51 protein-coding genes and 2 pseudogenes (1 of these 53 running past the window's edge) are annotated in these 57,671 nt (G+C 68.5%); 28 read left to right on the forward strand and 25 right to left on the reverse strand.

Annotated elements, in window-relative coordinates; genetic code table 11:
* The first annotated feature begins 112 nt into the window (after positions 1-112).
* Positions 113-1,318 (forward strand): FAD-dependent monooxygenase, encoded by a 1,206-nt coding sequence (locus ACZYYX_RS20820; RefSeq protein WP_463816532.1) that lies wholly within the window; start codon positions 113-115, stop codon positions 1,316-1,318.
* Here the strand turns inward: ACZYYX_RS20820 and ACZYYX_RS20825 are convergent.
* From ACZYYX_RS20825 to ACZYYX_RS20840, 4 genes are all read right to left on the reverse strand, one after another.
* Positions 1,278-2,153 carry an HpcH/HpaI aldolase/citrate lyase family protein gene (locus tag ACZYYX_RS20825; protein WP_463816533.1) on the reverse strand — a complete coding sequence of 292 codons (876 nt, stop codon included), beginning with the start codon at positions 2,151-2,153 and terminating at the stop codon, positions 1,278-1,280. The genes ACZYYX_RS20820 and ACZYYX_RS20825 overlap by 41 nt on opposite strands.
* 66 nt (positions 2,154-2,219) lie before the next feature.
* A complete protein-coding gene (gene nusB, locus ACZYYX_RS20830) occupies positions 2,220-2,735 on the reverse strand; it encodes a transcription antitermination factor NusB (RefSeq protein ID WP_463816534.1) in 516 nt (171 codons plus the stop codon).
* Positions 2,732-3,295, reverse strand: coding sequence for an elongation factor P (gene efp / locus ACZYYX_RS20835; RefSeq protein ID WP_463816535.1), 564 nt, complete (start codon positions 3,293-3,295; stop codon positions 2,732-2,734). The genes nusB and efp overlap by 4 nt, the downstream gene beginning before the upstream one ends.
* Positions 3,296-3,316: 21 nt before the next feature.
* Complete coding sequence (locus ACZYYX_RS20840; RefSeq protein WP_463816536.1) at positions 3,317-4,402, reverse strand: M24 family metallopeptidase; 1,086 nt, start codon at positions 4,400-4,402, stop codon at positions 3,317-3,319.
* A 33-nt stretch (positions 4,403-4,435) separates the two neighbouring features.
* Here ACZYYX_RS20840 and ACZYYX_RS20845 point away from each other — a divergent pair, with 33 nt between their 5' ends.
* Positions 4,436-5,056, forward strand: coding sequence for a B-4DMT family transporter (locus ACZYYX_RS20845; protein ID WP_463816537.1), 621 nt, complete (start codon positions 4,436-4,438; stop codon positions 5,054-5,056).
* A 15-nt stretch (positions 5,057-5,071) separates the two neighbouring features.
* Positions 5,072-5,479 (forward strand): hypothetical protein, encoded by a 408-nt coding sequence (locus ACZYYX_RS20850; RefSeq protein WP_463816538.1) that lies wholly within the window; start codon positions 5,072-5,074, stop codon positions 5,477-5,479.
* On the opposite strand, the gene aroB is transcribed toward ACZYYX_RS20850, so the two are convergent.
* From aroB to ACZYYX_RS20895, 9 genes and pseudogenes are all read right to left on the reverse strand, one after another.
* On the reverse strand, positions 5,476-6,552 hold the full coding sequence (aroB, locus tag ACZYYX_RS20855; protein ID WP_463816539.1) for a 3-dehydroquinate synthase: 1,077 nt from the start codon (positions 6,550-6,552) through the stop codon (positions 5,476-5,478). The genes ACZYYX_RS20850 and aroB overlap by 4 nt on opposite strands.
* A gap of 134 nt (positions 6,553-6,686) precedes the next feature.
* Positions 6,687-7,208: pseudogene (locus ACZYYX_RS20860) on the reverse strand (shikimate kinase); the annotation flags it as partial.
* Positions 7,208-8,422, reverse strand: a complete 1,215-nt coding sequence (gene aroC / locus ACZYYX_RS20865) for a chorismate synthase (RefSeq protein ID WP_463816540.1) — start codon at positions 8,420-8,422, stop codon at positions 7,208-7,210. The gene aroC and the pseudogene ACZYYX_RS20860, both read right to left, overlap by 1 nt.
* A 45-nt stretch (positions 8,423-8,467) precedes the next feature.
* Positions 8,468-8,911, reverse strand: a complete 444-nt coding sequence (locus ACZYYX_RS20870; protein WP_463816541.1) for a prepilin peptidase — start codon at positions 8,909-8,911, stop codon at positions 8,468-8,470.
* Positions 8,912-8,920: 9 nt separating this feature from the next.
* Complete coding sequence (locus ACZYYX_RS20875) at positions 8,921-9,757, reverse strand: shikimate dehydrogenase (protein ID WP_463816542.1); 837 nt, start codon at positions 9,755-9,757, stop codon at positions 8,921-8,923.
* Entirely contained in the window at positions 9,735-10,982 is a 1,248-nt protein-coding gene (locus ACZYYX_RS20880; protein WP_463816543.1) for an endolytic transglycosylase MltG, read from the reverse strand. The genes ACZYYX_RS20875 and ACZYYX_RS20880 overlap by 23 nt, the downstream gene beginning before the upstream one ends.
* The gene (gene ruvX, locus ACZYYX_RS20885; protein WP_463816544.1) at positions 10,975-11,505 is read right to left on the reverse strand and encodes a Holliday junction resolvase RuvX; all 531 of its coding nucleotides are present in this window, start codon (positions 11,503-11,505) and stop codon (positions 10,975-10,977) included. Before ruvX ends, ACZYYX_RS20880 begins: the two co-directional genes overlap by 8 nt.
* Before the next feature lie 5 nt (positions 11,506-11,510).
* Positions 11,511-14,207 carry an alanine--tRNA ligase gene (gene alaS, locus ACZYYX_RS20890; RefSeq protein WP_463816545.1) on the reverse strand — a complete coding sequence of 899 codons (2,697 nt, stop codon included), beginning with the start codon at positions 14,205-14,207 and terminating at the stop codon, positions 11,511-11,513.
* Between the two features lie 97 nt (positions 14,208-14,304).
* The gene (locus ACZYYX_RS20895) at positions 14,305-14,694 is read right to left on the reverse strand and encodes a secondary thiamine-phosphate synthase enzyme YjbQ (protein WP_463817158.1); all 390 of its coding nucleotides are present in this window, start codon (positions 14,692-14,694) and stop codon (positions 14,305-14,307) included.
* A gap of 110 nt (positions 14,695-14,804) precedes the next feature.
* On the opposite strand from ACZYYX_RS20895, the gene ACZYYX_RS20900 reads away from it, so the two are divergent.
* Both ACZYYX_RS20900 and ACZYYX_RS20905 read left to right on the forward strand, forming a co-directional pair.
* Positions 14,805-15,122 carry a GlsB/YeaQ/YmgE family stress response membrane protein gene (locus ACZYYX_RS20900; RefSeq protein WP_463816546.1) on the forward strand — a complete coding sequence of 106 codons (318 nt, stop codon included), beginning with the start codon at positions 14,805-14,807 and terminating at the stop codon, positions 15,120-15,122.
* A 252-nt stretch (positions 15,123-15,374) separates the two neighbouring features.
* On the forward strand, positions 15,375-15,881 hold the full coding sequence (locus ACZYYX_RS20905) for an FBP domain-containing protein (RefSeq protein ID WP_463816547.1): 507 nt from the start codon (positions 15,375-15,377) through the stop codon (positions 15,879-15,881).
* 17 nt (positions 15,882-15,898) lie between these two features.
* On the opposite strand, the gene ACZYYX_RS20910 is transcribed toward ACZYYX_RS20905, so the two are convergent.
* Entirely contained in the window at positions 15,899-17,227 is a 1,329-nt protein-coding gene (locus ACZYYX_RS20910) for a replication-associated recombination protein A (RefSeq protein WP_463816548.1), read from the reverse strand.
* A gap of 9 nt (positions 17,228-17,236) precedes the next feature.
* Positions 17,237-18,070, reverse strand: a complete 834-nt coding sequence (locus ACZYYX_RS20915; RefSeq protein WP_463816549.1) for a DUF3097 domain-containing protein — start codon at positions 18,068-18,070, stop codon at positions 17,237-17,239.
* 49 nt (positions 18,071-18,119) lie between these two features.
* Here ACZYYX_RS20915 and ACZYYX_RS20920 point away from each other — a divergent pair, with 49 nt between their 5' ends.
* The gene (locus tag ACZYYX_RS20920) at positions 18,120-18,740 is read left to right on the forward strand and encodes a hypothetical protein (protein WP_463816550.1); all 621 of its coding nucleotides are present in this window, start codon (positions 18,120-18,122) and stop codon (positions 18,738-18,740) included.
* On the opposite strand, the gene ACZYYX_RS20925 is transcribed toward ACZYYX_RS20920, so the two are convergent.
* Positions 18,714-20,060 carry an alpha/beta hydrolase family protein gene (locus tag ACZYYX_RS20925; protein ID WP_463816551.1) on the reverse strand — a complete coding sequence of 449 codons (1,347 nt, stop codon included), beginning with the start codon at positions 20,058-20,060 and terminating at the stop codon, positions 18,714-18,716. The two genes, ACZYYX_RS20920 and ACZYYX_RS20925, sit on opposite strands and share 27 nt — an antisense overlap.
* Before the next feature lie 100 nt (positions 20,061-20,160).
* Between ACZYYX_RS20925 and ACZYYX_RS20930 the strand changes: the two genes are divergently transcribed.
* Positions 20,161-20,787 (forward strand): TetR/AcrR family transcriptional regulator, encoded by a 627-nt coding sequence (locus tag ACZYYX_RS20930; RefSeq protein WP_463816552.1) that lies wholly within the window; start codon positions 20,161-20,163, stop codon positions 20,785-20,787.
* 6 nt (positions 20,788-20,793) lie between these two features.
* Here the strand turns inward: ACZYYX_RS20930 and ACZYYX_RS20935 are convergent, their stop codons facing one another.
* The 5 genes from ACZYYX_RS20935 to ACZYYX_RS20955 are packed head-to-tail and all read right to left on the reverse strand — an operon-like array spanning position 20,794 to position 29,775.
* Complete coding sequence (locus ACZYYX_RS20935) at positions 20,794-21,879, reverse strand: zinc-binding metallopeptidase family protein (protein ID WP_463816553.1); 1,086 nt, start codon at positions 21,877-21,879, stop codon at positions 20,794-20,796.
* Positions 21,872-22,789, reverse strand: coding sequence for a transglutaminase family protein (locus ACZYYX_RS20940; protein ID WP_463816554.1), 918 nt, complete (start codon positions 22,787-22,789; stop codon positions 21,872-21,874). The genes ACZYYX_RS20935 and ACZYYX_RS20940 overlap by 8 nt, the downstream gene beginning before the upstream one ends.
* Positions 22,786-25,422, reverse strand: a complete 2,637-nt coding sequence (locus ACZYYX_RS20945) for a circularly permuted type 2 ATP-grasp protein (RefSeq protein WP_463816555.1) — start codon at positions 25,420-25,422, stop codon at positions 22,786-22,788. The genes ACZYYX_RS20940 and ACZYYX_RS20945 overlap by 4 nt, the downstream gene beginning before the upstream one ends.
* Positions 25,422-28,799, reverse strand: a complete 3,378-nt coding sequence (locus tag ACZYYX_RS20950) for a transglutaminase family protein (RefSeq protein WP_463816556.1) — start codon at positions 28,797-28,799, stop codon at positions 25,422-25,424. The genes ACZYYX_RS20945 and ACZYYX_RS20950 overlap by 1 nt, the downstream gene beginning before the upstream one ends.
* A gap of 43 nt (positions 28,800-28,842) precedes the next feature.
* Positions 28,843-29,775, reverse strand: a complete 933-nt coding sequence (locus ACZYYX_RS20955) for a DUF389 domain-containing protein (RefSeq protein WP_463816557.1) — start codon at positions 29,773-29,775, stop codon at positions 28,843-28,845.
* A gap of 186 nt (positions 29,776-29,961) precedes the next feature.
* Here ACZYYX_RS20955 and ACZYYX_RS20960 point away from each other — a divergent pair, with 186 nt between their 5' ends.
* The 9 genes from ACZYYX_RS20960 (at position 29,962) to ACZYYX_RS21000 (ending at position 38,425) form a co-directional block, all read left to right on the forward strand.
* A complete protein-coding gene (locus tag ACZYYX_RS20960; RefSeq protein WP_463817160.1) occupies positions 29,962-30,756 on the forward strand; it encodes a DeoR/GlpR family DNA-binding transcription regulator in 795 nt (264 codons plus the stop codon).
* A complete protein-coding gene (locus ACZYYX_RS20965) occupies positions 30,753-32,246 on the forward strand; it encodes an FGGY-family carbohydrate kinase (protein WP_463816558.1) in 1,494 nt (497 codons plus the stop codon). The genes ACZYYX_RS20960 and ACZYYX_RS20965 overlap by 4 nt, the downstream gene beginning before the upstream one ends.
* A gap of 16 nt (positions 32,247-32,262) precedes the next feature.
* The gene (locus ACZYYX_RS20970; protein WP_463816559.1) at positions 32,263-33,588 is read left to right on the forward strand and encodes an ABC transporter substrate-binding protein; all 1,326 of its coding nucleotides are present in this window, start codon (positions 32,263-32,265) and stop codon (positions 33,586-33,588) included.
* Positions 33,589-33,658: 70 nt separating this feature from the next.
* Positions 33,659-34,522: a carbohydrate ABC transporter permease gene (locus ACZYYX_RS20975; RefSeq protein ID WP_463816560.1), complete on the forward strand. Its 864-nt coding sequence runs from the start codon at positions 33,659-33,661 to the stop codon at positions 34,520-34,522.
* A complete protein-coding gene (locus tag ACZYYX_RS20980; RefSeq protein WP_463816561.1) occupies positions 34,519-35,334 on the forward strand; it encodes a carbohydrate ABC transporter permease in 816 nt (271 codons plus the stop codon). Before ACZYYX_RS20975 ends, ACZYYX_RS20980 begins: the two co-directional genes overlap by 4 nt.
* A gap of 10 nt (positions 35,335-35,344) precedes the next feature.
* On the forward strand, positions 35,345-36,415 hold the full coding sequence (locus ACZYYX_RS20985) for an ABC transporter ATP-binding protein (RefSeq protein ID WP_463816562.1): 1,071 nt from the start codon (positions 35,345-35,347) through the stop codon (positions 36,413-36,415).
* A gap of 25 nt (positions 36,416-36,440) precedes the next feature.
* Positions 36,441-37,211 (forward strand): SDR family NAD(P)-dependent oxidoreductase, encoded by a 771-nt coding sequence (locus ACZYYX_RS20990; protein ID WP_463816563.1) that lies wholly within the window; start codon positions 36,441-36,443, stop codon positions 37,209-37,211.
* Between the two features lie 51 nt (positions 37,212-37,262).
* The gene (locus ACZYYX_RS20995; protein WP_463816564.1) at positions 37,263-38,084 is read left to right on the forward strand and encodes a BtpA/SgcQ family protein; all 822 of its coding nucleotides are present in this window, start codon (positions 37,263-37,265) and stop codon (positions 38,082-38,084) included.
* Complete coding sequence (locus ACZYYX_RS21000) at positions 38,081-38,425, forward strand: cupin domain-containing protein (RefSeq protein ID WP_463816565.1); 345 nt, start codon at positions 38,081-38,083, stop codon at positions 38,423-38,425. The genes ACZYYX_RS20995 and ACZYYX_RS21000 overlap by 4 nt, the downstream gene beginning before the upstream one ends.
* On the opposite strand, the gene ACZYYX_RS21005 is transcribed toward ACZYYX_RS21000, so the two are convergent.
* Positions 38,418-38,879 carry a winged helix-turn-helix transcriptional regulator gene (locus ACZYYX_RS21005; protein ID WP_463816566.1) on the reverse strand — a complete coding sequence of 154 codons (462 nt, stop codon included), beginning with the start codon at positions 38,877-38,879 and terminating at the stop codon, positions 38,418-38,420. The genes ACZYYX_RS21000 and ACZYYX_RS21005 overlap by 8 nt on opposite strands.
* A 95-nt stretch (positions 38,880-38,974) precedes the next feature.
* On the opposite strand from ACZYYX_RS21005, the gene ACZYYX_RS21010 reads away from it, so the two are divergent.
* Complete coding sequence (locus ACZYYX_RS21010) at positions 38,975-40,159, forward strand: thiolase family protein (protein WP_463816567.1); 1,185 nt, start codon at positions 38,975-38,977, stop codon at positions 40,157-40,159.
* A 1-nt stretch (position 40,160) separates the two neighbouring features.
* Positions 40,161-40,649: a DUF302 domain-containing protein gene (locus ACZYYX_RS21015; protein ID WP_463816568.1), complete on the forward strand. Its 489-nt coding sequence runs from the start codon at positions 40,161-40,163 to the stop codon at positions 40,647-40,649.
* Here ACZYYX_RS21015 and ACZYYX_RS21020 read toward each other — a convergent pair.
* Complete coding sequence (locus ACZYYX_RS21020) at positions 40,639-41,031, reverse strand: nitroreductase family deazaflavin-dependent oxidoreductase (RefSeq protein ID WP_463817162.1); 393 nt, start codon at positions 41,029-41,031, stop codon at positions 40,639-40,641. The genes ACZYYX_RS21015 and ACZYYX_RS21020 overlap by 11 nt on opposite strands.
* Positions 41,032-41,193: 162 nt before the next feature.
* Here ACZYYX_RS21020 and ACZYYX_RS21025 point away from each other — a divergent pair, with 162 nt between their 5' ends.
* Positions 41,194-43,788, forward strand: coding sequence for a flavin-containing monooxygenase (locus ACZYYX_RS21025; RefSeq protein WP_463816569.1), 2,595 nt, complete (start codon positions 41,194-41,196; stop codon positions 43,786-43,788).
* Here the strand turns inward: ACZYYX_RS21025 and ACZYYX_RS21030 are convergent.
* Positions 43,785-44,234 carry a nitroreductase family deazaflavin-dependent oxidoreductase gene (locus ACZYYX_RS21030; protein ID WP_463816570.1) on the reverse strand — a complete coding sequence of 150 codons (450 nt, stop codon included), beginning with the start codon at positions 44,232-44,234 and terminating at the stop codon, positions 43,785-43,787. The two genes, ACZYYX_RS21025 and ACZYYX_RS21030, sit on opposite strands and share 4 nt — an antisense overlap.
* A 95-nt stretch (positions 44,235-44,329) precedes the next feature.
* Here ACZYYX_RS21030 and ACZYYX_RS21035 point away from each other — a divergent pair, with 95 nt between their 5' ends.
* From ACZYYX_RS21035 to ACZYYX_RS21070, 8 genes and pseudogenes are all read left to right on the forward strand, one after another.
* Entirely contained in the window at positions 44,330-48,601 is a 4,272-nt protein-coding gene (locus tag ACZYYX_RS21035; RefSeq protein WP_463817163.1) for an AAA family ATPase, read from the forward strand.
* Between the two features lie 54 nt (positions 48,602-48,655).
* Complete coding sequence (locus ACZYYX_RS21040; RefSeq protein ID WP_463816571.1) at positions 48,656-49,441, forward strand: hypothetical protein; 786 nt, start codon at positions 48,656-48,658, stop codon at positions 49,439-49,441.
* Positions 49,438-50,622 carry a polyprenyl synthetase family protein gene (locus tag ACZYYX_RS21045; protein ID WP_463816572.1) on the forward strand — a complete coding sequence of 395 codons (1,185 nt, stop codon included), beginning with the start codon at positions 49,438-49,440 and terminating at the stop codon, positions 50,620-50,622. Before ACZYYX_RS21040 ends, ACZYYX_RS21045 begins: the two co-directional genes overlap by 4 nt.
* Positions 50,619-51,074 carry a hypothetical protein gene (locus tag ACZYYX_RS21050; RefSeq protein ID WP_463816573.1) on the forward strand — a complete coding sequence of 152 codons (456 nt, stop codon included), beginning with the start codon at positions 50,619-50,621 and terminating at the stop codon, positions 51,072-51,074. The genes ACZYYX_RS21045 and ACZYYX_RS21050 overlap by 4 nt, the downstream gene beginning before the upstream one ends.
* Positions 51,071-51,328, forward strand: coding sequence for a hypothetical protein (locus ACZYYX_RS21055; RefSeq protein ID WP_463816574.1), 258 nt, complete (start codon positions 51,071-51,073; stop codon positions 51,326-51,328). Before ACZYYX_RS21050 ends, ACZYYX_RS21055 begins: the two co-directional genes overlap by 4 nt.
* Complete coding sequence (locus tag ACZYYX_RS21060; RefSeq protein ID WP_463816575.1) at positions 51,325-52,323, forward strand: hypothetical protein; 999 nt, start codon at positions 51,325-51,327, stop codon at positions 52,321-52,323. Before ACZYYX_RS21055 ends, ACZYYX_RS21060 begins: the two co-directional genes overlap by 4 nt.
* Entirely contained in the window at positions 52,316-52,717 is a 402-nt protein-coding gene (locus ACZYYX_RS21065; RefSeq protein WP_463816576.1) for an SCP-2 sterol transfer family protein, read from the forward strand. The genes ACZYYX_RS21060 and ACZYYX_RS21065 overlap by 8 nt, the downstream gene beginning before the upstream one ends.
* Positions 52,714-55,574: pseudogene (locus ACZYYX_RS21070) on the forward strand (FAD-dependent oxidoreductase). Before ACZYYX_RS21065 ends, ACZYYX_RS21070 begins: the two are co-directional and overlap by 4 nt.
* Positions 55,575-55,577: 3 nt before the next feature.
* Here the strand turns inward: ACZYYX_RS21070 and aspS are convergent.
* Positions 55,578-57,368, reverse strand: coding sequence for an aspartate--tRNA ligase (gene aspS / locus ACZYYX_RS21075; protein ID WP_463817165.1), 1,791 nt, complete (start codon positions 57,366-57,368; stop codon positions 55,578-55,580).
* 54 nt (positions 57,369-57,422) lie between these two features.
* Here aspS and ACZYYX_RS21080 point away from each other — a divergent pair, with 54 nt between their 5' ends.
* Positions 57,423-57,671, forward strand: the start of a protein-coding gene (locus ACZYYX_RS21080; protein WP_463816577.1) for an SRPBCC family protein. The gene runs 249 nt beyond the window's last position; the window shows 249 of its 498 coding nt (coding positions 1-249); the start codon lies at positions 57,423-57,425; the stop codon falls past the right edge of the window.

The raw sequence follows: 57,671 nt of genomic DNA on the forward strand, positions 1-57,671 counted from the left end.
GCCGCTACAGCGTCATCGAAGGAGGACTCAGCATCGACATCGTCGAACTGAGTACTCACCTGAAGCGCTCAGCTTGACCGTGACAGCTGCTGGCGCACAGTACATTACGGGTATGCAGAACCCCACCGTGCTGATCAACGGTGCCGGTATCGCCGGTCCATCGCTGGCGTTCTGGCTGAATCGCGCGGGCTACCGGGTGATAGTGCTCGAACTCGCGTCCGGCATCCGGCCCGGCGGCCAGACCGTGGATCTGCGGGGCACCGGCCGCGAGGTCGTCGATCGGATGGGACTGCTCGACGAGATGCGGGCAAGGGCGCTTCAACAGAGCGGCGCGGCGTGGGTGAAGCCGGATGGCAGCCGGCGGGCCGAGATGCCGGTCACCGCCTTCAGCGGCAACGGTTTGGTGTCGTCGTTGGAGATCCTGCGCGGCGACCTCGCGGCGGTGCTGTACGAGGCCACCCGCCATGACGTCGACTACCGGTTCGGCGCAACGGTCTCCGGCATCGAACAGGACGAGAGCGGGGTCATCGCAACCCTGGCCAACGGCACGCGGGTGACCGTCGATCTGGTGGTCGGCGCCGACGGGCCGCACTCGGCGGTGCGAAGAATCGCGTTCGGTCCCGAGGAGAGCTACGTTCGCCCCATCGGCGGCTATCACGCGTGGTTCTCCGCTCCCGACACTGTCGGGCTCGACGGCTGGTTCTTGCTCTACCAGGCGCCGGGCGGCCTGAACGCATCGATGCGTCCGTCGCACGACCCGGCGATTGCCAAGGCGGGGTTGGCTTTTCAGTCCGAACCGCTGGACTACGACCGCCACGACATCGACGAGCAGCGGCAGATCCTGGTCGAGCGCTTCGCCGGAGCGGGGTGGCAGTGCGATGCGCTGCTCGCCGCCGCGGGCGTCGCGGACGACTTCTACTTCGACGCGTTCGCGCAGGTAGAGATGTCTGCATGGTCGTCGGGCCGGGTCACGGTGGTCGGAGATGCCGGCTATTGCGCCTCCCCGCTGTCGGGAATGGGCACCACCCTGGCACTCGTCGGCGCCTACGTCCTGGCCGGTGAGCTCGGACCTGCCAAGCACTTCGACGCCACCCGGCTCGCCCCGGCGCTCGCGCGCTACGAGGAGGCGATGCGCCCCTTCGTCGACCGGTGCCAGGACCTGCCGCGCGGGATCGAAGGCTACGCGCCGATGCGGGAATCCGACATCGTGATCACCGCGGCGGTGATGAAGTGGTGCCAGCGGTGGCCGTTCCGGTCGATCGCCGAGAAGAAGTGGTTCACCACCGCGGATTCGATGACGCTGCCGGAGTATCGCTGAGCACGCCGAGTTTGGCGGCCAGGTCGAGGATCGCCTCAGCGCGGGCACGGGTGGGTCCGGAGCTGCCGTCGTAGTGACTGCTCGGCGCATCGAGGCGAGCCAGGGTGGCACGCGCGGCGTCGATCTCGTCGGGTGACGGGCTGAGCAACGCGTTGATCGTCCCCGTGTGGCCGGCATCCAGGCATAGCCGACCCGTCATCCCCGCAGCCTTGGTGATCTCGGTGTCTCGAGGCAGATCTGCGGCGTTGTCGCGCAGCGTGGGGCCGTCGATCGGTGCCGGCAGTCCGGCGGCCCGGCTCGCGATCACCAGGCGGGCGCGCGGATAGGCCAGCACCATCGGATCGGCGCACATGCCGGTGTCGCGGCGGAAGTCGCCGATCCCGAACGCGATTCGTGCGCACGAGCGCGCGATCTCCAGGGCGGATTCGATCCCGAGCGCGGACTCGATCAGCGCGACGACGGGCGTCCCGGCCGGCAACCGCTGCGCCGTCGAGACCACATCATGCGCGGACTCGACCTTGGCGAGCATCACTCCGTTCAGCCCCGGCGCCGCGGCCACCGCGTCCAGATCGGCGTGCCAGTCCGGTGTGCCCGCGCTGCTGATCCGCACCCAGGCCTGCCCGTCGCCGCGTAGGAACTCGGAGACCACGTGCCGGCCCGCCGGCTTGTCGGCATCGGGCAGCCCGTCCTCGATGTCGAGAACCACGACGTCGGCCTGCGACGACAGGGCACGCCAGCAGCCTGATCGCGCGGGCTCCAGCAACCAGGTCCGCGCCAACGACCAGTGTGGCCGATGGACACACTGCGCTTCAGGGAAGACCGTCACCTCTGCCATGCTCGCGGACCGGCCCGGTCAGCACCAGGTTGCGCACATTTAGTTCATGGGAGGCAATGCGAGAGTTCACCCAACCGCGCCGTCGGTGCCGTTGCTTCCGGCGCGCACTGCCGCTGCGGCCGCCCTGATCTGCGGCGTCACGAGCATGACCTGGCCGAGCACCCCGTTGACGAATCCCGGCGAATCGTCGGTCGACAGCCGCTTGGCCAGCTCGACCGCCTCGTCGACGGCGACCGGCTCGGGTACGTCCTCGGCGTGCAGCAACTCCCACACCGCAACGCGCAGGATCGCCCGGTCCACGGCGGGCAGCCGGTCCAGCGTCCAGCCCTGCAGATGCGACGAGATGAGATCGTCGATGTGAGCCCGGTGCTCGGTGACGCCACGCGCCACCGTCACCGTGTAGGGGTTCAGCGGTGCAATACCGTCTTCGTCGGCGTCGTCATCGATCCGATTCTGCGCCAACGCATTTCGCCCCTCGGCAACTTCGGCGGGGGTGATGTCGCGGGCCTCTGCCTCGAACAGCAGATCGACCGCGCGTTTGCGGGCCTGATGACGACCCCGATCACCTCGACGGTCACTCACCCATTGACCCTTCCCAGGTAATTACCGTCGCGCGAATCGACCTTCAGCTTGTCGCCGGTGTTGATGAACAGCGGCACCTGGATCTCGGCACCGGTCTCCAGCGTGGCCGGCTTGGTGCCCGCACTGGACCGGTCACCCTGCAGGCCGGGCTCGGTGTGGCTGACCAGCAGCTCCACCGTCACCGGCAGCTCCAGGTACAGGGCGGTGCCGTCATGGAACGCGATCTGCACGGGCATGCCCTCGAGCAGGAACCCCGCCAGCCGGCCGACCAGCGCCTCCGGCAGCGGGTGCTGCTCGTAGTCCTCGGAGTCCATGAACACGAAGTCCGAGCCGTCGCGGTACAGATAGGTGGCGTCACGCCGGTCGACGGTCGCGGTCTCCACCTTCACCCCGGCGTTGTAGGTCTTGTCGACCACCTTGCCCGACACCACGTTCTTGAGCTTGGTGCGCACGAAGGCAGGGCCCTTGCCGGGCTTGACGTGCTGGAACTCGACGATCTGCCACAGCTGGCCGTCGATCTGCAGGACGAGCCCATTCTTGAAGTCGGCGGTCGATGCCACGGTGGGGTGTACTCCTAGCGTCTAGAGGATCATCAGGTCCTTGCCGAACCTGGTCAGTAGTTCGGGCCCCTCCGGGGTGACCGCCAGCGTGTCCTCGATGCGGACGCCGCCGCGATCGGGCAGGTAGACACCGGGCTCGACGGTCACTGCGGAGCCAGCAAGCAGTGTACCGGCGGCTGCGCCGTTGATTCCCGGCGCTTCGTGGATCTGCAGGCCGACCCCGTGCCCGAGGCCGTGGCCGAAGTTGTCGGCATACCCCGCATCGGCGATGACCTGCCGCGATGCGGCGTCGACGGACTTGAGTGCGACGCCCGGCGCCAGCGCCTCCCGCCCCGCCTGCTGCGAGCGTGCCACCAGTCCGTAGATGTCGTGCTGCCACTGCGCGACCGGCGCCAGCACGAAGGTGCGCGTCATGTCCGAGTGGTAGCCGCCGACGAGCGCACCGAAGTCGATCTTGACGAAGTCACCGGCGGCGAGCACCGCCTCCGTCGGCCGGTGGTGCGGGATGGCCGAGTTGGTCCCGGTCGCGACGATCGTCTCGAACGACGCGCCGTCGGCACCGTGGTCGAGCATCAAGGCCTCCAGCTCATTGCGTACCTGCTTCTCAGTACGCCCGGCGCGAAGGCCGCCACGCTGCACCAGGTCGTGCAGTGCCGCGTCGGCGGCGTCGCAGGCCCGCCGCAGCAGCGCGAGCTCGCTCGCGTCCTTGACCTCGCGCAACGTCTCGATCACGCCGGCCGCGCGCACGAACTCGACCCGCTGCCCGACCGTCTCGGTCAACGTGGTGAACGCGTCGACCGTCACCACATGACTCTCGAATCCCAGCCTGCGCACCCCGGCCGCGGCCGCCCGCACTGCCAGGTGCGGCGCACAGGCACGTTCGATGACGACCTCGGCGTCCGGGGCCTGCACGGCGGCCTGCGTGCGGTAGCGGCCGTCGGTGGCCAGCACCGGCGTGTCGTCCTCGGCGAGGACCAACAGCGCCGCGTTGGAGCCGGTGAATCCGGACAGATAGCGAACGTTGACCAGGTCTGTCACCAGCATGGCGTCGAGTTCAGCCTCGGCCAGATGCTGGCGCAGCCGGTCGCGGCGGGCGGAATTGGTCACGACGGCTGACGCTACTCGCTAAGGTGAGGCCTCATGAGCAAGTGGCTGCTGCGCGGACTGGTGTTCGCCGCCCTGATGGTGATCGTCCGATTGCTGCAGGGAGCACTGATCAACACCTTCGAAACCAAGGCCGGATTGATCAGCGTCGTCCTCGTGGTGCTGTACGCAGTGGCCGTGTTCATCTGGGGTCACATCGACGGGCGCGCCGACGCCCGCGCCAACCCGGACCCGGACCGCCGCTCGGATCTCGCGATGACGTGGCTGCTGGCCGGGCTGTTCGCCGGAGTGGTCAGCGGCGCGGTCGCCTGGTTCATCGGGGTGTTCTACAAGAACCTCTACGTCGAGGGCCTGATCAACGAGCTGACCACCTTTGCCGCGTTCACCGCGCTGCTGGTCTTCCTGTTCGCGATCATCGGCGTCGGGCTGGGCCGCTGGCTCGTCGACCGCAAGGCGCCCGACGCACCGCGCCGCCGCGATGGTGACGACGACCGCGCCGACACCGACGTGTTCGCCGCGGTGCGCGACGACAGGGACGGCAGCTACGACAAGGACGACGTGCGGGACTACGACAACTCCGAGACCGAACGGCACACGTCCCCGGTCGCGGTGGCCGAGCACGACGACACCGACACGACCACACGCCGCGACAACTAGCACTCGACGCTGCGCGTGGCGCTGTTCGATCCCGGCCCTGCCGAGCGAGCCGCCGCGCAACCGATGATCGACTGGCTCAACACGGCTCCACCGGCCGAGGTGGCGGTCGAGCTGATGGCCGCGTTCGCCGCCGGGGACGGCTCGCTGAGCCGTGACGCCGTCATCGCGTGGATCTTCCGCGATCTTCCCAAGACCCACGACAGCGGCTTCGTGAAGGTCAACACGGCAGCGTTCTATCCCGTGGCCCGCCCGGTACTCGAGGCACTGCAACTGCTCGAGCACTCCGAGCTGGTGATGTACGACAGCTGGTTCGATCAGAACTATCCGCAGCTGGCGTGGCTGGTCACCCGGCTCGGCACGCAGACGCTCGCCCGGGGAAAGGCCGCGGTGAGGCAGCGCATCGCCGACCGGACCGGCTTCTAGCGCGCCACCTCGGCGTATGCCGCCGCCAGCAGCGACGGGTCGGGCCCTTCCAGGCGACCCGGTTTGGCGAGCCCGTCGAGGACCACGAACCGCAGCACGCCCGCCCGAGTCTTCTTGTCCCCCAGCATCGATTCCATCAGCGCCGGCAGCGCGTCGGCGTCGTAACTGACCGGCAGGCCCAGCGAGGTCAGGATCGCGCGATGCCGCTCGGCGGTCGCATCGTCCAAACGTCCTGCGAGACGGCCCAATTCGGCGGCGTACACGAGCCCGACGGACACCGCGGCACCGTGGCGCCACTGGTAGCGCTCTCGCCGCTCGATCGCGTGCGCCAGGGTGTGGCCGTAATTAAGGATCTCCCTGAGCGCCGATTCCTTCTCGTCGGCGGCCACCACCTCCGCCTTGACGGCGACCGCACGCCGGATCAACTCGGGCAGGACATCGCCGCCCGGTTCCACCGACTGCTGCGGATCGGCCTCGATCATGTCGAGGATCACCGGATCGGCGATGAAACCGGCTTTCACGATCTCAGCCATTCCGGCGACGATCTCGTTGCGCGGCAGGCTGTCCAGCGTCGCCAGGTCGGCCAGCACGGCGGTCGGCTGATGGAACGCGCCGACGAGGTTCTTGCCGGCGTCGGTGTTGATCCCGGTCTTGCCACCCACCGCGGCGTCGACCATGCCGAGCAGCGTGGTGGGCACGTGCACGATGTCGATCCCGCGCAGCCATGTCGCCGCGGCGAAGCCGGCCACGTCGGTGGCGGCGCCACCGCCGAGGCTGACGATCGCGTCCTTGCGGCCGATCCCGATGCGGCCCAGCACTTCCCAGATGAAGCCGACGACCGGCAGCTCCTTGCCGCCCTCAGCGTCTGGGATCTCGATGCGGTGCGCGTCGATGCCCTTGTCGGACAGGTGAGCTCGGATCGCTTCGGCGGTCTGGGTGAGCGTCGGCTGGTGCAGGATCGCGACCTTGTGCCGACCGTCGAGGATGCGGCCGAGGTCGCCGAGCAGCCCCGTACCGATGATGACGGGATACGGCGGGTCGGTGTGGACCTCGACGGTCACCGGTTCGGTCACGGCACGTCCTTGCGTCGACACGGGGATCCTTTCCTGGCCGCCACGGCGGCGGGACTGGGCGGCGCTTCCGTCGAGGGTGCCGCCGTCAACGACATCGGGGCACGCCGCCACGACGGTCTGCGGCGGCGGCGATCGGCTCGTGCTGCAGCAGTGCTCTCCATGCGCGCGACGATGTGGCGCACCACTGCCGCCGGGTTCCGGCGGTTCGTGTTCACACGCATTGTCGCCACCTGCCGATACAGCGGAACACGCTGCGACATCAGCGTTTTGAACCTCTCGGCGCGATCGGGGCCGGCCAGCAGTGGGCGCACGGTCGAGCCGCCGGTGCGGCGCACCCCTTCGGCCGCGCTGATCTCCAGGTAGATGACCGTCTGCCCGGCCAGCGCCTCGCGCACGCCAGGCGAGGTGATCGCGCCGCCGCCGAGGGACAGCACGCCGTCGTGGGACGCCAGCGCCTCGCGGACGACTTGCTCTTCGATGCGCCGGAATTCGGGCTCGCCGTCGTTGGCGAAGATGTCGGCGATGGTGCGGCCCGTGCTCTTCTCGATCGCGACGTCGGTGTCGAGCATCTCGACCTCGAGCGCCTTCGCCAGCCGTCGGCCGATCGTGGACTTGCCCGATCCGGGCAGCCCCACGAGCACTGCCTTCGGAGCCATCAGCCCGACGCCCTGACCCCGTCGATGGCGGGCTCGCGCGCAGCCACGGCGCGCAGGTAGCTCTCGATGTTGGCGCGGGTCTCGGCCAGCGAATCGCCGCCGAACTTCTCCAGAGCGGCCCGGGCGAGCACCAGCGCCACCATCGTCTCGACGACCACGCCCGCCGCGGGCACCGCGCACACGTCGGACCGCTGGTGGATCGCCACCGCTTCCTCCCCCGTGGCCATGTCGACGGTCGCCAGCGCGCGGGGCACCGTCGAGATCGGCTTCATCGCCGCACGCACCCGGACCGGCTGCCCGTTGGTCATGCCGCCTTCCAGGCCGCCGGCCCGGTTGGTCGAGCGCATCACGCCGTCGGGGCCGGGGTACATCTCGTCGTGGGCGACGCTGCCGCGCCGGCGCGCGGTCTCGAACCCGTCGCCGATCTCCACGCCCTTGATCGCCTGGATGCCCATGACCGCGGCGGCCAGCTGGCTGTCGAGCCGGTTCTCACCACTGGTGAACGAGCCGAGGCCGATGGGAAGATTGTGGGCCACCACCTCGACCACACCGCCGAGGGTGTCGCCGTCCTTCTTGGCGGCTTCGATCTCGGCGATCATCGCCGCTTCGGCGGCCGGGTCGAACGCGCGGACCGGGCTCTCGTCGATCGCCGCGAGGTCGCTGGGCTGCGGCGGGGGCCCGTCGTACGGTGAGGAGGCACCGATGGACACGACGTGCGAGACGACTTCCACACCGAGAGCTTGGCGCAGGAACGCCCGCGCCACGGTGCCCGCGGCCACGCGGGCCGCGGTCTCGCGGGCACTGGCCCGCTCGAGGACGGGACGGGCGTCGTCGAAGCCGTACTTGAGCATGCCGGCGTAGTCCGCGTGGCCGGGCCGGGGCCGGGTCAGCGGCGCGTTACGGGCGGCGCTGTCGGCCAGCACGGCCGGATCGACCGGGTCGGCGGCCATCACGGTTTCCCATTTCGGCCATTCGGTGTTGCCGATCTCGACCGCGATCGGCCCTCCCAGCGTCAGTCCGTGCCGCAGTCCGGCCAGGATCGTCACCTGGTCCTGCTCGAACTTCATCCGGGCCCCGCGGCCATAGCCGAGACGGCGACGCGCCAGGGCGGCCGCGATGTCGGCAGAGGTCACCTCGACTCCGGCGACCATCCCCTCGACCATCGCCACCAACGCACGACCGTGGGATTCCCCTGCTGTGGTCCATCGCAACACGTGTCCCAGTTTCGCATGAGGCGGCCGAGGTCCGGAAAACGGTGATCACCCCAGCGCGGGGTCCGTCAGCACCGCCATCACCGCAGCGGCCGCGGTCAGGCACATCGCCGGCCCGTGCGGCACCGGGGTTCGCACGCCGCGCAGCGCGCGCGCCGCGCCCCACAGCCCGGTCAGCAGTGAGGCGCCGACCGCGCACAGCGCCCACGCCTGCACGCCGAACGCACCGGTCAGGCCGCCCACACCGAGGGCGAGCTTGACGTCGCCGGCGCCGAGCGCACCGGGCGCGCACAGGTGCACCGCCGCATAGATGCCGGCCAGCGACAGTGCGCCGAGCAGTGCACCCGAACCGTGGCCGGACAGCGCGGCCGCCGTCAGGATCACCGCCGCGCCGGGCAGCGTGAGCAGGTTCGGCAGGCGATGACACCGCAGGTCGTAGGCGCTCAACGCGATCAGCCAGCCCGACACCACGACGACCGCCGCCTCCCCCACCCGTCGAGGCTATGCGCCGAGAAGGACCGCCCTCATCACCTCTTTGGGGGCGGGCAACCCGGTGAATAGTTCCACCTGGGTGAACGCTTGGTTGAGCAGCATGTGCAGTCCGCTGATCACGCGGCCGCCCCGCGCGGCGACCGCTGCGGCCAGCGGCGTCGGCCACGGCTCGTAGATCGCGTCGAGCAGCACCGGCGCGCCCGCCAGCACGTCGGCATACGGCGCCACGACGTCGGCGGGAATCGTGTTCACCAGCACCTGCGCATCGGCGACAACCCCGGTCAGAGACGCTCCCTGCAGGTCACAGAAGTCGGCGGCGACGCCGCTGCGCCGCGCCACCTCGAGCACGCCGGCGGCTCTGTCGGCGCTGCGCGCGACGACGGTGACGTGGCTCGTACCGAGCGCGGCCAGGCCGGCCACGGCCGCCGGCGCCGTACCCCCCGAGCCGATCACGACGGCGCGCTCGGTGCGCGCCACGTCGGCCAGCGCGCCGATGACACCGTCGACGTCGGTGTTGTCGGCATGCCATCCGGCCCGGGACCTCACCAGCGTGTTGGCCGACCCCACCAGCCGGGCCCGCTCAGTCGCCTCGTCGGCGAACCGCAGCGCGGCGAACTTGCCGGGCATCGTGACCGACACACCGACCCACTCCGGCCCGAAGGCAGACACCATGGCCGGCAGCTGCTCACCGGTGCACTCGATGCGCTGGTAGGTCCAACCGTCGAGACCGAGCGCACGGTAGGCCGCCAGGTGCAGCTGCGGGGACCGCGAGTGGGCGATCGGCGAACCCAGCACGGCCGCCCGGCGAGCGGAACCCACCCTCTCAGCGGGCCGAGTCGAGCACACCGTTGCGGCGCGCCAACTCGATGTTGGCCAGGTGCTGCTCGTACTCGCGGGTGAACAGCGTGGTGCCCTGCATGTCGATCGTCACGAAGTACAGCCAGTCTCCCGGCGCGGGCTGTTCGGCCGCGGTCAGCGCGGGGCCGCCGGGCGAGCAGATCGGGGTGGCCGGCAGCCCGGGCCGCACGTAGGTGTTCCACGGCGTGGCCTGGGCCCGGTCCCCGTCGGTGGTGGCCACCTCGATGCGGTCGAGGGCGAAGTTGACCGTGGAGTCGAACTCGAGGGTGCGGTTCTCGGCGAGCCGGTTGTAGATGACGCGCGCCACCTTGGAGAAGTCCTGCGGTTTGGCTTCGCGCTGCACCAGCGAGGCGACCGTGAGGATCTGATAGGGCGACATGTTGAGGCTGGTGGCGGTCGTGAGCAGTCCGCTCTGCTCGTACTGCCCGGCGCTGCTGGTGATCAGCGTCGACAGGATCTCCTGCGGAGTCGCCGACGGGTCGATGTTCCACGTACCTGGCGCGATCAGGCCCTCGAGACGCCGGTGGTCGGCGCCCATCGCGGTCACCGGCCCCACCGCCCACTGGGGCACTCCCAGTGCCGCCGGGGCCGCAGTGCCCGCGATGTCCCGCAGATCCGCGGCCGAGACGCAGCGCTGGTTGTCGTCGAGGTCCACGCAGGTGGCCTTCGAGATCAGCGTGAAGATGCCGTCGGTGACCGCGTTGGTCTTGACGTCCGACACGTCGTCGAGCTGACGGCCTTCCGGGATCACCAGCTTGCCGACACGATTGGCGGGGTCGGCGAGCCGCGTCACCGCGCTCGACGCGGGGATCTCGGTACGCACCTTGTAGAAGCCCGGCTGGATCGCGGCGATCGCGTCGTTGCCGTCGGCGGCGTCGACGAACGCCTTGACGGTGGCGACGACCTTGTTGTCGAGCAATGTCTTACCGATGGCCGTCGTGGAGTCACCGTCGTGGATCTGGATGACGACGTCGTTGACGCCGCTGCCGGTGTAGTCGCTGTCGGCGTTACCGAACAGCGAGTTCCACATCCGCGATCCGAGGAGCACCGCGACGACCGCGACGACGACGACGACCGACACGGCGGTCACCGCGGCCACTCGCCGCCGGCGGCGCAGCCGGTTCTCGCGCGCACGCTGTCGGCGGGTCATCCGCTGCCGCGGCGGCCCCACCGCCAGCGGTTCGGCCCGGTCGCCGTGCCAGTCGTCAGCCATCCCTGGCCTCTCCTTGTGGGGACAGCGCCGCCCGCCGCTGGTCCAGCCAGTTCTGCAGAATCCCCACCGCCGCAGCTTGATCGATGACAGCCCGCTGGCCGCGGGCCCGGACCCCGGCCTCGCGCAGCGCGCGCTGCGCGGTCAGGGTGGTGAAGCGTTCGTCGACGAAGCGGATCGGCACCGGGGAGATCCGCTCGGCCAGCTCGTCGGCGACCTCGACCGCGTCGCGCGCCGAGGAACCGGCCCGGTCGGCCAGCGTGCGCGGGAGACCGACCACGACCTCGACGGCCTGGTACTCGTCGACGAGCCCGGCCAGTCGCTTGACGTGGCGGTTGCCGCGCCGGTCTCGGGGCACCGTCTCCACGGGGGTCGCCAGCATGGCGTCGGGATCGCTCACCGCCACCCCGATGCGCACGGAACCGACGTCCACCCCGAGCCGGCGGCCGCGTCCCGGATCCGGCGCCGCGGCCGGGTCACCGGGTCGGTCCGGTGCACGGTCGGCGTCGTTCGAGGCGTCGGGCACTCTGGTCAGCTCCGGCCGATCTCCGCGCGCAGCGCCGCGAGTGCTGCGTCGATGCCCGCAGCGCCCCGACCGGAGCCCTGCGCGAGGTCGGCTTTGCCGCCGCCGCGGCCGTTGACCGCGGCGCCCACAACGGTGACGAGATCGTTCGCCCGAAGTCCGAGGTCCTGCGCGGCCGGATTGACGGCCACGACGAACGGGACCGCGTCGTCTTCTCCTTCGGCGATCAGTGCGACGACGGCCGGATCGCTACCGAGCTTGCCGCGGATGTCCCCGACGAGGGACCGCAGATCGCCCGCCGAGATCCCACCGGCCATCCGCTGCGCCACGAGCCGCACCTTACCGACCTGTTCGGCGCCCGCGGCCGCGTTCACCGCCGCGGCACGCGCGCTGGCCAACCGCAATCGGTCGAGTTCCTTCTCGGCGGCCCGGAGCCGCTCCACCAGCGTCGCGACGCGGGCAGGCACCTCTTCCGAGGGCACCTTCAGCGTCGAGGCCAGCCCCGCCATCAGCGCGCGTTCCTTGGCGAGATGCCGGAAGGAGTCCAGCCCGACGTAGGCCTCGACGCGGCGCACACCGGAGCCGACCGACGACTCGCCGAGGATCGTCACCGGCCCGATCTGCGCCGAGCGTCCGACGTGCGTGCCGCCGCACAGCTCCAGCGAGAACGGCCCGCCGATCTCGACCACGCGGACTTCGTCCGGGTAGGACTCGCCGAACATCGCCATCGCGCCCATCGCTTTGGCCTTCTCCAACTTCTCGGTGAAGGTGTGCACCTCGAAGTCGGCTTGCACCGCCTCGTTGGTGACCTCCTCGACCTGGGTCCGCTGCTCATCGCTCAGGGCGCCCTGGAAGTTGAAGTCGAACCGCAGATAGCCGGGCCGGTTGAGGGAGCCGGCCTGAACAGCGTTGGGGCCCAGCACCTGTCGCAGCGCCGCATGCACCATGTGGGTGCCGGAGTGGCCCTGGGTCGCGCCGCGGCGCCACTGAGGGTCCACGGACGCGGTCACGGTGTCGCCCTCGACGAACTCGCCTGATTCGACGTTGATGCGGTGCGCCCACAGCGTTTTGGCGATCTTCTGCACGTCGGTGACCGCGGCCTTCGCGGCCTCCGACGAGCCGGTTCCACTGATATGGCCCTCGTCGGCGATCTGACCGCCCGACTCGGCGTAGAAGGGGCTGCGGTCCAGGATCAGTTCGACCCGCTCCTGCGCGCCCTCGCGCCCGGTGTGCGATACCACCGGCACCCGCTTACCGTCGACGAAGATGCCGAGAATTCTTGCCTCACTGGTCAATTCGTCGAAGCCAGTGAATTCGGTGGGTCCGGCGTCGACGAGCTCGCGGTACGCGCTCAGGTCGGTGTGGGCGTGCTTTCGCGCGGCCGCGTCGGCCTTGGCCCGCTGGCGCTGCTCGGTCATCAGACCGCGGAAGCCCTCTTCGTCGACGCTCAGGCCCGCCTCGGCGGCCATCTCCAACGTCAGCTCGAACGGGAAGCCGTAGGTGTCGTGCAGGGTGAACGCATCGGTGCCGGACAACACGGTGGCGCCGGCCGCCCGCGTCGATTGCGCCGCGTCGTCGAAGAGCTTCGAGCCGGAGGCCAGCGTGCGGTTGAACGCCGCCTCTTCGGCGACGGCGATGCGTGAGATGCGGTCGAAATCGTTGACCAGCTCCGGATATGACGGTCCGGTGGCATCACGCACGGTCGCCATCAGATCGGCCATGAACGCGTCCTCGATGCCGAGCAGCTTGGCGGCCCGGATGATACGGCGCAGCAGTCGACGCAGCACGTAGCCGCGGCCCTCGTTGCCGGGGCTGACCCCGTCGCCGATGATGATCGCCGCGGTGCGGCTGTGGTCGGCGATGATGCGGTAGCGGACGTCGTCGGTGTGGTTGCCCTGCCCGTAGCCACGCGGCGCGCGGGCGGCCATCAGGTCGATCGCCGGACGCAGCAGGTCGGTCTCGTAGACGTTGTCCACGCCCTGCAGAAGGCACGCCACCCGCTCGATACCCATGCCGGTGTCGATGTTCTTGCGCGGCAGCGGGCCGAGGATCTCGAAGTTCTCCTTCGAGGTGCCCTCACCGCGCTCGTTCTGCATGAACACGAGATTCCAGATCTCGATGTAGCGGTCCTCGTTGGCCTCCGGGCCGCCCTCGATGCCGTACTCCGGGCCGCGGTCGTAGTAGATCTCCGAGGACGGTCCGCACGGACCGGGGATGCCCATCGACCAGTAGTTGTCGGCCATGCCGCGCCGCTGGATCCGCTCGAGAGGCAGGCCGGCCACCTCCTGCCAGTAACCGATCGCTTCGTCGTCGTCGAGATAAACCGTGGCCCAGAGCTTTTCCGGATCGAACCCGTAGCCGCCCTGCTCGACCGGGTTGGTCAGCAGCGACCAGGCGAACTCGATGGCGCCCTTCTTGAAGTAGTCGCCGAAGCTGAAGTTGCCCGCCATCTGGAAGAAGGTGTTGTGCCGGGTGGTGATGCCCACCTCGTCGATGTCCGGGGTGCGGATGCACTTCTGGATGCTCACCGCACGGTCCCACGGTGGGGTCCTGGCGCCGAGGAAGAAGGGGACGAACTGCACCATGCCGGCGTTGACGAACAGCAGGTTGGGGTCATCGAGGATCACCGATGCGCTGGGCACCTCGGTGTGTCCGGCGTTCACGAAGTGATCAAGGAACCGCTTCCTGATCTCGTGTGTCTGCACTCCTGCTGCCCTTCGGGTCTGGTCAGCGGGGCCGATCGGCCGCCACCTGCGAATACTCGACCGCACCACAGTACCGGGCCCCTACCGTGGCAGACGTTCACCCCGACACGAAGCTGAGGCGGACACTGCGCCGGGTGTTGTCCCTGTTCAGGTCCACCAGCACCACGCTCTGCCAGGTGCCGAGCAGGGGCTCTCCGCCGCTCACCGGCACGGTCACCGACGGAGCGACGAGGCCGGGCAGCACGTGGTCGGCGCCGTGTCCGGGCGACCCGTGCGCGTGGCGGTAGCGGTCGTCTCGGGGCAGCAGGCGCTCCAGCGTGTCCACCAGGTCGTGGTCGGAGCCTGCACCGGTCTCGATGATGGCCACCCCGGCGGTGGCATGTGGGATGAAGACATTGCACAACCCGTCACCGCGGGAGGCGCAGAAATCGCGGACGTCGTCGGTCAGATCGACGGTCCGTCGGCGGCTGGTGTCCACCTCGAGCACGTGAGTGTCCATTGCGCCGACCCTACGGAAATCGTCAGCCATTGACGCGTGCGTTTATTGCCGACCGGGCTCGGGTAGCCACCGCTGAAGCCCCAACTCTTGGAGGAACCATGACCGTCACCGGTATCTTCACTGCAATTCTCATCGGCATCGTCGTCGGCGTCCTCGGCCGGCTTGTGCTGCCGGGTAAGCAGCCCATCGGGATGCTGCTCACCATCTTGGTGGGCATCGTGTCCGCGTTCGTGGGTACTGCAATCGCTCGTGCGGTCGGAATTCCGACCGCCACCAACGGGATCGACTGGATGGAGCTTCTCGTCCAGGTCGTCGTCGCCGCGCTGGGCGTGGCGCTGGTGGCCTCGCTCATGGGCCGGCGGCGCAGCCGCACCGGTTTGATGGGCGGAGGCCGCCGATCCGGAATCCTGCGCTGACGCGTTCGACTCCGTTCGTGGTGATCCCGGCTGGGCCCCCGACCAGTCGGGATCACCCCCGTTCTCAGGCAGGAAATCCGCTGGCCCCCAACGGGGCCGCCCGCTAACGTGTGCCCAGTGAACATCCGAGTCGAGGAGGTCGTCGGCGCTCCCGCCGACGTCAGATGACCGCGCCCCGTCGCCGACCTGCGGGTCGGCGACACAGTCGTGTCCTCACTCATCTGGTGCGCCGCGTGCGCACCGCCTCCTCGGATGGATTCCTTCATGCACGCCTACACCCGCGCCCAGATCCTGGGCGCATTCCGCGGCGCGACCCGCAGTGAGATCAAAAAGGTCACCTTCGCAACCGATTTCGACGCCGTCGACTTCGATGCGCTGGAGTTCTACGGCTGGACCGACCCCAAGATCCCGCGCCGGGCCTACCTCGTCGTCGAAGACCCGGACGGGCCCGTCGCACTCCTGCTCACCCGGGCAGCCGCCACGCCACGGGGGCGCGCCATGTGCACCTGGTGCACCGACGTCACACTCCCCGCGGAGGCCGTGCTCTACACCGCGCGTCGCGCCGGCGCGGCGGGGCGTAGGGGCGGCACCATCGGCACATTGGTGTGTGCGGACTTCGGGTGCTCGCGCAACGTGCGGCGGCTACCGCCGGCCTTTCACAAGGGCACCGACCTGGACCTGATCCGGGCCCAGAGGGTCGATCAACTGCGCCGCAAGGTGCGGGGATTCGTGGACAGGGTGCTGGCCCCCAGCGATTAGTGCCGAGTCAGCAGATCTCATCGTCTGCGGCGAATGATGGCACGTAGCTTCTCCACCCGGGTCGCGATGTCACGTTCGGCGCCATGGGTGGTCGGCCGGTAGTAGTCCACGCCGACCACGTCGTCCGGCGGATACTGTTGCGAGGCAACACCACCCGGTTCGTCATGGGCATACTTGTAGCCGACGGCGTTGCCCAGCTTCTGCGCACCCGAATAGTGCCCGTCACGCAGATGCGCCGGAACGAGACCCGCCTTGCCGGCCCGGATGTCGGCCATCGCCGCTCCGAGTGCGGTCGTGACGGCGTTGGACTTGGGTGCGGTGGCCAGATGCACTGTGGCGTGCGCCAGCGTCAACTGCGCCTCGGGCATCCCGATCAGCGCAACGGTCTGGGCGGCGGCCACAGCCGTCGGCAGCGCAGTCGGATCGGCCATCCCGATGTCTTCGCTGGCCAGGATCATCAGCCGGCGTGCGATGAACCGCGGGTCTTCCCCCGCGACCAGCATCCGCGCCAGGTAGTGCAGCGCGGCGTCGACATCGGAGCCGCGCACCGACTTGATGAACGCGCTGACGACGTCGTAGTGCTGGTCGCCGTCGCGGTCGTAGCGCACCGCCGCCTTGTCCAGCGATTGCTCGATCACCTCGACGGTGATGCTGCCGGACTCCGCCGCGACCTCGAGCGCGGTCAGGGCCCTCCGCGCGTCACCCGCGGACAGCTGCACGAGGAGGTCGAGCGCCTCGTCGGTGATCGGCACCTTTCCGGCGAGTCCCCGCTCGTCGTCGAGGGCGCGGCGCAGCACTGCTGTGATGTCCTCGGGGGTCAATGGCTGCAGCTGCAGGATCAGCGAGCGGCTCAGCAGTGGCGCGACGACCGAGAAGGACGGGTTCTCGGTGGTGGCCGCGACGAGCAGCACCACCCGGTTCTCCACCGCCGCGAGCAGCGCGTCCTGCTGGGTTTTGGAGAACCGGTGCACCTCGTCGATGAACAGCACCGTCTGCTCGCTGCGGCGCAGCAGCGCCACCCGCGCCTCTTCGATGACGGCGCGCACCTCTTTGACCCCTGCAGACAGGGCCGACAGTGCCTCGAATCTGCGGCCGGTGGCCTGCGAGATCAACGACGCGAGGGTGGTCTTGCCGGTACCGGGCGGCCCGTAGAGGATGACCGACGCCGCACCCGAGCCCTCGACGAGCCTGCGCAGCGGCGAGTTGCCGGCCAGCAGGTGCTGCTGCCCCACCACTTCGTCGAGCGATGCGGGCCGCATCCGCACGGCCAGCGGAACCGCCGCCCCGACCAGCTGCGCATCAGTGGGCGCGCGCTCGCCGGGAACGTCGAACAGGCTGTCGGACACGATCCCTGCTTACACGGGTGCGGTGACGAAGTCGATGAGCTCCTCGACGCGGCCGATCAGCTCGGGTTCCAGGTCGGTCCAGTCCCGTACCCGACCGCGGATCTTCTGCCATGCCGCCGCGATGTCGGCCTGGTCGCGGTGCCGCCAGCCCAGCGCTTCACACACGCCGTGCTTCCAGTCCTGGCCTTTGGGCACGACGGGCCAGCGCGCCACCCCGAGCCGCGCCGGTTTGACGGCCTCCCAGATGTCGATGAACGGATGTCCGACCACGAGCGTGTGTTGACCGCCGGGGCCCCGGCGCACCTGCTCGGCGATGCGCGCCTCCTTGGAACCGGCGACCAGGTGGTCGACCAGCACACCCAGGCGCCGGCCCGGGCCGGGCCGGAAATCGGCGACGATCGCCGCGAGATCGTCGACGCCGCCCAGGTATTCGACGACCACGCCTTCGACGCGCAGGTCCTCGCCCCACACCTGTTCGACGAGTTCGGCGTCGTGCCGGCCCTCGACGTAGATGCGGCTGGCCAGTGCGACTTTCGCGCGCGCGCCGGCGACGGCGACCGACCCCGACGCGGTGCGCGTCGGCGCCGCGGGAGCGGACTTTTTGGGTGCGGTCAGGATCACGGGCTTGCCGTCGATCAGGTAACCCGGCCCGACCGGGAACGGTTTGGTACGGCCGTGCCGGTCCTCGAGGGTCATGCGGCCGTACTCGACCCGCACCACCGCACCGACGAAACCGGTCTGTGCGTCCTCGACGACCATCCCGATCTCGATCGGCTGTTCGGTCGAGCGGGACTTGCGGTGCGGGTTCTGCGCCAGGATGTCGGCGCCGTAACGATCGGCCACCGGGTGATCGTAGGGAGACAGCAGCCTTCTGGCGTTTACCATCGCCCGTGTGTTGCTCGATCGGGCTACGGCGGAGGGTATCGCCGAGGGCCGCATCACCTCCGTGCTGCGGCGTTGGGACGCTCCGCGTGCCAAACCCGGCGGCACCCAGCGCACCCAGGCCGGCACGATCCGCATCGACGACGTCACCGAGCTTCCCGGCCGCCGCCGCGTGACCGCCGCGCAGGCCCGCGCGGCGGGGTATCCGGATGCGAAGACCGCCAACGCCGACCTGGATCGCCGCCCCGCCGCGCACACCTACGTGATCGCGGTGTCGTTCCTCGCTCCCGACGAGCGCCCCGATCTTGCCGCCGACGACGCACTCTCAGCTGATGACGTCGCGACCATCGCGGCACGCCTGGACCGGTGGGACGGCGCCGCTGAGCAGCCGTGGACCCGGGACTACCTGGCGACGATCGGCGCCAACGAAGGCGTGCGGGCACCGGATCTGGCGGCCGGCTTCGGAATGGACGTGCCACGGTTCAAGCGCCGGGTGCGCCAGCTCAAGGGATTGGGCCTGACGATCAGCCTGGACGTCGGTTACCGGCTGTCGCCCCGAGGCCGAGCATTCCTCAGCTCAGCTGGATCGGCTGCTCGTCGGGGATCAGACCGCCGCGAGGTGTCGTCGTAGCCAGTCCTGCGAGTAGTCCAGCCATTGCCGGTAGTGCCCCATGGCGCAGTGGTCGTCGTCGGGATAGAGCAACAGCGTGGCGTCGCGTGCGGCGTCAGCCAGGTCGATGGTGTCTTGGGTGCGCAGCAGCGTGTCGTGGCTGCCGTTGATCGCCAACAGCGGAATCGTGATGTCGGCGTAGCGATCTCGAATGGACAACCTGCGCAGTGCACGAACGAGGGCGATCGGGTTGGTGACACCGAGGGTCTGCGCCAGTGCGTGGATGATCACGTCGGGCATGCCGAAGCCGCCGCGGAAGGAGTGGTGGGTGGGTGCGCCGCACGCCACGGCGCACGCGAGCCGGGAGCCGGTGGCGGCCATGCGGGCCGCCCAGTACCCCCCGAAACTGACACCGACGAACGCGATGCGATCGGGGTCCAGGCGGTCGTCGGAGGCGAGGCGGTCGATGACCGTGCGGTAGATCGCCTCCGAATTGGCGCTCATCGGCTCGGTGTAGGCGTAGCTCCCGGGCATCTCCATCAGGAACGTCGCCAGTCCCGCTCCGCGGTAGCGCAGCAGCGCCACGGCGAGTTCCTGGACCGTGCCTTCCAGACCGTTGGTGGTCAGCACGACGGGATGGGGACCGGGCGTCGCCGGGAGGATGAGCCATCCGCGCACCGTCTGACCGCTGCCGGCGGCGACCTCGACCTGTTCGACCTGCACGTCGATCGCCGGCGCAAGGGTCTGCACCAGGACGTCGAACAGACGCCGGGATCGGTGGTAGGCGGCCATCCGATGCGGATCGTGGCCGGGGAAGGCGCTGACCTGGTAGTACGTCAGCGCCTTCACCCAGGCGTCGATCGCAGCGAACGCGGCGGAGACGCGTGAGCGGTCGGCACCGTCGTGGTCGGTGAGCAGGGCATCGATCGCGTGAACGCTCGGCTGCGGCCCGTGGTCGGCGAACAGGGCCGCGCCGGGGCTCAGGATCTTCTGCAGTACGCCTATCTGACCTCTGGTGATCGATCCGACGGCGTCGAGATCGGGCACCTCGGTGTACCCGTAGCTCTGACCGAGGTCGCGGAGCGCGGCGTTACACCGCCGAAGATGCTGTGCGGCAATGTGATTCCAGTGAACACACCATCGGTCGGCCTTGAAAGAGCGTGCCGCCCCGATCTGCTCGGCGAACTCGCGCGAATCGAGACCGCCCATGTTGGCGTAGCGCAGGACGAACAATCTCGGCAGGAAGGGTGCCGCTCCCCGCCAGCGTGCGACCAGGTTCGTGGTGCGTGTCATCGCGCAGGTGGTGACCAGGAGCTTGTTCCGCACAGTGACCGTGGACATGCCGATCCCTTCGACGCACACCGGAACAATTGTTCCGAGGTTAGCATCGACCCAGCGGCGAGCGGAACAATCGTTCCGCCTGATCGAGGATGGGTCGACGATGACGAGGTCTCACGTCGAGCAACGGTTGCTCGACAGCGCGGAGGAACTGTTCGCCGCGCGCGGGTACTTCGGTGTCAGCGTCAGAGACATCACCGACCACGCCGGCACCCGGCTGGCAGCGGTGAGCGAGCGGTTCGGCGGCAAGGAAGGGTTGTTCCGCGCGGTGGTCCTCCGCCGTATCCGGCCCCTCAACGAGGACCGCCGCATGCGCCTCGCCGCTATGCCCACGAAGGCGTCCCACCACAGGCGCCTCCGCGCACTCGTCGACGCGTTCGTCGAGCCGATGCGGGAGCGGGCCGGAGATGCCGGGTGGGACAACTACTTTCGCCTCATCGCCCAGCTCGCGAACTCCGGACACCCCATCAGGTCGCTGATCGCCGACGAGTTCAATGCGATTGCCGCCGACTTCATCAGCGCCCTACGCGATCTGTTCCCGACCTCCGACGACGCCGCCGTGCATGAGGCCTATCTCCACATGGTCGCAGCGACCCTTCACACCTATTCCAACAACATGCGGCTCGACAGCCTCACCCTGGGCCGGATGCACACCGACGACATCGAGCAGCGTCACCACGCGCTCGTGCGCTTCGTCCTCAGCGGCATCACCGGCATCACCCGCACCTAGCGCAGTTCAGGCCAGCTGCTGGCTCTGCTCTCCCGCCGGAGCGCCGACCTCCGCGAGTTTCGCCGGGCTGGAGGTGATTTCGTCGATGACGGTGTGGATGAACCGCATCTTGTCCAGCACCGGAGCCGGTAACACGAACGGATACAGGTCCTCTTTGCCCATGGAATGGTTGACCATGTTCAGTGCCCACGCCAGAGGCAGCCACATCTCGATCATCGTGTCGAATCCACTGGGGCCCAGCGCCCTGCGGTCGAAAGTCGCTGCCGCCGGTGCCATTCCAAACGCCGCTGCGGTGTCCAGGGTGTCGCGGATGTGGAGGTAGTGTGCGAAGGTCTCCGCCCAGTCCTCGGCAGGGTGCATTGTCGCGTAGGACGACACGTAGTCGGCTTCCCAGCCGACAGGAGCCCCCTGGCTGTAATGGCGGTCCAGCGCCTCCTGGTAGTCGGCTTCGGGATCACCGAACAGCTCGCGATAGCGCTGCAGATACGCATCAGAGGTGCCGATCAGCCGGTACTGGTAGTAGTGACCGATCTCATGGCGGAAGTGCCCGAGCAGCGTGCGGTAGGGCTCGTCCATCGAGATGCGCAGCTGCTCGCGGTGCACGTCGTCGCCCTCAGCCAGATCGAGGGTGATGATCCCGTTGTCGTGCCCGGTGAACACCTTCTCGAACTGACTCGACAGCAGATCGAAAGCCAGCCCGAACTGGGGGTCCATATCGCGGCCGACAATCGGGAGTTTCAGCTCGTGCAGCTCGACGATCAGGCGGCGCTTGGCCTTCTCCGCGGCGGCGAACGCTGCCAGCGCGATGGTGTCGGCGTCGTTGGGCCGGGTCCGTGTCAGCGCGCACGAGACGCACAGCTTGGCGATCGGGCCCTTCTCCACCAGCCAGTTGCATTCGGCGAGGTGCAGGTTCGCGCACAGCTGGAAACGCGTCTCGTCCACCGCGCCGGCATGCTCGCTCTCCGCGGGAGGGGCGATCACCAGCAGTGCCATGTCGTCGAGCGAAAAGCCCAGGGCGCTGCCGCAATTGAGGCAGACCGAGTTCTCGAACGCGAGCCGTTGCCCGCAGTTGGGGCAGGTGAAATCACGCATTGAGCGTTTCTCCCTCATAGGGCGCGACATCCACCGACACGTCGATGGTGCTGCTTTCGGAGTCGGTGTAGATGATGCCGCGCAACGGCGGCACGTCCGCGTAGTCGCGGCCGAAACCGACGGTGACGTAGCGCTCGTCGACCATTTGATCGTTCGTGGGATCCAGTCCCAGCCACACGTTCTGTGGCGTCCATACCGACGCCCAGGCGTGCGTCGCGTCTATCCCGACCATTCGTTCCTTCCCCGGCGGCGGATCGGTGGCCAGGTAGCCCGATACGTAACTCGCCGCCAGTCCGTTGGCGCGCAGGCAAGCGATCGCGAGCCTCGCGAAGTCCTGACATACCCCCTCCCGCGCCTCCAAAACCTCGCTCACCTGGGTGGAAACAGTCGTCGACCCGGACTTGTACGTGAAATCCGCGTAGATGCGCGATGTGAGGTCGCGCAGTACGTCGATCAGCGGCCGCCCGGGGGTGAACGTCGGTGCGGCGTACTCCCGCAGCGCGTCGGTGATTTCGGGGGGCGTCAGATCGAGCGTGAACTCGCTCGCCAGCGCCCCCTCGGGGCCGACGGGCCGGGCGATCTCCCACGGCGCCCGGGCTGAAGGCCCCTGGTAGACGTCCGGCGGCGGCGGTGACACCTCGACGACGGAGCGGCTGGTGACGCTGAGCCGGTGGTGCGGTCGGATGATGTGGAAGTACGAGCTCACGTTGCCCCAGCCGTCGCGGCCGGTCGAACTGTCGGCTGCCTCGGGGTCGAGGACCAGCTCGTGGAACAGGCATTTCTGCCGGGACGAGTCGCGTGGGGTGAGGAAGCCGCGACCGTAGGAGCTCGTGACGACGTCGGAGTACGTGTACACGGTGCGATGCGTGACGGCGTACCGACGGACGCTCGCTGCTCGTGGTTCGCTCACGCCGGCACCACGCGGCGCTCGTTCGGCCCCCACAGCGGCTGCATGTCGCCGGGCAGTGCCAGATGTGTGGCGGTGATGACGTCGGCCAGCTCGCGCAGCGCCGCGTGCAACCCGGTCAGCAGCCCGTCGAGCTCCTCACGGGTGCCGTCGGCGGCGACGTCGTCGAGGTCGTCGGGCTCGATGCGGCGCAACCGCATCGCGATCTCGTCCACCAACCGTTCCGGCCGTGACGATCCCGACGATGCGGGTAGCGATTTCAGGTGCGCCCGCAGCCGGTCCAGCTGGAACACCAGCGATCTCGGGTTCTCAGCGTCGAACAGCACGAGTTCGGCCACCCCGGCCACACTGATCGTCCCCGGGTTGCGCCGACGGTAGATCACCAGTGACTCGCACACCGCCAGCGTCGATTCGATGACCGTCAGTTCGGCATCGGGTGGGCGCGCGGTGGTCAGAGTCGCCCGCAGCAGCGCCGTGAGCACCTGCGCCCGCTCGATGCGCTTGCCGACGTCGAGCATGGTCCAGCCGACGTCGTGAACCATGGATTCGGCGATGACGCCGGACAGCGCCAGGAGTCCGGCGAGGGCGACGGTGTTGGTCGAGGACAGGAACGCCTCCCCCTCGCTGCCCGACTCGGGCGGGCCGTCGCCGGCCTGCAGCAGAGTCCGCTCGAGCGTCGAGAGCAGCATCCAGGTGTCATTGGACATCTGATCACGCACAGCGCGGGCCGCCGACCCCAATCGCTCGACCGACTGGGCCAGCGATCCGGGGCGGTGCCGGTCGGCGGTCAACGACCACAGCGTGGTCGGCGCGGTGGCCACCATCTCGTGACGATCCGACCCTCCGGTGTCCGTTCCGGTGATGTCTCCCAACGCGGACAGCAGGACCGGAACGCACTGACTGCCGTCCATCGCCTGGCGGCGCCGGAATTCGTGATACCGCTCGCGCGTGACCGTCAGCAGACGCGCCGTGTGCTCGGCACGTTCGGCATAGCGACCGATCCAGAACAGGTCCGACAACACGCGCGGGGAGCTGATCTCGTGCGTCGGGCTCGCCGTGAGCGGGGTCGGCAGCGTCGACTCCTCGGGCGGCGGCGTCACCACGGTCTCGGCGGTGACACGCGCCGGGGTACGCACCCAGACGTCCTTGGCCGCAACGTTGTTCAGATCGTAGGCGGCAGATCCGGCCGCCAGCAGATAGCCGAGCCCGCCGATCATCGGCGCGTACCCACCCCGCTGGGACACGGTGAAAAGTCGCATACCGACCCGCGACAGCGACAGTCCGCCAGGAAGGTAATCGGCTGGCGCCGAGGAGAATTCGGGAAGTTCCTGGCCCACCCACTGCCATGGGGTGGCAGCGATGCGCGCCGCCAGGTCCTCGCGCTGCACGGCCGACAGGTCGGGACCGACGATCGGCTCGCCACCGGTGACCGGCCGGATCACCAGCGAGGACAGATGCGTCAGCAGATGTGATCGCTCGACATCGATTCCGCCCCAGTACATCGGTGCGCTCGGCAGCAGCGGGGTCTCGCCGAGCAGCGCCTCGGCGAGCGCGGGTAGAAAGCGCATGACGCCCGGACTTTCCAGCACGCCGCTGCCCAGAGTGTTGACGACGGTCACCGCCCCGCGGCGCAGAACCTCCACCAGGCCGACCACGCCCAGCCGCGAATCGGCCCGCAGGTCCAGCGGATCGGCGTAGGACGCATCGACCCGGCGCAGCACCACGTCGACGCGCTTGAGCGTGCCCATCGACCTCATCCACAGCCGGCCGTCTCGCACCACCAGGTCGGCGCTCTCCACCAGCGGCACGCCGAGCACGCCGGCCAGATACGCCTGATCGAACGCGGTCTCGGAACGGATGCCGGGGCTGAGCACCACAACGGTGGGTTCCTCTGCCGATTCGGGTGCCGCATCGACCAACGCCAACCGCAGCGCCTGCGCCCAGGGTGACGCCGGCTGCGGCCCGACCTCTTCGTAGAGGTCCGGGATCGCGTGGGCGATGACGCGCCTGTCGGCCAGCGCGTAACCCGCGCCCGACGGGGCCTGAGTCCAGTCGGCGTTGACGACGAACTCACCTGAGGAGGCTCGGCTGATGTCACAGCCGTGCAGGAACAACTGATGCCTGCCGGGAATCTGGATGCCCTGGGCGGCACGTACGTAGCCCTGATGGGCGAACAGCAGCTGCGGCGGCAGGATTCCGCCGGTGATGGTGCGCCGCTCACCGTAGAGATCGGTCAACACCGCATCGAGCAGGCGCGACCGCTGCACCAGCCCGGCTTCGAGCCGATTCCAGTCGTCTGCCGAGACGATCAGCGGCAGGGCATCCAGTTGCCAGGGGCCGGGCACCGCCGACTCGTCCTCGGTACGGATGTAGGTGATGCCGTCGTTGTCGACCAGGTCGCGCACCACCGTGCGCAACCGGTCCAGACCCGCCCGGCCGCGCTCGGTCACGCATTCGGCCAGCTCGTGCCAGTCGGCCCTGACTTGCCCTGCGGCGTCGAACAATTCGTCGTAACCGTTCGCCGGGGTGCCGGCGGTGCTGCGCACGTCGAACAGCGTCTGCTGGGCCCGCATCGCGGCGTAGGGCACCAGCGGATCGTCGTGGCTGGGTGAACTCAGCCCGGTCGGTACGGTCATCAGGAGAGCACGGTACGCACTCGCCGCATGTCGAGGATCCCCGGTGCGCCCACGTCGGTGGCCTGCCGGGCCTGCTTCTCGCGCAGATCCTGCAGATCCACCGCTCCGGCGGTGAATCCGGTGGCCTCGAAGCGGCGTCCCCGCCGGGACTCGGCCTCTACGGCGTTGACCGGCGGACTGTCGTAGGAGCGTCCACCGGGGTGCGACACGTGATAGGTGCAGCCGCCCCTGGCCACACCGCTGGCGGTGTCGACCAATTCGAAGCGCAGCGGGCCGTCCACGGTGATGGTCGGGTGCAGCGCACTCGGCGGCTGCCAGGCGCGATACCGCACGCCGCCGACCTGGACGTCGGCGTTGTCGGTGGCCAGCATCGGGATGGGATGTCCGTTGACGGTGACCACGAAGCGCTGCCGGTCGGCGCCGATGAGCCGCACCTGCAGGCGTTCCACCGAGGAGTCGACATAGCGCGCGGTGCCACCCGCGGTGGCCTCCTCGCCCAGCACGTTCCACGGTTCGATGGCGCCGCGCAGCTCGATCTCCGCACCGCCGAACACCGCGGTGCCGATGCGGGGGAAGCGGAACTCCGTGAACGGATCCAGCCAGCTGGTGTCGAATTCGATGCCGTGAGCGCGCAAGTCGGCCGCGACTTCGGCGATGTCCTGAATCACGAAGTGGGGCAACAGGTATCGGCCATGCAGGTTCGCGCCGTGGCGAATCAGCGGGGCGCGCAGCGGCTTCTCCCAGAACCAGGCGACCAGGGCGCGCACGAGCAGGGACTGCACCATCGCCATCTGCGGGTGCGGCGGCATCTCGAAGCCGCGCAGCTCCAGTAGGCCGAGCCGGCCGCGAGGGCTGTCGGGGCTGTAGAGCTTGTCGATGCAGAACTCGGCGCGGTGGGTGTTGCCGGTGATGTCGGTGAGGAGGTGGCGGAGAGCCCTGTCGACGATCCACGGCGGAGCGGAGCTCGCGGAGCGACCATGTTCTGGAGCGGAGCTCGCGGAGCGACCATGTTCCGGAGCACCCTCCTCGCCAGCGGCCAACCGGGCGATCTCGGCGAAGGCGATCTCCAGCTCGTAGAGCGACTCCGGGCGACCCTCGTCCACCCGGGGTGCCTGCGAGGTGGTGCCGATGAAGCGTCCGGAGAACAGGTACGACAGCGCGGGGTGGCGCTGCCAGTACGTCAGCAGCGACACGAGCAGGTCGGGCCGGCGTAGCAGCGGCGAGTCGGCGGGAGTGATGCCGCCGAGGGTGATGTGGTTGCCGCCACCCGTACCGCCGTGTGTGCCGTCCACGTCGAAGGATTCGGTGGACAGGCGGGCCAGCCGGGCATGGGCGTACAGCGTCTCGAGCTGGTCGCGCTGCTCGGCGAAGCTGCTCGATGGCGCCACGTTGACCTCGATCACACCCGGATCGGGGGTGATCGTCATCGACTGAACACGCGGATCGGCGGGCGGTCCGTACCCCTCGACCACCAGCGGGCAGTCGAGCGCTGCGGCCGCCGCCTCGATGCGACCGATCAGGTCGACGAAGTGGTCGAGTTCCTCAGTGGGCGGCAGGAACACGTAGAGGATGCCGTCGCGGATCTCAGCCACCAGCGCCGTGGTCGGCACCGCGTCGGCCTCGGTGATCTCCGCGGATTCTTGGCGGCCCGCCCGCAGGGGGCCGGTCGTGCGCGTGGGGTCCGCGTCGCCGCGCGGAGGCGGCGGCGGCTGCCAACTGATGGAGGTCAGGGGCAGTCGCAGGCCGGCGGGAGAATCGCCTTCGGACAGCACGATCCGCCCCCGCCGCAGCGTCCAGTCGGCGCTGGCCCAGCCGGCGTCGTCGTCGCGACGGTGCAGCGGGAGGACGAACGCGGCGGGTTCGCTGACCGGCTCGTCCAGCTTGGCCAGCAACTGCGCACGCGCCCATGCGCTGTCGGCGGCCAGATCCTCGCCCTCGGCGACCGGAAGCCCGGCGGGGCGGCGCACCGCCGCGGCCAGCCTGCTCAGCGGGTCCTCGTAGGCGGGCCGGACCTGGCTGCGCGGCAACCCGAAGTCGTCGGCGATCGTCGCGAGCAGCCGCTGCGGGGCATCCGGAGCGGCCTCCGATCCGGTCGGCTGCTCCGACCACGGGTCGGCCAGCAGCGCGGGATCGCTCCACAGTGACTCGCCGTCGGTACGCCACAGCAGTGCGATCTGCCAGCGTGGCAGAGGCTCCCCGGGGTACCACTTGCCCTGACTGCGTTGGACGAGCCCCTGCGGCGCCCACACCGCCTTGAGTCGGGCCGCCAGATCCGAGGCGCGCTGACGCTTGTGCGGCCCGTCGGCGTCGGTGGTCCACTCCGGGTCGGTCTGGTTGTCGATGGAGACGAACGTCGGCTCGCCACCGACCGTGAGGCGGACGTCACCGGCGGTCATCCGGTCGTCGACGCGACGCCCGAGGGCGTTGATCGCCCCCCACGTCGCCTCGGTGTAGGGCAGCGTGACGCGAGGGTCTTCGTGCACCCGGGTGACGACGTTGCTGAACTCCAGCGTGGTCTCGCAGGGTTCGGTGGCGCCGGTGATCGGGGCCGCCGACTCGGGGTGCGGGGTGGCTGACAGCGGGATGTGACCTTCACCGGCGAACAGACCCGAGGTGGGGTCGAGTCCGATCCAGCCGGCGCCGGGGATGTAGACCTCGGTCCAGGCGTGCAGGTCGGTGAAGTCCGCGGCCGGACCCGACGGACCGTCGAGGGCCTCGACGTCGGAGGTGAGCTGGACCAGGTAGCCGGACACGAATCGGGCGGCCAGGCCCATCTGGCGCAGGATCGAGACCAGCAGCCAGGCCGAGTCGCGGCACGATCCGATGCCGGTGCGCAGCGTCGTGTCCGGGGTCTGCACTCCGGGTTCGAGCCGCACGCTGTAGCCGACGTCGGCGTTGACGGCGCGGTTGAGAGCCACCAGGAAGTCGATGGTGCGCGTGCCGTCGGCCACCGAGAAGTTGGACACCCACGCCTCGACCAGGTCGCCGGGCCCGGAGCCGGCATTCTCCTCGTCGACCGGCCGCAGGTAGGGCTTGAGATCCTCGGCCAGGGCGCGCGGATAGGTGAAGCCGACCTTTTCGGCGTAGTCCTCGATGAAGAAGTCGAAGGGGTTGATCACCTTGAGGTCGGCGATGAGCCCGACGGTGATCGTCAGGCTGCGGGCCCGGGTCGGGAACACGAGCCGAGCCATGAAGTTGCCGAAGGCGTCCTGCTGCCAGTTGATGAAGTGGTCATCGGGCTCGACGGTGAGCGAGTACGCCTCGATGGGCGTGCGTGAGTGCGGCGCCGGACGCAGCCGGACGACATGTGGGAACACTTCGACGAGCCGGTCGAACGTGTAGCTCGTGCGGTGCTCGAGGGCAACCTTGATCCCCATAGCGCTAGATCCCACCACACCGCCTGCGGCGGCGCAGGTTGCGTCAGGTCTGCGCGCGTCGGGGAATGAGGTTGGTACGCGGGCGAAGCACGAGCACCAACACGCACGCGATCACGATCCCGACGAGGTTGACCGCGAGCTGGGTGGCCGAGCGGGCTGCCATCCCCCAGTCCCCCAGCACGCCTGCGACCGCGGTGAATCCCGCCGCGGGCACCGTCGTCACCGAGATGAACACCCCGACCAGGGCGGCCGATTTCGCGGACACCAGCGACAGCATGCCCGCCGCGCCGGCCAGCAGCGCCACCACGAACGAGATCGGTCCGACCTGGAAGATGAAGTCGACGTCCTCGACATCGCGGACGGCATCGAGGTCGACCCAGCCCACGGCGTGGGCTGCGATGGTCAGCACCGCCGTGACGCCCATCGCGATCGGAAATCCGACCAGCAGCGCGATCGCCGCCCTGCGCGCCAGATCGACCCGGCGTTGCACGAGCGCGACCGACACCGCTGCCAGGGGGCCGAACTCGGGTCCGAGCACCATCGCGCCGACGACGGTCACCATGGAGTCGGTGACCGCACCCACGGCGGCCAACAGGCATGCCAACGTGAGGAAGAGCACGAATGTCACCGACAGTGTGGACTCCTCGCGGGTGCGGCCGATGAGTTCGTCCCACACCACCGCGTCGGCGGGGTCCCCTTCGGCGTCGTCCTCGGCCTCGTGGGCTCGGGTGGACAGCACCGTGTCGAGAACGGTCAGCAAGATCGCGCCCCGATGCTGCGCGTCGAGGTCTTTGAGGGACTTGATGACGTCGTTGGCGCATTCGCGGGCGATCACCGCGGTGATCTCGTCTCCCCCTGAGGGCTCCACGGCGGCGCCGGGGTGGATCAGGATGTGGGCCACGCCGACCTGTCGGCGCAGGACGGCCACGACGTCGTCGCGCATGTCCGTGGGCACGATGACGCGCAAGTCCAGCACCGGCGCCAGTTAACAGGCGCGCGGCCGCCGCCGGAACGGGTTGAGAACAATTCGCCGCTAAGTGTGGCGAGTGCACACGACCCTGTTATAGATTCACACTCCATCGCCGCTTTTCGACGGCAGGTCTACGCGAGCAGGAGAGATTTCTGTGAATTTTGAACAGAAGCCGCCGGCGCGATCGTGGACGTGAAGACCCGGCGCGACCAGATCGAGCAGCGGGTGCGCACCGCCCGCGAGATCACCTACGCCGACCTCGCCACCGAGTTCGACGTCTCGGAGATGACGATCCGCCGCGACGTGGAAGCGCTCGAGGCCAGCGGCGTCGTGCGGCGCGTCGTCGGCGGCGCAATCGCGCTACAGGGCAAGGACACCGAGCCGTCGTTCGCGACGCGGATGGCCGACGCCGCGCAGGAGAAGATCCACATCGCCGACGTCGTCGCCGATCTGATCGGGGTGAACGAGACGCTGATCCTCGACTCCGGCAGCACCGCGCTGGCGGTGGCGAACTCCCTGCGCGGACGTGCACTCGGCCTGACCGTCGTGACGCCGAGCGTCCTGGCTGCGCTCGCGCTGGTCGACGAGCCGGACACCACGGTGGTCCTGACCGGTGGCGAATTGCGTTCCGGCGAGCTGAGTCTGATCGGCGCCGCGGCCGAAGACACGCTGGCCAACTACAACTGCGATACCTACGTGATGGGCGTGGCCGGCATCGACAGCGAGCGCGGGATCTCCGACTATCACCAAGCCGAGAGCCGGGTGAAACGCGCAGCCAGCCGGCGCGCCGACCGGGTCATCGTCGCGGCTGACAAATCGAAGCTCGGTCGCGTCACCTTCGTCAGCATCACCGCGCTCTCCAGCGTTGCCACCATCGTCAGCGACGGTCCCCCGGACCACCCAGCGCTGGTCGCCGCCCGCGACGCGGGTGTCGAGGTGATCTGCGTGAGCGCCCACCGGGACACCCCCGCGTCGGAGGCCCGATGAGCCGCTACACCGTCGGCATCGACATCGGCACCACCGGCACCAAGACCGTGCTGCTGGACACCGAGAGCGGCATCGTCGCTACCGCCACGCGCGACACCGCCCTGCACTCCGATGCTCCGGGGTACGCAGAAGCAGATACCGAGCAGTGGCACAGCAACGTCATCGAGTCGGTCCGCGAGGTGCTGCACACCGCCGGCATCCCCGCCGAGGGCGTGGGCGCGCTCGCGACATCCGGCATGGTGCCCGCCGTGGTGCCCGTCGACGACACGGGACGTCCGCTGCGCCGAGCCATCCTCCAGAACGACGCACGCGCCCACCGAGAAGTGACCGACCTGGCCGCCGCGCTCGCTGACACCGACCTCGTGCACCTCACCGGGTCGGCTCTCACCCAACAGTCGGTCGCGCCGACGACCGTGTGGCTGCGGGACCACGAACCCGAGACCTCTGCCCGCACGGCGCACTGGGTGGGCTCCTACGACTGGGTACTGACGGCGCTCGGCGCTCCCGTTCACGTCGAGGAGAACTGGGCCATCGAGTCCGGCCTGTTCACCCTCGACGGGCAGCTCGCTGAGATGGTCCTCACCGCAGCCAAACTCGACCCCGCCACCCTGCCCGCGGTGCGGCGTCCCGGCACCCAGGTCGGCGAACTCAGCCAGGCCGCCGCCGAGGCCACCGGACTGCGCGCGGGCACCCCCCTGGTGGTCGGCGGAGCCGACCACGTGCTGTCGGCGTTCGCGGCCGGGGTCAACGGTCCGGGCGACGCCCTGGTGAAACTCGGTGGTGCAGGAGACATCCTGGTCGCCAGCGATACTCCCGTCGTCGACGAGCGCCTCTACCTCGACGCCCACCCGATGCCCGGACACTGGCTGCCCAACGGCTGCATGGCCACCAGCGGCAGCCTCATCCGGTGGTTCCAGTCGCTGGTCGGCGGCACCGCGAACGACACAGCGCTGACCGACCTCGACGACGAGGCTGCGCAGCAGCCGCCCGCCGAGATCCTCTGCCTTCCCTACTTTCTCGGCGAGAAGAGCCCGCTGCACGACCCCGATCTGCGGGGGGTGTTCGCGGGCATGCATCTCGGCCACGGCCGCGCCGACATGTACCGCGCCGTGCTGGAGGCCATCGCGTTCGGCTTCCGTCACCACGTCGACGTCTTCGCCGAGATCGGGATACCGCTGACCCGCGTGATGATCACCAACGGCGGGTCGAAGTCCACGCTGTGGAAGCAGATCCACGCCGACGTCCTCGGCATGGAGATGAACCCCGTGCGCGGGCACCCCGGAGCGTCGCTGGGTGCCGCGGTGATCGCGGCCATCGGTGTGGGTGCCCTCGACGACTGGTCCGACGCCGCACGCTTCATCACGCTCGACGAGCCATACGTCCCCGACCCCGCCCGCCGCGAGCGCTACGACACCGCATACGCGGCGTGGCGCGATCTCGGTGCCGCGGTGACCCCGATCTCCCACGCGCTGGCACGCACCACCCGATGAAAGGAGCACCACCGCAATGAGAGTCACGCAAACACCCGCACACCGGCGGCGGAGCCGGACCCTTCGCTCCGCCGCCTTCACGCTGTTCGCCGTTCTCGCCCTCGCCCTCTCCGCGTGTGCGGGCAGCGGCGGCCCGGAACAGTCGCAGGCGACCGGCACCGGCGAGGTGGCCAAGGACACCTCGGGCACCGTCCGCATCCTCATGGAGAACGTGCCCGACACCGACATCGTCAAGTCGATGGTGGCCGACTTCAACAAGACCTTCCCCGACATCAAGGTCGACATCGAGTCGCTGACCTATGACCAGATGCGCGACAAGCTGGTGTCCTCGTTCCAGTCCTCGACACCGAACTACGACCTGATCGTCGTCGACAATCCGTGGATGGTCGACTTCGCCAATGCGAAGTTCCTGCAGCCGCTCGACGCGCGCATCGACAGCACCCCGGATTACGACGCCGCCGACTTCTTCAAGCCCCTGACCGACATCACCACCGTCGACGGGGTGCGCTACGGGGTGCCTTTCTACAACTACGCGCTCGGATATCTCTACAACACCGACGATCTCGCGGCCGCCAACCAGCAGGTGCCCTCCAACCTGGACCAGCTGGTGAGTGTCAGCAAGGCGCTCAAGACCCCCGAGCGCGCCGGGATCGCGATGCAACCGCAGCGCGGCTACAAGATCTTCGAAGAGTGGGGCAACTGGCTCTTCGCCGCGGGCGGCTCCATCTACGGCGCCGACGGCAAGGTCACGCTGAACACCCCCGAGGCCAAGCGTGCCCTCGAGGCCTACATCGACACCTATCGCACCGCGGCACCGCCGAACAGCCTGAACTGGAGCATGGACGAAGCGCAGCGCTCGGTGTCGGCCAACCAGTCGGCCTCGATGATCAACTACAACTGGCAACTACCCGCGATCAACGAGCCCGGCTCCGGACCGGCGGCAGGCAAGGTCAAGCTGGCGCCGATCCCCGGCGGCAAGCAGGTCCTGGGTTCGTGGAGCTGGGCGATCCCGGCCAACTCCGCCAGCTCCGACGCGGCGTGGGCGTTCGCGTCCTGGATCACCGCCAAGCCCAACGACGTGACCCGCGTCGAGAACGGGGGCGCCGCGATCCGCAAGAGCACGTTGTCCGATCCCGCTGTGCTGCAAGGCAAGTACGGTGCCGACTACTACAAGACGGTCGAGCAGCTGCTGGCCGATTCGGCGCCGCTGAGCCAGGGGCCCAGCGGTGAGGAGATGATCCAGGCGGTGGGCACCGAGCTCAACGAGGCGGTGGCCGGCACCAAGAGCGTCGACGACGCCTTGGCCGCCGCGCAGGCCGCCGCCGAGAAGATCCAGGGCTGACAGCCGGGTCTTGGAGAACCGGAAGCCGACCACCCCACGAAAGGAGCGCAGACCTGCCATGTTTCTTCCCTTGAGGTTCGAACAGGGCATGGTCACCCCCCTCGTCGCCCTTTTCGTCGGGGTGGTCGGTTTCCCCCTCGGGTACGCCGCGTACCTGTCGGTCACCGACTACAAGCTCACCGACCGCGGCGCGCCGCGGATCGTCGGCGCCGACAACTACGCCGCGACGTTCGGTGACGCCGCCTTCTGGCATGCGTTCGGCACCACCGCCCTGTTCGTGGCGGTGGCCGTCGGGCTGGAACTGCTCCTCGGCCTGGCGATAGCGCTGTCGCTTCAGAAGCAGCGCTGGGCAAAGGATCTCACGCGCTCGATGCTGTTGGCTCCGATGTTCATCACCCCGATCGCGGTGGGGCTCACCTTCCGGTTTCTGCTCAACGACCAGCTCGGCGCGATCCCGGAGCTGCTGCGCGGGCTCGGCATCTCGTATGACTTCTTCGGGCCCGGCCGCGCACTGTTCACGATCGCGTTCATCGACGTCTGGCAGTGGACACCCTTCATGGTGCTGCTGCTGCTCGCCGGCCTGGAATCGATCCCGCGCGAACCGATGGACGCCGCGCGGGTGGACGGCGCGAGCGCCTTCTACGTGCTGCGCCGGGTCACCCTGCCGCTGCTGGCACCGGTGCTGGTGGTCGCGATCCTGCTGCGCTGCCTCGACGCGATGAAGGTGTTCGAGTACGTGTTCGCCACCACGCGCGGCGGACCGGGCACCGAAACCGAGACGCTGCAGTACTTCATCTACCAGACCGGCATCCAGTTCTTCCGGCTCGGCTCGGCGTCGTCGATGGCGTTCGTCGTGCTGGTGGTGGTGCTGGCCGTCATCGTGGTCGCCTTCCGACGCATGGACCGGGCACGGGAGAGGACGCAGACGCGATGAGCCGCTTCTCGATCCTCGGGGTGCTGCGGGTGACGCTGCTGTGGGCAGCCGGCATCACCGTCGCGTTCCCACTGCTGTGGATCGCCCTGGCCAGTGTGAAAACCCCTGCGCAGCTGGATGATCCGTTCCTGCTGAACTTCACCCCGACGCTGGCGAGCTGGCGCAACGTGCTGGCCTCGGACATCCTCGGCGCAGCCGGACGCAGCGCGCTGGTTGCCCTGGTGACCGTCGGCATCAGCGTCGTGGTCGGCAGCATGGGGGCCTATGCCATCGCCCGGTTCCGGGCGGGCGGCACCCTGACCCGGTTCGGGATGCTCGCCGCCCAGGTGCTGCCTCCGGCGGTGCTGGTGTTCCCGTTCCTGACGATGGCCTACGCGCTGCGGCTGACCGACACGCTGGTGCCGGTGATCTTCGCGCACCTGAGTTTCGTTCTGCCCGTGGTCACCTGGTTCCTGATCGGCTTCTTCGAGGCGGTACCGCGCTCACTGGAGGAACAGGCGCAGGTCGACGGCTTCACCCGCTTCGCCGCGTTCCGCTTGGTGGTGCTCCCCCAGGTGCTGCCCGGGATCGGCGCCTCGGCGATCTTCGGATTCACTCTGTCGTGGAACGACCTGTTCTATGGCCTGATCCTGGCGCCGGGCAAAGCGGCGATCCTTCCGGTGGCCATCGCCGGATTCAACACGTTCCGCGGAGTTCAGATCGGCTCGATGAGCGCGGCGATCCTGATCGCGGTGATTCCCGTCGTCGTCGCGAGCTTCTTCATCCAGCGCAGGTTGGTGCAGGGCATCAGCGGCGGCGCGGTGAAGTTCTAGGAAGGCATTCATGGCGCAGGTCCGATTCTCCGGTGTCACCAAGGCGTACGGAAACGCCTCGGTAGTAAGCGATCTCGATCTCGAGCTGCCCGACGGGTCGTTCACCGTGCTGGTCGGCCCATCGGGTTGCGGCAAGTCGACGTCGCTGCGCATGCTCGCAGGACTGGAGACCGTCACCTCAGGCACCATCACGATCGGCGAACGCGACGTCACCCATCTGCAGCCGCGTGATCGCGACATCGCGATGGTGTTCCAGAACTATGCGCTCTACCCCCACCTCAGCGTCGCGGAGAACATCGCGTTCCCGCTGCGGGCCACGCGCACGCCGCGCCGCGAGGCGCTCGCTCGTGCCGGGGAGATCGCCGAATCGCTGGGTCTGGCGCAGCTGGTGTCCCGCAAGCCCAAAGATCTCAGCGGCGGTCAGCAGCAGCGGGTCGCGATCGGCCGGGCCATCATCCGCGAACCCTCGGTGTTCCTGTTCGACGAGCCACTGTCGAACCTCGACGCGAAGCTGAGGGTGGAGACCAGGACCGAGTTGCTGCAGATCCAGCGGCGGCTGGGGATCACCTCGGTGTACGTCACCCACGACCAGGAAGAGGCGATGACGCTCTCGGACCGGATGGTCGTGATGCGCAACGGCCGCGTCGCCCAGCAGGGGCCGCCGCAGGAGGTCTACGCCCGGCCGGTCGACACGTTCGTCGCCACCTTCGTCGGCAGCCCCAAGATGAATCTCCTCGACGGCGAGTTCGGAGGCCGAAACTTCCACCTGGCCAACGGTTTCGCGTTGACCACCGACCAGTCCGGGGTGACCGGCCCGGCCCGCCTCGGGGTGCGACCCGACGACCTGCAGCTCACCCCCATCGATATCGACGCCGCTGGCGAGGACGGGGCCCGGGTCGTGCTGATCGAGAACCTCGGCCCCCGCGCCATCGTCACGATCGACGCGCGAGGCACCGAGATCACCGCCGTCGTCGACGGACCCGCATTGGCGGGCATCGCCGAAGGCACGCCGGTCGCACTGTCGGTGCGCTCCGGCGCCACCCATCTCTTCGACGCCGCCACCGGGCAGCGAACCGCGTAGGAACACGAGAGGAAAACAACACCTGATGAGCAGAACCGTCGTGGTGACCGGCGCCGGCTCGGGCATCGGCCGCGCGATCGCCCGTGAACTCGCCCAGCGGGACTGGCGGGTGATCGTCACCGATGTGGACGCCGATGCCGCCGCTGCTGTGGCGCGCGCACTGCCCGACACCGAGGCCGGACACGAGTCGGCCACTCTCGACGTCACCGATGCAGCCGCCGCGTCCGCGCTGGCCGCCGACGTCGCCGAACGCCTCGGCCTGCACGCCTGGGTGAGCAACGCCGGCATCTCGTTCATGCATCGCTTCCTCGACGCACCCGTCGAGCGCTACGAGCAGACGATGGCGGTGAACCTCAAGGGCGTGTTCGTCTGCGGCCAGGCCGCGGCGCGGGAGATGGTGCGCAGCGGGGTGGCCGGTGCGATCGTCAACACCGCCTCGATGGCGGGCAAGCAGGGCCGCGTGCCGTACCTGTCGGACTACGTCGCCTCGAAGTTCGGCGTCGTCGGCCTCACCCAGGCGATGGCCTACGAACTCGGCGAGCACGGCATCACCGTCAACTGCGTCTGCCCGGGATACGTCGAGACACCCATGCAGTCAAGAGAATTGGAGTGGGAGGCGCATCTGCGCGGCACCACCCCAGACGGCGTGCGCGACATGATGCTCGCCGACACCCCGCTGGGGCGCCTCGAGCAACCCGAGGATGTCGCGCGCGCGGTCGCGTTCCTGCTCTCCGACGACGCCCGGTTCATCACCGGGGAGGCGTTGGCCGTCAACGGCGGCGCCTACATGGACTAGGCGCCGACCGCCCCCTCTCTTCGTCATCTGCACAACAGAAAGGCACTTCACGTGACCACCACCTGGCTCGACGAGGTCTTCGGCGTCACCAAGCCCGTCATCGCCATGCTGCACCTGTCCGCACTGCCCGGGGACCCCGGCTACGACTCGGCCGGCGGCATCGCCGCGGTGCTCGAGCGGGCCCGCACCGAACTCGACGCGCTGCAGAGCGGCGGGGTCGACGGGATCATGATCAGCAACGAGTTCAGCCTGCCGTACCTGACCAAGACCGAACCGATCACCGCGATCACGATGGCGCGCATCATCGGCGAGCTGCTTCCCGACATCACCGTGCCGTACGGCGTGAACGTGCTGTGGGACGGGCGCGCATCGATCGATCTCGCCGTCGCCACCGGGGCATCATTCGTGCGGGAGATCTTCACCGGCGTCTACGCCAGCGACTTCGGCCTGTGGAACACCAACGTCGGTGAGGTGGCCCGCCATCGGGCCCGCGTCGGCGGCGCCGGGGTGAAGTTGCTGTTCAACATCGTCCCGGAATCGGCGCAGTACCTGGCAGACCGAGATCTCGCCGCGATCACCCGCACCACGGTGTTCGCCACACTGCCGGATGCGATCTGCGTGTCGGGAGCCACGGCCGGCTCCCCGACCGACACCGAGGCTCTCAAGGTGGTCAAGGACGCCGCGGGCGACGTGCCGGTGTTCGTCAACACCGGCGTGCGCGCCAACAACGTCGGGAGCCAGCTCGCCATCGCCGACGGCGCCGTCGTGGGCACCTACTTCAAGAAGGACGGGGTGTTCACCAATCCCGCCGAGACGTCGCGGGTGGAAGAACTGATGGCCGCGGCCAAGGAGTACCGGCGGGCCCTGCGGTGACCGCGTTGGAACCCAACGGCGTGCTGCGCGCGGCGCACGTCCCGGTGGAGCTCGTCGACGTGCCCGCCGACCAGAGTGTGGCCGGGCGGCCGCAGACCGGCAGCGTCGAGCTCGGCACCCTCGGCGAGGTCGAGGTCGGCATCTGGGAGATGACCGAGGGCATCATGACCGACGTCGAGAGCGACGAGATCTTCGTCGTGCTCACCGGCCGGGCCACCGTCGAATTCGCCGACGGCACAGCGCCGTTGACGCTGGTCCCCGGTGATGTGGTGCGGCTGGCCGAGGGATCACGGACCACCTGGACCGTGACCGAGCGGCTGCGCAAGGTCTACCTCACCTGACCGTCAGGGCCAGCTCATCGGGGGGCACCACATGCCCCTTCTCGCAGACGATCTCGACCCCCGCCTGCGCCCCGCACCCCAGGTGCCGCAGGCGCAGCGCCGGGTCGCCGAGATGTTTGCGACCCCACTCGAACATCGCCCACACCACCGGCATGAACTCTGTACCGGCGTCGGTAAGCACGTACTCGTCGCGTACCCGCTGACCCGGTTCGCGGTAGGGCTGCTTGGCCAGCAGGCCGGCATCGACCAATTCGGAGAGCCGGGCCGAGGTGGCCGCCTTGGTGATGCCGACCCTGCGGGCGAAGTCGTCGAACCGGGTGGTGCCGTAGAAGGCCTCGCGCATGATCAACATCGCCGACTTGGTGCCGACCAGGCCCATCGTCTTCTCGATCGGGCACTTGCCGATGGCCGACCACGCGTCGCGGTCGGCCAGCGGCCCTTGCAGCACTGTCATACAGATCACTCCCCTGCTGGGTTGTTGTCGGTGAACTCAGGTGTTACATCTGAGTATAGAGAGCAGTACTCAGAGTCGAGTCTCCAGGAGGACCCATGTCCGAATACTCAGATCGCGATGCCGTCATCGTCGGCGCGGTGCGCACACCCGTCGGCAAGGGTAAGGCCACCGGCGCGCTGCACGAGGTCCTCCCCGCCGATCTGCTGGCCCACAGCCTGCGCGAGGTCGTCAGCCGCACCGGCGTCGATCCGGTCGAGATCGACGACGTCATCGCAGGCGCGGTCACCCAGGCCGGCGACCAGGCGCTCAACATCGCCCGCAACGCGCTGCTGGGCGCGGGATTTCCCGAGTCCGTCCCTGGCACGACGGTCGACCGCCAGTGCGGTAGCAGCCAGCAGGCCATCAGCTTCGCCGCCCAAGGAGTACTGGCGGGTGCCTACGACATCGTGATCGCCGCCGGCGTCGAGTCGATGAGTCGGGTGCCGATGGGTGCGGCGGTGCTGCCGGGCAGCAGCCCGTTCGGCGACGGCATGGCGCAGCGCTACCCCGACGGCCTCGTGGCGCAGGGCATCAGCGCCGAGCTGATCGCGGCGAAGTGGAACCTGTCGCGCACCGAGCTCGACGAGTTCTCCGCCGAGAGCCATCAGAAGGCGGCGCGCGCCGCCAAGGACGGTCTGTTCGACGCCGAACTCGCGCCGATCGCCGGCTTGACCCACGACGAGATTGTCCGGCCCGACACGACGGTCGAGACGCTGGCCGGGTTGCGGCCGGCGTTCTACAACGAGGCGATCGGGGCGCGCTTCCCGCAGATCGGCTGGCACATCACGCCCGGCAACAGCTCACCGCTCTCCGACGGCAGCGCCGCGGTGATGATCACCAGCGGGGCGGCCGCGCGCCGCCTCGGCCTGACCCCGCTGGCGCGCATCCACACCACGGTCGCGGTGGGCTCCGACCCGCTGTACATGTTGACCGGCGTGATCCCCGCGACCGAGAAGGTGCTGGCGCGCTCGGGCCTGTCGCTCGCCGACATCGACCTGTTCGAGGTCAACGAGGCGTTCGCGCCCGTGGTGCTGGCGTGGGCCCGCGACACCGGTGCCGACCTGTCTCGCACCAACGTCAACGGCGGTGCGATCGCAATCGGACACCCGCTGGGCGCCAGTGGCGCGCGCATCATGACCACGCTCGTCAACGCCCTGGAGCAGCGCGGGGGTCGCTACGCCCTACAGACGATGTGCGAGGGCGGCGGCATGGCGAACGCCACGATCATCGAGCGGCTCTGACATGCCGACCGAGACTCGCTTCGAGGGAGTCCGGGTGCGCTACGACAGCGCCAAGAGTCACGACGACCTTGTCGCCGCGCTGCTCGCCGACATCGGCGAGCAGCCGGTGCCGATCACCGAGATCGGTGCCGCGGGCGGCGATTGGCAGGCCTATCGGGATCGCGTGGAACCCTATGTCGGCCCCAGCGGTTTCATGCTGTTCTCTGCACTCGATCACGGCGCGTGGATCACCAAGGCCGGTGTCGAGCGCAAGGTCCTGCGGGTGATCCTCGGCAACCCGTTGATCGCGATCACGATGCTGCGCCACGACCAGACGGCCGGTCTGTTCGTTCCGGTCGAGGTGCTGATTCTCGACGAAGACGGCGGCAGCAGCCTCACCTATGTCAGACCGTCGTCGCTGATGCTGGTCGAGTCCGACGCGGAATTGCGTGCTGCCGCCGAGGCACTCGACGAGAAGCTGGCGGCGTTGGCCGCCAAGGTCACCTCGTGAGCTCGAACAGCGGAATCACCCGGCTCGTCTTGGCCTGGTATTCGCCGAACTGGGGCGCCTTCTCGACGACGCGCGGGTACAGCGCGTCGCGCTCCTCGCGCGGCAGCTCCCTGGCCGTCGCGTCGTAGGACTCCTCGCCGATCTCGACGTGGACCGACGGGTGAGCGCGCAGGTTGTGCACCCACGCCGGCGCCTTCGGCGCTCCACCCATCGAGCCGGCGATCAGGATGCGGCCGTCGATCTCGAAATACACCAACGGGGACAGCCGCGGCTGCCCCGACTTCGCGCCCGTCGTGGTCAGCAGCACGATGGGCGACCCCTCGAACGGTCCACCGACCTTGCCGCCGTTGGCGCGGAACTCCTCGACGACCTGCCGGTTCATCTGGTTCAGCGCGTCAGCGTTGTTGACCAGTTCTTCTGAGTTGAATTCTTCTGTGTCACTCACACCGGGTCACGACCCGCTGGGCGGACGATCTATTCCCGGACGAGCTCGAATTCGCGCGAAACCATTTCATTTCCCGTGACGGCGGCGGACGATGGGGTGATGACCGGGAGCGTTTCGCCCGTTGTCGACATCGTGGTGGTGGGCGCAGGCATCGCCGGGCTCTACGCTGTCCATCGCTTTCGGTCTGCAGGATTGACCGTGCGGGTGTTCGAGGCCGGTGACGACATCGGCGGCACCTGGCACTGGAACCGCTATCCGGGCGCCCGAGTGGACATCCCGAGCGTGGACTACATGTTCACGTTCGACCCGGACTGGCAGCGCGACTGGCAGTGGTCGGAGAAGTACGCCACCCAGCCGGAGATCCTGCGCTATCTCGACCACGTCGCCGACAAGTTCGACCTGCGTCGCGACATCGTGTTCGACACCCGTGTCGATGCGGCCCGCTGGGACGAGCGGCAGTCCGTGTGGCATGTCCAGACGGGCTCGCAGATCACGACGTGCCGGCACCTGGTGATGGCGACCGGATGCCTGTCCATCCCGAAAGATCCTGACATCCCCGGCATCGGACGCTTCGCCGGAGCGACCTACCACACCAGCCGCTGGCCGCGCGACCCGGTCGACTTCACAGGGCAGCGCGTCGCCGTCATCGGCACGGGATCGTCTGGCATCCAGTGCATTCCGCACATCGCCCGACAGGCACGCGAGCTCGTCGTCTTCCAACGCACCCCGAACTTCTCGCTGCCCGCCCATAACGGACCACTGGCGCCGGCCAAGCTCGAGCAGGTCCGCGACGAGGCCGCCTACCGCGCGGCCGGCCGGCTGTCGTTCGGCGGTGTCCCCATCGAGCGCACGATGACTCCCACCTTCACCGCATCCGAGGAGCAACGGCGCCAGCGCTACGAAAGAGCCTGGGAAATCGGCGAATTGCTGGAGCTGCTCAACGTCTACTCCGACGTGATGTCGGATCCTGGAGCCAACCGTGAACTCGCCGAGTTCTTCCGGACGAAGATCAGGGCCGCGGTCGACGACCCGGAGACCGCGGAGGCGCTGTGCCCGACCGGGTACCCCATCGGCGCCAAACGCGTCTGCCTCGACACCGACTACCACGCCACCTTCAACCGCGACAACGTCCGACTCGTCGACCTGCGCCGCGACCCCCTGCGTTCGGTGACGGCTTCGGGAATCGCCACCGAGCGCCAGTCTTTCGACGTCGACGCGATCGTCTTCGCCACCGGCTTCGACGCCGTCACCGGCGCCGTCCTGTCCGTCGACATCGTCGGTCGCGACGATCTGACACTGCGGCAGGCATGGGCGCACGGCCCCCAGACCTACCTCGGACTCACCGTGGCCGGATTCCCGAACCTGTTCCTCGTCACCGGTCCGGGCAGCCCGTCCGTGCTGTCGAACATGGCGGTCTCCATCGAGCAGCACGTCGATCTGGTCACCGAGCTCGTCACGGGATTGGGCAGCAACGGGTTTCACACCATCGAGCCCACCGAGACGGCGGTCGCGGGGTGGATGCAGCATGTCGACGACTGCGCCTCCATCACGCTCTTCCCGCAGGCCGACTCGTGGTATCGCGGCGCGAACATCCCCGGCAAGCCATCGGTGTTCATGCCATACACCGCGGGAGTCGACTTCTACCGAGCGGCGTGTGACGAGATGCTCGCCGGGGATCTGCTGGGCTTCCGCCGCACCGGGCCGTCCGGGCAGAGATGTCGCGACGGGGTGATCCGCCGATTGCAGCCCGACGTCCACATGGTTCTCGAGCAGATGGCACTGATGGATTTGCCGCCGTTGGAGTCGATGTCACCGCCTGACGCCCGCGCCACGTTGGGCGCGATCATCGCGACGTATCCCCCGGGCCCGGCGGTGGCCGACGTCGTCGACGGCGTGTATCCGGGGCCGGCCGGGAACATGGCCTACCGCCTGTACCGACCGCAGTCCGCCGGCCCGCACCCGGTCGTCCTCTACTTCCACGGCGGGGGGTGGGTGCTCGGCGACTCGACGTCCGACGACGGTCTGTGCCGCGATCTCTGCGTCCGCACCGGGGCGGTCGTCGTGTCGGCGGACTACCGGCACGCCCCCGAAGACCGATTCCCGGCTGCCGTCGACGACGCCGTCGCCGCCGCCTCGTGGGTGGCCGACCACGCTGCAGACCTCGGTGGCGACCCGACACGCATCGTGGTGAGCGGGTGGAGTGCGGGCGCGGGTCTCGCGGCAGTGGTCACCCAGGTGGCGCGGGACTCCGGTGGACCGTCCCTCGTGGGACAGGCGCTCATCGCACCGGTGACCGACACCGACACGAACCGCACGTCCTATGCCGAGTGCGGTTCCGGTTACGACCTGGACGCCTCGCTGATGCGGTGGTTCTTCGACCAGTACTGCGACCCGCCGGACCGGTGCGACCCGCGGATCGCGCCGCTGCGCGCGGCGGACCTGCGCGGTCTGCCGCCCGCGGTCCTCGTCACCAACGAATTCGACGTCCTGCGGGACGAGGGCGAGTCCTACGCCGCGGCGCTGGCGGCGGCCGGCGTTCCCGTCGACCACATCCGAGCCCGCGGCCACACGCACTGCTCGCTCAGCATGGTCGGACTGGTGGTGTCCGGTGCACCCGTGCGCGAGCAATTCGCCGAAGCGATCACCAGAATGCTCACGAGGACGCCGGCGGGTGTGCTGCCCGGCGTCGATTAAGGGCGCGTCAGCTCGAACAGCGGGATCGTCCGCGACGTGTTCGCCTGATAGCCGGCGAACACCTCGGAGTACTCGACGACCTTCGGCCACATGGCGTCACGCTCGTCGGCGGGCAGCTCCCGCGCGACCACGTCCCGCGTCTCGGTGCCGACCTCGATCCGAGCCCGCGGATTGGCCCGCAGGTTGTGCACCCACGCCGGGTTTTTGGGCGCCCCGGCATACGAGCCGACGATGATCATCTTCTCGTCGATCGTCAGATACGCCAGCGGGGAGAGCCGCGGCTGCCCCGACTTCGCGCCGACGGTGTGCAGCAACAGCAGCGTGCCACCTGCGAACGGACCACCGACCGTGCCACCGTTGGCGCGGAACTCCTCGACGATCTTTCGGTTGAAGTCGTCGAGTGCCGCGGTGTCGGAGTACATCTTCGTCTTGTCGATCTCGCTCATACGCGCACCATATCGGCCTGCGATGCAGAGACTGTGTCAATAGCATGAGGCAACCGGTTGCGCAGACAAGGAGGCGCGGCACCGTGGACGTTCCGTTGCTCGACATCGACGGTCGCGTCGTCGGCAGACGGCGCGAACTCGCCGAGTTGCGCGACGCTGTCGAAGATGCGGAGCGCCGCGGCGGCACCTGCGTCCTGCTGCGGGGCGCCCCCGGAGTCGGCAAGTCGACGGTCTTGCAGGCCTTCGGCGACGAAGTCGCCTCGCGTGACTGCATTTTCGCCTACGGTCGCTGCCGCGAGGGCGCGCCGTCCCCCTACAGTGCACTCGGCGATGCCCTGAAACAGCTGGCAGAGAACATGGAGGCGATGCCGGCCGCCGAACGGGACCGGTGGCGGACCAGCCTGACGCAAGTCTCGACGTCGTTGCCCGGAGTCCTCGCCGAACTCGTTCCCGGCCTGACCGCCTCGCTCGGACCGGCCGCACCTGTGCCCGATGTCGATGCGGCCGACGCACGCCATCGCCTGCACCGCGCGGCCATCCAACTGGTGTCGGTGACCGCGCGGTACCGCACCGTGGTGTTGGCGGTCGACGACCTGCAGTGGGCCGACCGAGATTCGCTGCTGTTGCTCGTGGAGTTGCTGGCGGTGGCGCCGCGCAACGTTCTCGTCGTCGGCACCCATCGCACGGGCGAGTTCGACGCTGAGGCGGACTTCGCGTCGGCCACGATCGTGGACCTGTCGCTGATGAGCGTCACCGAGACCGAAGAAATGCTCGCCGCCGCGGCCGGTGATGGCGCGGAACTCGCCGACGTCGCCGCCGAGTTCCACCACCGCACCGGGGGCAACCCGCTGCAGATTCGCCAGCTCCTGCACCGCGCGCAACACGACGGGGCCCTGATCCCGCCCGATGACGGTCGACGGCCGGGGTGGGACCTGCGCGTGTTGGCGTCGATCGAGGTGTCGGCAACGGAGGCCGAGTTCCTGGGCAACCATCTGCGACTGCTGCGTCCGATGGACAGGGCCGTTCTCGGTGCCCTGGCGTTCATCGGCGGCGAGTTCGATCTCTCCGACGCGATCGCGGCGGCCGGACAGCCCGCCGAGGTGGTGTCGCGCGCGCTGTGGTCGAGCATGGAACTGCGGGTGATCGAGGCGCTGGACGAGCACGGTCGCCGAATCGGCAACGCGATACGCCGCGATGCCCGGTACCGCTTCTGCCACGATCGGGTGGCCGAGACCGCCCGCGCCGGGATGTCGGACGACGATCGGCGGGCGGCGCACCTGCGTCTCGGCCGCCGGCTGACCGGCCTCGGCGATGCACGGTTGTTCGAGGCCGCCCGCCATCTCGGTATCGGGGGGTTGAGCCTTCCCGAGAACGACGAGGAGCGGCTGACGTTCACCGACGTGCTCGGACGCGCCGCCGCTCGAGCGCGCGCGCAGGCCTCGTTCCCTCTGGCGCTCACCTACTGCCGAGCCGGTCTGGAGCTGCTCGGCGCCGATCGGTGGACCGCGCACTTCGCCACTACCCGCGAGCTGTACCTCAATGCCGCCGACGCGGCCTTGCTGGTGGGTGACTACACCGGGCTGCACGCGCTGCTCGACGAGGCCGCCCCGCACCTGCCCGAGCCGTCCGACCACCTGCGGCTGGCCTATTTGCGGGTCAAGAGCCTCTTCGCGGTGGACCGTCCACAGGAGGCGATGGACGCCGGGCTGCGCGCGCTGTCCGAGTTCGGTGAGCCCATTCCCACCGACGCAGGCAAGCCCCGGATGGCCAATGCCGTGTTGCGTATGCGGTGGGCGATGAGCCGGTGGAGCAACGCGAAACTGTTGGCCTTGCCACGGTGTGACGATCCCCTCGTGGTGGAGAAGCAACGCATGGCGGTCACCCTCTGCCACGAGTCGTACAACGTGCGGCCCAATCTCTTCCCGCTGCTGGTCCGAAAGCAATTGGGACTCATGCTCGCTCACGGGCACACCCGGTCATCTCCTCGCGTACTCGCCAATTACGCTCTGCTGCTGGTGATCCTGGGCGACACCGTGGGTGCGCAACGGTTCGGCGAAGCCGGGATGGCACTCACCCAGCGGCCGCAGTACCGAGCCGCAGTTCCCGAGACCACCTTTCTCTACTACTGCTTCGTCCGGCACTGGCGTCATCCGGTGCGCAGCGGATTGGGGGACCTGCGCGAGGCAGTCACGGCGGCTCTGGATCAGGGCGACCAGGAAATCGCGGGATTCCTCGCCGCAACGCTTCTCTCGCAGGCGTTCTGGGCGGGCACGCCGTTGGGTGACATCGACATGCTGGCCCGCTCGCTGATTCCCGACGTGCGTTCGCTACCCGTGCCCAAAAGGCTCCTGCAGGCGATGCAGCAGATGGCCCTGAATCTGATGGGCCGGTCCGATGACGTCCTGTTGCTCGCCGGTGAGAGCGGTTACGACGAACGCGAAGTCCTGCCGGCGGCCGAACGCGAGGGCGAGCAGGTGATTCTCAACAATGCGGCGATCAACCGCCAGGGCCTGCACTTCTGGTCGGGCGACCACGCCGGCGCCGTCGAGGCGACCGAAGAGATCATGGCGCACCCTGACGGGATGGTCGGCTCAGTCATCGCTCCACTCGTGCACATGATCGGCGCGCTGAGCATGATGGCCGAGAACCCACGGGGTCGGTCCACCGCACACTTCGTGCGTCGGACGCTGGCGATGTACCGCAAGGCTGCCGATGGGGCTCCGGAGAACCACGCTGCGGCACACGCTCTCGTCGAGGGGGCGTGGGCACGGACGCGCGGGAAGTACGACGCCGCCGAACGGCATCTGCATCAAGCCATCCAGCTCGCTCAGGACCACAACCTGCCGATGATCAGCGCACGTGCCCACGAGGAGGCGGCAGACGTCTACGCCGAGACTGGCCGTACGACCTTCCGGGACCACATGCTGCACTCTGCGTACCAGACGTGGGTAAGCCTCGGGCTCACTGTCAGGACGGACTGGCTCGCCCGCAAACATCCGTGGCTGCTGGGCCGCGAGCTGGTGCGATCGACGACAGCCGGTGTCGACCCCGTTGTCGCACACCAACTTCTGAGAGCCTTGTCCGGAGCCGGAACCGAAGAGGACGTCAACCGCATCATTCTACAGTCGGTGGCCGACACGACGGGTGCGGGCACAGTGCTCCTGCTGACCGGTCCGGCAGAGGCGCTCGTGGTGCGGGCGTGGTATCGCGACGGCCGCGTCCGCACCGGGGTTGGCGCCGAACCGTCGGACGCCGAGCTCGTCAACCGGGCGGCTCGCAGCAACGATCCACAGGCATCTGACGCGTCGGATCGAGCGCTGGCCGTGCCGATTCGACTGCACGGCAACCTGGTCGGCGTCATCTACGCCGAGCACGAGAGGACCGGCGACCGCTTCACCACAGGTGAACGAGAGGCGCTCGCCTTCCTGTGCGCTCAAGCCGCCGCACCGCTGTGGAACCTCCAGTTGGAGGCTGCGCTCCGGGCAGCCGACGAATACCGGCAGTCGCTCATCGATGCCCAATCCCGATTCGTCCCCAATGAGGTTCTGCGCATCCTCGACATCGACGATCTGCGCCGCGTGCGCGCGGGTCATCGGGTCGAGCGGGAGATGACCGTGCTCATCAGCGACATCCGCGGCTACACCACGATGCTCGAGGACATGGACATCAACGAGGCAGGCGACCTCGCGATGGGTTTTTTGCGCGCTGTGGAGCTGCCCATCGTCAGCTGCAACGGTTTGGTCCAAGACGTCCGCGGTGACGAGATCCTCGCGATCTTCGAATCACCATCCGACGCTCTCCGGGCCGGTCTGGCGATGCTGCGCGCGTTGCGCGAACACAACGAGGAACGCGCGGCGCGGGGCTCAGAGGAGCTCCGAGTGGGGATCGGAATCAACACCGGCATGGTCGGTGTCGGATTGGTCGGCGGCGTGAACCGCATGGTTCTGACGGTGATCGGTGACGCGGTGAATCTCGCGGCACGCATCGAGAGCCTCACGAAGCGTTATGGATCCGCTGTGCTGATGTCCGATGCAACGCAGGCGCGGCTGACAGATTCGGATCGCTTCGACATCCGCCGGATGGAGCGCGTCATGGTGGTCAACCGACGCCGCCCGGTGACCATTTTCGAGGTGTACGACGATGATCCGGACCCCGTGAGATCTGCCAAGCGCGCCGCTCAGGCCGTCTACGACGAGGCGTTCACCCTGTTCGACTCCGGCGAGGTCGAGGGTGCCCACCGAGCGTTCACCCGGTGTCAGGAGTTGCTGCCGGACGATCCGGTGGCGCCTCTGCACCTCGCGCACTGCGACGCGATGGCGCGCGGCGAGATGCGTCCGGGCCAAGACGTGATGCTGCAGCAGAAGTGAGCACTATCCATCGGTCATCTGGAGTGTCATGATGATTTTCACAGGGGGGCAGACATGTATCTGAGTGCGCAGCAGCTGGCCATGGCGAATCAGGCTGTGCTGGAAACCTTCGAGAACTGTTGTGTTGCCTGGCAGTCGATTCCCCGTTGGGACACCGGCGATCCGTCGCGCACCGAGGTGCCGGCCGACGATGTCAACGCCGCGCAGCCCGGCGTGATCGCGGTCGGAGCGGGTTGGTCCGTCCCTTTCGACGTGACTCTGGCCACCGCGACCTCCTCGTCGCCCACCGCGCTGCTCAACCTCGCCATCAAACGCGCTGGCGACCTCGCAGCGCTGGTCGACCAGGACGTTGCCGTGGCGCTGGCAGGCAACTCAACGCCGGAGATCCTCGACACCACAGACGAGGGCACGCTCCTCGGCAGCCTCATCGATGCGCGTGTACTCGTCGAGCAGGGCGGCTTCCGCGCTCCAGGTTGCCTGCTCACCAATACCAGCGGCCTGAAGGTGCTGAGCAAGTTCGTCGGCGGCTATTCGATCCTCCAGTCCCTGCTCGATGGGGCGAACATCGGCTCGTTGCATCGCGTGGAGCAGCTCGAAAACCCCATCGCAAACAATGATCCCGCGCGAGCCGTTCTCGTGGGCCGCCGTCAGCGCATAGCACAGGGCGCCGCCGGAGACGCCTCCCCCGGCGAAGAGCCGGTGGACCTCGCGGTCACAGTACCCCCGAGCCTGGAAGTGGTCGGGGAGAACGGCGACAACAAGCTCCGTCTTGCAGTGCGCGTGAAAGCTGTTCTCCGAGTCAAGGATTCAAGCGGCCTGGTTTTGCTCAGCGCGCCATGACAGTGATCGACCCGGATACGTCCGCGGCCCCACGCGCCGGCAATTCGCTCGACGATTACCTCGAACTGTGCAAAGGGGCCTGTGACGCGGAGATCGGCCGCCTCTTCGGAGCCGAGCAGCCCGCGGTCGGGGGGTTGTACGAGCTGGTCCTCGACTACCCCCGTCGCGGGGGTAAAGCGTTACGTCCCTCGCTCAGCATCGCCATGTGTCTCGGCCTCGGCGGCCACCTCGACGCCGTGCTGCCGACTGCAGCCACCCTAGAGCTCTATCACAACGCTTTCCTCATCCACGACGACATCGAAGACGAATCATGGTGGCGGCGCGGCAAACCCACCCTCCACATCGACCACGGCATCCCGGTGGCCGTCAACGTCGGTGACGCCATGCTGTCGCTGTCCCTGCAGCCTCTGCTCGACAATGTCGAGCGCATCGGTCTGGGTCCTGCCCTGCGTGTCCTGCGTGCTGTGTCGCACATGACCCGCCGAACGGTCGAGGGCCAGGCGATCGAATTGGACTGGGTGCGATCCAACGCCTGGCACCTGGACGACTCGGATTACCTCACGATGGTCGAACTGAAGACCAGCTGGTACTCCTTCATCACGCCTCTTCAGGTGGGTGCCATCGCCGCCGGCGAGAGCGCCGGGCGGCTCGCGCCTCTGGAAGCCCTTGGCCGGCACCTCGGGGCCGCGTTCCAGATCACCGACGACCTGCTCAATCTGCGTGCCGACCCCGACGTCTACGGAAAGGAGATCGGCGGCGATCTCTGGGAGGGCAAGCGCACATTGATGCTTCTGCATGTGTTGCGCCGCGCCCGCCCGTCCGATCGGGAACGCGCCCTTCACATCCTGGCCAAGCGTCGCCCGACCACCGACAGTGAATCCGGCCTGCTGGAACTCCTGGACAAGCTGGCGCGACGCGGTGAGCTCTCAGGCAGCGGCCGCGACTCCATCCGCATGTACCTGAGCGCACAACATGTCTCGGACCCCAAGACACTCGACGACATCCGGTGGCTGCATCGACTCATGGTCGACGTGGGGTCGCTGGTACACGCCAAGAAGGTCGCGGCTCACCACGCACGCGAAGCTGCCGCGATCCTCGCCGATCTCGACTGGCTTCCGCCGAGCCACCACCGCGACGCTCTTGTCAGCGTCGTCGATTATGTGCACGGGCGGACCCGGTGAAACCCGAGGAACTGATCGCCGCGCTCGCCGAGTTGGAACGCGTCCGCGAATCCGTGCTGGATCTGGTCGAGCAACAGGCCCCAGGACTGCACCCGCAACCGCCTGAGGAGTCCGGCGCCCACCGCACCACCTACGAACTGCTGCTCGGACTGCGCCGCGCCGTGCTCGGCAGTCCGGCGGCCGCTCGCCACGTCCACGACGTCCTCGTCGCTCAGGGGCGCCGCTACGCCGAGACACCGGAGGGAGCACAGCTGCGCGACGCACTCGCGTCATCGGAAGCAGTCGAAAACCTACGGATGGTCTGGGAGACCGTGAGCCTCAACGTGCTCGACGGTCCCGCGCAGCCGGGTTGCCCGCCGGATGCCTGGGCGACCCTGTTCGCCGACACGGTCGTCGCCGACGGCCTCGACGATGCGGTTCTGTCCCGGTTCCGGCCAGAAGGCTTCGCATGACGCTCTCTGATCCCCGCCCGGCGCTCGCCGAACACAGCTCACTCATCGGCTACCTGATGGGTGTCGTGGCGGCGGCCAAGGCGGTCGAAGCGCTCGCATCTGACACTGGCCACCAAACCCTGAGTGCGGCTGATGACTTCGTTCACATGCTGGTCGGGGTCGCGAGCCTGGGCAGGTCGATCGAGAACCTCGCCTCTGTGATGCCTGGTGACGACATGCCGGCGGTGCGGGAACCCACGAGGTGGCTGCGGTGACGGCGACACTCTCGCGCAGCGACTTCATCCGCGCGCCGTTGCTGGCCCGAGCGGATCCGAGTGATTACAAGGAATGGCAGCACTTCATCGTCCACGGACCGGACTGCCATGTGCTCATCAACTTCAGCCTCAGCGGCGACTTTTCGTCCAGAATGATCGTCATCGCCCTCGATCGACGGTGGACCGGAGCCGTCGAACGCTTCGACGCATCGTCGGTGCAGGTATCCCCCGATCTCGGCGAGCTGACGATCGGAACCAACGGCGTGCGAGTGACCCCTGACGGCTACCAGGTGTCGATCGACCTACCCCGCAGCAGAATTCACGGACAGCTGACGTTCACCCCCAGAAGCCGACCGTTCGTGGTCAACAACCAGGCGGTCGGTGAGGGCCGGATGAGTTGGCTGTTCGTGCCGCGCCTCCACGCGGCGGGCCGGCTCCACATCGACGGCCGCGACATGGTCTTCGACGATGACCTCGCCTACCACGACCACAATTGGGGACGCTTCCGATGGGGCGGTGATTTCGGCTGGACCTGGGGCACGATCGTGCCCACGGAGCGCGACAACCCATGGTCGATCGTAATGCTGCAGATGACCGATCGACGGCGTCTGCGGTTCACCTCCCAAGCGGTGTACGTATGGCACCGGGACGAACCTGCCGCGATGCTGCTGCGCTCCGCGGTCACCACCCGGGTTCACGGCGCGCTGTCGCGCCCGCCCGACTGCACGCTGCCGCCAGCATTGGGCCTCGTCGTCGACGGCAGGGCGCCGGGCGTGCCCGAACGCCTGGAGATCTTTGCGGAGCGTCACGGCGACACCGTGCACGCCGACGTCCACCCCACCTCCTACGCGCGACTGGCTCATCCGTCCGACGTTGCGCTCGACGCGTGCACGGTTCTCTGCGAGGCCGGCGGCACCGCGCGTGTCACAGGCAACGTCGGCGGTCAGCGCATGGATTTCGACGGTGCTGCGGTATTCGAGTTTCTCTATGGCTGAACCGGTCTCGTCTCTGTTGCGCCGGTCGGTGGAGCACCTCGCCGAGGCGGTTCCAGCCAGCTATCGACTCATGGCGGACGCACTCGGATCCCTCGTGGTCGCACTCGAGGTGGACGGCGAACGGTTCTCGCTGATCGGCGGCGGCCGACTGACCGTCGCTGACGGACCGGCGCGCGCGAATGTCCGGATCGCCACCAGCCGAGCCGTCATCGTCGCCGTCCTCGACGCTGAAACGAGCCTGCAGGATGCCATCGACATCGGCACCGTGGACGTCAGAGGATCGTTGAACGACGTTGTGCGCACTCACGACACGCTGCGCGCCTACGTCCACGCTGCCGCGCGCGCTCCCGCGCAGTCCGAGTTGATCGACGCGTTGCGGGCGGACCCGACATGACACGGCCGATCACCACACCGGCGTCGCACGACCAGCGTCCCACGGTCGCGGTGCTCGGCGCGGGCATCGCTGGTCTGACCGCCGCCCACGAATTGGCCCTACGCGGCTTCGACGTCACGGTCTACGAGTACCGCGAGGACGAGCGCAACGGGCTCGCGACCGCGCCGCCGGGCATGCATCCGCCGGTCAAACTCGGAGGACTTGCCGCATCGCAGTTCTCGACAGCGGGCACCCACGATGGCAGCCCCGCGGAACTGAGGCCGTTCCCCGGTCGACGGGGCACCGCACAACCACCGGGGTGTGCAGTGGCCGGTGAGCATGGTTTCCGGTTCTTCCCCGCGTATTACCTCCACATCTGGGATCTGCTTCAACGAATCCCCGTCTACGAGTGTGCCGATGCGCAGATGTCCCGGTGGCAGTCCACCTCGCGGACCGTGATGGACAACGTCCGCCGGGTGATCACCCAGGGCACAACGGTTCCCGGCCAACCCTCGCTCGTCTTCCCGCGGGAACGACCGCGCAGCCTGGCCGAGTTCTTCAGCGTCGTCGCTCAGCTCAGGAAGCTCGGCTTGCCCGCCGAGGACATCGCCTATTTCCAGAGCCGACTCCTCCGTTTCCTCGTCACCAGCCCGCTGCGGCGCGGCGCTGAACTGGAGAACGTATCGAGCTACGACTTCTTCGTCGGCAAGGACAGCACCGGCCAGCCGCAGCACACGTACTCCCCCGACTTCGACCGCATGCTTCGCGACATGCCCCGGGTGCTCGTTGCCTTCGACCCGAATTGGGGTGACGCGCGCACCAACATCGTCAGCTATCTGCAGCTGTTCCTGAACATGGATCGCCACGACGACAAGGCCGACGGGGTCCTCAACGGACCGACGAGTGAGGCGTGGTTCGACCATTGGTACCGGCATCTTCTCTGCCTCGGAGTTCGATTCGTACATGCGGGCGCCGAGGATCTGGAACCGCCCGCGATCGACCTCACCCAGCCTGCTCATCTGCGGGCGCGGGTTCGAATCAGGTTGACCGACGGCGCACGACTGGCCCCCGACTACACCGTCGTCGCGGTGGATGCGCCTGCGGCGGAATGGCTCACGTCGTCGTTGCGCGACGCCGGTACCGGCGGAACGGTGGCAGGGCTGGACGGCTTCGCCACTTCGGTTCCGCCACCTGAGGAGCCGCTCCAACCCCAGCAGACGCGCCCGCCACACCGCCGGAACCCCTATCTGATCGACGAGGTGGGCCGAGTGCCGTGGGATCGGTTCCAGACCATGACGGGGATCCAGTTCTACTTCGACACCGAGTTCCAGTTGCTGCGCGGACACATGTACTACGCCGGCTCGGAGTGGGGCCTGTCCTCGATCAACCAGCAGGGCCTCTGGGAGAAGCAGCCGCAGTTGTCGCGCGACGGCCACATCTCCGTGATGTCGGTCGACATAGCCGATTTCAACACCCCGTCCACGTATCTCGTCGACGAGCTGGGCCGCGGAAAGACGGCGCGCGACTGCACACCGGACGAGATCGCCGCCGAAGTCTGGCGGCAATTGACCACGGCCCTGACCAACGACGCCGCCAACGGGCCAGACGCGTTGCTCCCACGGCCGGTCTGGTACGCCCTCGATCGGGGGCTCCGCACAGCGCGGCCCGGTCAGAGCGCCGGCCGCGTGGTGGGCAACGAAACCCCGTATCTGGTGCCCATCGTCGGCGACTGGGAGAACCGTCCCGGTGGCGATCCGTGGAATCCGCACGGGACGTCCATCGTCTACGAGTTCGCCTACAGCGACTGGTGCGCAGACGTGGAGACACGGCATGTGTGGCAGGCGCGTCACGGGGGCTACCAGGTCCATCACAACTCGGTGGTGTTCGCGGGCACGTGGAACCGCACGTTCACGCGATTGACGTCGATGGAAGCGGCGTGCGAGTCGGCCCGGCACGCGGTGAACGCGATCCTGGACCACTACGTGTGGGTCGAATCGGGCGGAGTGGACGAGCGGGAACACACCACGCTGCCGTGGCGGTTCCCGTACGGCTTCCTCGACCAGGGGTTGTCGAGTCCAGTCCGCATGCCGACACCGGCCGGCGACTACTGCTACATCTTCGACATCGAGAACCGCGAACCTGCCGATACCCGGCCGCTGCGCATCCTCGATTCGCAATACTTTCAGCAATCGCTGCCACACCCACTGGACACCCTGATCGCACCCTTTGGAGGTCGAACATGACCGTGCCGGCCGACGACAACCACCAGCTGCAGGCCCATCTGCAGGCCTGGCGCCAACTGCTCGACGCACTGGCAGCGCTGGCTTCCACCGTCCCGAACCTCGGGCCGAGCATCGGGCCCAGCCCGGCGATGCCACTCGGATTTCCGCCGGCACCTCCCTCAGCCGATCCCACGCATCAGCTGTTCGGCTACATCCACGCCTGGCGCAACTACCTGGAGCAGTCAGTGGGGACTGTCAGCCGCGAACCGGGGAGCCGGGAGTCCGCGCCCACCGAGGACGGCTCGGCCCACGCCGAATCTCCGCCACGGCGCGGAGAGCCCGTCCCACCCGACGATTCCAGCGCCAGCAGATCGTCCAGAGCGTCCGCGTCACCATGGCCGCCGAACCGTCGGGCCGAACCGCCGAGCGACGAGTACGGAGGGCAAGTGTTCGGACTCGCCCCGCTGATCGGCGGCGAAGACGGGAGCCTGAACGTGCGTTCGGGCACACCGAAGCAGGCCGCTGTCATTGCCCGGGGGCAGCGGATCGCGAGACCGCCGGCCATGGAGGCCGCGGGCCCGACCGCACCGGTGCCCGACCTGAGCGCCGTGACCCGACAATTCAGGGGACTCGCCGGACGCGCCGGCCTCGAGTGACCGCTACTTGGACTCCGGCTTGGCGTCGATGCCGGATTCCTTGCGCTGCTGCGGCGTGATCGGCGCGGGCGCATCGGTCAGCGGGTCGACCCCACCGCCGGACTTCGGGAACGCGATCACTTCGCGAATCGAGTCCACCCCGGCGAGCAGCGCGACGATCCGGTCCCAGCCGAACGCGATACCGCCGTGCGGCGGCGCGCCGAAAGTGAAGGCGTCCAACAGGAATCCGAACTTGTCGGCGGCCTCGTCGTGGTCGATGCCCATCATCGCGAACACCCGCTCCTGGATGTCGCGGCGGTGGATACGGATCGAGCCGCCGCCGATCTCGTTGCCGTTGCAGACGATGTCGTAGGCGTTGGCCAACGCCGAGCCCGGATCGGTGTCGAACGTCGCCTCGGATTCGGGCGTGGGCGAGGTGAACGCGTGGTGCACCGCGGTCCAGGCGCCCGACCCGACGGCGACGTCACCGGATGCGGTCGCGTCGTCGGCCGGCTCGAACAGCGGCCAGTCCACCACCCAGGTGAACGCCCACGCGCTCGGATCGATCATGTCGAGACGCTTGGCGATCTCGATGCGGGTGGCGCCCAGCAGCGCCCGCGCCGCCTTCGGCGTACCCGCGGCGAAGAACACGCAGTCACCGGGATTCGCGCCGACATGGGCGGCCAGGCCGGCACGTTCGGTTTCGGACAGGTTCTTGGCGACCGGACCGGACAGCTCCCCGTCATCGCCGACCAACACGTAGGCCAGCCCCTTGTGGCCACGCTGCTTGGCGAACTCCTGCCAGCCGTCGAGCGTGCGCCGCGGCTGCGCGGCTCCGCCCGGCATCACCACCGCACCCACGTAGGGGGCCTGGAACACCCGGAACGGCGTGTCGGCGAAGTACTCGGTGCACTCCACGAGCTCCACCCCGAACCGCAGGTCGGGCTTGTCGCTGCCGAAGCGCCGCATCGCCTCGGCGTAGCTGATCCGCGGCAGCGGAGTCGGCAGGTCGTAGCCGATCAGCGCCCACAGCGCCCGCAGCACCTCTTCGGACACCGCCATCACGTCGTCGGCCTCGACGAAGCTCATCTCCATGTCGAGCTGGGTGAACTCGGGCTGGCGGTCGGCGCGGAAGTCCTCGTCGCGGTAGCAGCGCGCGATCTGGTAGTAGCGCTCCATGCCCGCGACCATCAGCAGCTGTTTGAACAGCTGCGGGCTCTGCGGCAGCGCGTAGAAGGACCCAGGCTGCAGGCGGGCGGGCACCAGGAAGTCGCGGGCACCCTCGGGGGTCGAGCGGGTCAGCGTCGGCGTCTCGATCTCGACGAAGTCGTGGTCAGCAAGGACTCCGCGGGCGGCGGCATTCACCCTGGAGCGCAGGCGGATTGCCTGCCCCGGGCCCTCGCGGCGCAGGTCCAGATAGCGGTACTTCAGGCGCGCTTCCTCGCCGGCGGTCTCGTCGAGCTGGAACGGCAGCGGTGCGCTCTCCCCCAGCACCGTCAACGACGTCGCGTTGACCTCGACCTCGCCGGTGGCGATCTCGGCGTTGGCATTGCCCTCGGGCCGGATCTCGACGACGCCGGTGACGGCAACGCAGAACTCCGAGCGCAGCCGGTGCGCCTGCTCGAGGACCGCCCCGTCCCGGAACACCACCTGGGCAACGCCTGATGAGTCACGCAGGTCGATGAAGATCACGCCGCCGTGGTCCCGGCGGCGCGCCACCCATCCGGCCAGCGTGACCGTCTGACCGGCGTCGGCGGCACGCAACGATCCGGCGGTGCGGGTACGCAGCACGAAGTACTCCTCAAAGACGGTGATGATCGACAAACCAGTCTAGAGGTGGGGTCTTCCGGCCTGACTAAGGTGCTGGCTATGCACGCCTGCGAACGCGTCGGCCTCGAGTTCCTGGACTCCGCGCCCTACCGCATCGTCAGCACGGTCGACCTCGCGATCACTCCGGAGCAGTTGTTCGAGGTGCTGGCCGACGAGAACTCCTGGCCGCACTGGGCCACGGTGATCACCAAGGTCACCTGGACCAGCCCGCCACCGCGCGGCGTCGGCACCACCCGCACCGTCGAGATGCGCGGTGGGCTCAGCGGCAAGGAGGAGTTCCTTGCCTGG

The sequence above is a fragment of the Mycobacterium sp. IDUB_1 genome (assembly GCF_055419625.1).

Excerpts from the sequence above, each read along its gene's own strand:
- ACZYYX_RS20930 (WP_463816552.1), top strand. The coding sequence starts at position 20,161 with ATGACGAGGTCTCACGTCGAGCAACGGTTGCTCGACAGCGCGGAGGAA.
- ACZYYX_RS20925 (WP_463816551.1), bottom strand. The coding sequence starts at position 20,060 with ATGTCCACGGTCACTGTGCGGAACAAGCTCCTGGTCACCACCTGCGCG.
- ACZYYX_RS20990 (WP_463816563.1), top strand. The coding sequence starts at position 36,441 with ATGAGCAGAACCGTCGTGGTGACCGGCGCCGGCTCGGGCATCGGCCGC.
- ACZYYX_RS21065 (WP_463816576.1), top strand. The coding sequence starts at position 52,316 with ATGGCTGAACCGGTCTCGTCTCTGTTGCGCCGGTCGGTGGAGCACCTC.
- ACZYYX_RS20950 (WP_463816556.1), bottom strand. The coding sequence starts at position 28,799 with ATGGGGATCAAGGTTGCCCTCGAGCACCGCACGAGCTACACGTTCGAC.
- ACZYYX_RS21040 (WP_463816571.1), top strand. The coding sequence starts at position 48,656 with ATGTATCTGAGTGCGCAGCAGCTGGCCATGGCGAATCAGGCTGTGCTG.
- ACZYYX_RS20980 (WP_463816561.1), top strand. The coding sequence starts at position 34,519 with ATGAGCCGCTTCTCGATCCTCGGGGTGCTGCGGGTGACGCTGCTGTGG.
- ACZYYX_RS20970 (WP_463816559.1), top strand. The coding sequence starts at position 32,263 with ATGAGAGTCACGCAAACACCCGCACACCGGCGGCGGAGCCGGACCCTT.
- ACZYYX_RS20905 (WP_463816547.1), top strand. The coding sequence starts at position 15,375 with ATGGATTCCTTCATGCACGCCTACACCCGCGCCCAGATCCTGGGCGCA.
- ACZYYX_RS21010 (WP_463816567.1), top strand. The coding sequence starts at position 38,975 with ATGTCCGAATACTCAGATCGCGATGCCGTCATCGTCGGCGCGGTGCGC.
- ACZYYX_RS21055 (WP_463816574.1), top strand. The coding sequence starts at position 51,071 with ATGACGCTCTCTGATCCCCGCCCGGCGCTCGCCGAACACAGCTCACTC.
- ACZYYX_RS20965 (WP_463816558.1), top strand. The coding sequence starts at position 30,753 with ATGAGCCGCTACACCGTCGGCATCGACATCGGCACCACCGGCACCAAG.
- ACZYYX_RS20985 (WP_463816562.1), top strand. The coding sequence starts at position 35,345 with ATGGCGCAGGTCCGATTCTCCGGTGTCACCAAGGCGTACGGAAACGCC.
- ACZYYX_RS21015 (WP_463816568.1), top strand. The coding sequence starts at position 40,161 with ATGCCGACCGAGACTCGCTTCGAGGGAGTCCGGGTGCGCTACGACAGC.
- ACZYYX_RS21030 (WP_463816570.1), bottom strand. The coding sequence starts at position 44,234 with ATGAGCGAGATCGACAAGACGAAGATGTACTCCGACACCGCGGCACTC.
- ACZYYX_RS21005 (WP_463816566.1), bottom strand. The coding sequence starts at position 38,879 with ATGACAGTGCTGCAAGGGCCGCTGGCCGACCGCGACGCGTGGTCGGCC.
- ACZYYX_RS20825 (WP_463816533.1), bottom strand. The coding sequence starts at position 2,153 with ATGGCAGAGGTGACGGTCTTCCCTGAAGCGCAGTGTGTCCATCGGCCA.
- ACZYYX_RS20935 (WP_463816553.1), bottom strand. The coding sequence starts at position 21,879 with ATGCGTGATTTCACCTGCCCCAACTGCGGGCAACGGCTCGCGTTCGAG.
- ACZYYX_RS20900 (WP_463816546.1), top strand. The coding sequence starts at position 14,805 with ATGACCGTCACCGGTATCTTCACTGCAATTCTCATCGGCATCGTCGTC.
- ACZYYX_RS20845 (WP_463816537.1), top strand. The coding sequence starts at position 4,436 with ATGAGCAAGTGGCTGCTGCGCGGACTGGTGTTCGCCGCCCTGATGGTG.
- ACZYYX_RS20880 (WP_463816543.1), bottom strand. The coding sequence starts at position 10,982 with ATGGCTGACGACTGGCACGGCGACCGGGCCGAACCGCTGGCGGTGGGG.
- ACZYYX_RS21020 (WP_463817162.1), bottom strand. The coding sequence starts at position 41,031 with ATGAACCGGCAGGTCGTCGAGGAGTTCCGCGCCAACGGCGGCAAGGTC.
- ACZYYX_RS21025 (WP_463816569.1), top strand. The coding sequence starts at position 41,194 with ATGACCGGGAGCGTTTCGCCCGTTGTCGACATCGTGGTGGTGGGCGCA.
- ACZYYX_RS20820 (WP_463816532.1), top strand. The coding sequence starts at position 113 with ATGCAGAACCCCACCGTGCTGATCAACGGTGCCGGTATCGCCGGTCCA.
- ACZYYX_RS21045 (WP_463816572.1), top strand. The coding sequence starts at position 49,438 with ATGACAGTGATCGACCCGGATACGTCCGCGGCCCCACGCGCCGGCAAT.
- ACZYYX_RS20945 (WP_463816555.1), bottom strand. The coding sequence starts at position 25,422 with ATGACCGTACCGACCGGGCTGAGTTCACCCAGCCACGACGATCCGCTG.